At 70.8% G+C, this 55,560-nt stretch carries 50 protein-coding genes (1 of these 50 only partly in view); 31 read left to right on the forward strand and 19 right to left on the reverse strand.

Annotation, left to right across the window (positions count from 1 at the left end; translation table 11 throughout):
• Nucleotides 1-40: 40 nt before the first annotated feature.
• Both ACODT0_RS33910 and ACODT0_RS33915 read right to left on the reverse strand, forming a co-directional pair.
• Nucleotides 41-1,306 carry a branched-chain amino acid ABC transporter substrate-binding protein gene (locus ACODT0_RS33910; protein ID WP_413762896.1) on the reverse strand — a complete coding sequence of 422 codons (1,266 nt, stop codon included), beginning with the start codon at nt 1,304-1,306 and terminating at the stop codon, nt 41-43.
• Between the two features lie 48 nt (nt 1,307-1,354).
• Nucleotides 1,355-2,146 carry an SDR family oxidoreductase gene (locus tag ACODT0_RS33915; protein ID WP_479670366.1) on the reverse strand — a complete coding sequence of 264 codons (792 nt, stop codon included), beginning with the start codon at nt 2,144-2,146 and terminating at the stop codon, nt 1,355-1,357.
• Nucleotides 2,147-2,363: 217 nt separating this feature from the next.
• On the opposite strand from ACODT0_RS33915, the gene ACODT0_RS33920 reads away from it, so the two are divergent.
• From ACODT0_RS33920 to ACODT0_RS33930, 3 genes are all read left to right on the forward strand, one after another.
• The gene (locus ACODT0_RS33920) at nt 2,364-4,388 is read left to right on the forward strand and encodes a helix-turn-helix domain-containing protein (protein WP_489043272.1); all 2,025 of its coding nucleotides are present in this window, start codon (nt 2,364-2,366) and stop codon (nt 4,386-4,388) included.
• 100 nt (nt 4,389-4,488) lie between these two features.
• Entirely contained in the window at nt 4,489-5,226 is a 738-nt protein-coding gene (locus ACODT0_RS33925) for a type IV toxin-antitoxin system AbiEi family antitoxin domain-containing protein (RefSeq protein WP_489043273.1), read from the forward strand.
• Entirely contained in the window at nt 5,223-6,134 is a 912-nt protein-coding gene (locus tag ACODT0_RS33930) for a nucleotidyl transferase AbiEii/AbiGii toxin family protein (protein ID WP_489043274.1), read from the forward strand. The genes ACODT0_RS33925 and ACODT0_RS33930 overlap by 4 nt, the downstream gene beginning before the upstream one ends.
• 26 nt (nt 6,135-6,160) lie before the next feature.
• On the opposite strand, the gene ACODT0_RS33935 is transcribed toward ACODT0_RS33930, so the two are convergent.
• The 3 genes from ACODT0_RS33935 to ACODT0_RS33945 are packed head-to-tail and all read right to left on the reverse strand — an operon-like array spanning nt 6,161 to nt 9,552.
• Complete coding sequence (locus ACODT0_RS33935; protein WP_489043275.1) at nt 6,161-7,489, reverse strand: sulfatase family protein; 1,329 nt, start codon at nt 7,487-7,489, stop codon at nt 6,161-6,163.
• Nucleotides 7,490-7,520: 31 nt separating this feature from the next.
• Nucleotides 7,521-8,507, reverse strand: coding sequence for a Bug family tripartite tricarboxylate transporter substrate binding protein (locus ACODT0_RS33940; protein ID WP_057594868.1), 987 nt, complete (start codon nt 8,505-8,507; stop codon nt 7,521-7,523).
• A 37-nt stretch (nt 8,508-8,544) separates the two neighbouring features.
• Nucleotides 8,545-9,552, reverse strand: coding sequence for a Bug family tripartite tricarboxylate transporter substrate binding protein (locus ACODT0_RS33945; RefSeq protein ID WP_489043276.1), 1,008 nt, complete (start codon nt 9,550-9,552; stop codon nt 8,545-8,547).
• A 143-nt stretch (nt 9,553-9,695) separates the two neighbouring features.
• Here ACODT0_RS33945 and ACODT0_RS33950 point away from each other — a divergent pair, with 143 nt between their 5' ends.
• The gene (locus ACODT0_RS33950) at nt 9,696-10,256 is read left to right on the forward strand and encodes a MarR family winged helix-turn-helix transcriptional regulator (protein WP_412179551.1); all 561 of its coding nucleotides are present in this window, start codon (nt 9,696-9,698) and stop codon (nt 10,254-10,256) included.
• A gap of 133 nt (nt 10,257-10,389) precedes the next feature.
• Here ACODT0_RS33950 and ACODT0_RS33955 read toward each other — a convergent pair whose 3' ends face one another.
• Nucleotides 10,390-11,394: a Bug family tripartite tricarboxylate transporter substrate binding protein gene (locus tag ACODT0_RS33955; RefSeq protein ID WP_057594866.1), complete on the reverse strand. Its 1,005-nt coding sequence runs from the start codon at nt 11,392-11,394 to the stop codon at nt 10,390-10,392.
• A gap of 136 nt (nt 11,395-11,530) precedes the next feature.
• On the opposite strand from ACODT0_RS33955, the gene ACODT0_RS33960 reads away from it, so the two are divergent.
• From ACODT0_RS33960 to ACODT0_RS33970, 3 genes are read left to right on the forward strand one after another with little or no spacing between them, the layout of a single operon-like run.
• Complete coding sequence (locus tag ACODT0_RS33960) at nt 11,531-12,466, forward strand: LysR substrate-binding domain-containing protein (RefSeq protein ID WP_412179552.1); 936 nt, start codon at nt 11,531-11,533, stop codon at nt 12,464-12,466.
• Between the two features lie 39 nt (nt 12,467-12,505).
• A complete protein-coding gene (locus ACODT0_RS33965) occupies nt 12,506-13,168 on the forward strand; it encodes a suppressor of fused domain protein (protein WP_489043277.1) in 663 nt (220 codons plus the stop codon).
• Between the two features lie 7 nt (nt 13,169-13,175).
• On the forward strand, nt 13,176-14,378 hold the full coding sequence (locus ACODT0_RS33970; RefSeq protein ID WP_489043278.1) for a DUF418 domain-containing protein: 1,203 nt from the start codon (nt 13,176-13,178) through the stop codon (nt 14,376-14,378).
• On the opposite strand, the gene ACODT0_RS33975 is transcribed toward ACODT0_RS33970, so the two are convergent.
• The 5 genes from ACODT0_RS33975 to ACODT0_RS33995 form a co-directional block, all read right to left on the reverse strand.
• Nucleotides 14,375-15,247, reverse strand: a complete 873-nt coding sequence (locus ACODT0_RS33975; RefSeq protein WP_489043279.1) for a class I SAM-dependent methyltransferase — start codon at nt 15,245-15,247, stop codon at nt 14,375-14,377. The genes ACODT0_RS33970 and ACODT0_RS33975 overlap by 4 nt on opposite strands.
• A 79-nt stretch (nt 15,248-15,326) precedes the next feature.
• A complete protein-coding gene (locus ACODT0_RS33980) occupies nt 15,327-15,719 on the reverse strand; it encodes a YbaN family protein (protein WP_261212533.1) in 393 nt (130 codons plus the stop codon).
• Between the two features lie 29 nt (nt 15,720-15,748).
• On the reverse strand, nt 15,749-16,831 hold the full coding sequence (locus ACODT0_RS33985) for a mechanosensitive ion channel family protein (protein ID WP_409976550.1): 1,083 nt from the start codon (nt 16,829-16,831) through the stop codon (nt 15,749-15,751).
• A gap of 5 nt (nt 16,832-16,836) precedes the next feature.
• Nucleotides 16,837-19,113 (reverse strand): FUSC family protein, encoded by a 2,277-nt coding sequence (locus tag ACODT0_RS33990; RefSeq protein ID WP_261212534.1) that lies wholly within the window; start codon nt 19,111-19,113, stop codon nt 16,837-16,839.
• Nucleotides 19,113-20,159, reverse strand: a complete 1,047-nt coding sequence (locus ACODT0_RS33995; RefSeq protein ID WP_261212536.1) for an inositol monophosphatase family protein — start codon at nt 20,157-20,159, stop codon at nt 19,113-19,115. Before ACODT0_RS33995 ends, ACODT0_RS33990 begins: the two co-directional genes overlap by 1 nt.
• Before the next feature lie 194 nt (nt 20,160-20,353).
• Between ACODT0_RS33995 and ACODT0_RS34000 the strand changes: the two genes are divergently transcribed.
• From ACODT0_RS34000 to ACODT0_RS34010, 3 genes are all read left to right on the forward strand, one after another.
• Nucleotides 20,354-21,085, forward strand: a complete 732-nt coding sequence (locus ACODT0_RS34000; protein WP_489043280.1) for an RNA methyltransferase — start codon at nt 20,354-20,356, stop codon at nt 21,083-21,085.
• 82 nt (nt 21,086-21,167) lie between these two features.
• Nucleotides 21,168-21,938, forward strand: coding sequence for a serine O-acetyltransferase (cysE, locus tag ACODT0_RS34005; protein ID WP_057594858.1), 771 nt, complete (start codon nt 21,168-21,170; stop codon nt 21,936-21,938).
• A 1-nt stretch (nt 21,939) separates the two neighbouring features.
• Nucleotides 21,940-22,689, forward strand: a complete 750-nt coding sequence (locus tag ACODT0_RS34010; RefSeq protein ID WP_489043281.1) for a DUF4303 domain-containing protein — start codon at nt 21,940-21,942, stop codon at nt 22,687-22,689.
• Nucleotides 22,690-22,705: 16 nt separating this feature from the next.
• Here the strand turns inward: ACODT0_RS34010 and cadR are convergent, their stop codons facing one another.
• Nucleotides 22,706-23,170 (reverse strand): Cd(II)/Pb(II)-responsive transcriptional regulator, encoded by a 465-nt coding sequence (gene cadR / locus ACODT0_RS34015; RefSeq protein ID WP_057594856.1) that lies wholly within the window; start codon nt 23,168-23,170, stop codon nt 22,706-22,708.
• Nucleotides 23,171-23,288: 118 nt separating this feature from the next.
• On the opposite strand from cadR, the gene ACODT0_RS34020 reads away from it, so the two are divergent.
• Entirely contained in the window at nt 23,289-25,625 is a 2,337-nt protein-coding gene (locus ACODT0_RS34020) for a heavy metal translocating P-type ATPase (protein WP_489043282.1), read from the forward strand.
• Between the two features lies 1 nt (nt 25,626).
• On the opposite strand, the gene ACODT0_RS34025 is transcribed toward ACODT0_RS34020, so the two are convergent.
• Nucleotides 25,627-26,190 (reverse strand): carboxymuconolactone decarboxylase family protein, encoded by a 564-nt coding sequence (locus ACODT0_RS34025; protein WP_489043283.1) that lies wholly within the window; start codon nt 26,188-26,190, stop codon nt 25,627-25,629.
• Nucleotides 26,191-26,300: 110 nt separating this feature from the next.
• On the opposite strand from ACODT0_RS34025, the gene ACODT0_RS34030 reads away from it, so the two are divergent.
• The 3 genes from ACODT0_RS34030 to ACODT0_RS34040 are packed head-to-tail and all read left to right on the forward strand — an operon-like array spanning nt 26,301 to nt 29,772.
• The gene (locus ACODT0_RS34030; protein ID WP_057594853.1) at nt 26,301-26,618 is read left to right on the forward strand and encodes a winged helix-turn-helix transcriptional regulator; all 318 of its coding nucleotides are present in this window, start codon (nt 26,301-26,303) and stop codon (nt 26,616-26,618) included.
• A gap of 46 nt (nt 26,619-26,664) precedes the next feature.
• On the forward strand, nt 26,665-28,512 hold the full coding sequence (locus ACODT0_RS34035; RefSeq protein WP_413762908.1) for an ATP-binding response regulator: 1,848 nt from the start codon (nt 26,665-26,667) through the stop codon (nt 28,510-28,512).
• A gap of 9 nt (nt 28,513-28,521) precedes the next feature.
• Entirely contained in the window at nt 28,522-29,772 is a 1,251-nt protein-coding gene (locus ACODT0_RS34040; RefSeq protein ID WP_422096481.1) for a cation:proton antiporter domain-containing protein, read from the forward strand.
• Here the strand turns inward: ACODT0_RS34040 and ACODT0_RS34045 are convergent.
• The 4 genes from ACODT0_RS34045 to ACODT0_RS34060 form a co-directional block, all read right to left on the reverse strand.
• The gene (locus tag ACODT0_RS34045) at nt 29,769-30,719 is read right to left on the reverse strand and encodes a lipase secretion chaperone (RefSeq protein WP_489043284.1); all 951 of its coding nucleotides are present in this window, start codon (nt 30,717-30,719) and stop codon (nt 29,769-29,771) included. The genes ACODT0_RS34040 and ACODT0_RS34045 overlap by 4 nt on opposite strands.
• Complete coding sequence (locus ACODT0_RS34050) at nt 30,716-31,672, reverse strand: esterase/lipase family protein (protein ID WP_057594879.1); 957 nt, start codon at nt 31,670-31,672, stop codon at nt 30,716-30,718. The genes ACODT0_RS34045 and ACODT0_RS34050 overlap by 4 nt, the downstream gene beginning before the upstream one ends.
• A gap of 218 nt (nt 31,673-31,890) precedes the next feature.
• Complete coding sequence (locus tag ACODT0_RS34055; RefSeq protein ID WP_489043285.1) at nt 31,891-33,231, reverse strand: heavy metal sensor histidine kinase; 1,341 nt, start codon at nt 33,229-33,231, stop codon at nt 31,891-31,893.
• A gap of 32 nt (nt 33,232-33,263) precedes the next feature.
• A complete protein-coding gene (locus ACODT0_RS34060) occupies nt 33,264-33,941 on the reverse strand; it encodes a heavy metal response regulator transcription factor (RefSeq protein WP_057594849.1) in 678 nt (225 codons plus the stop codon).
• Between the two features lie 162 nt (nt 33,942-34,103).
• Between ACODT0_RS34060 and czcI the strand changes: the two genes are divergently transcribed.
• The 6 genes from czcI to ACODT0_RS34090 all read left to right on the forward strand — a co-directional run bounded on the left by czcI (nt 34,104) and on the right by ACODT0_RS34090 (nt 42,026).
• Complete coding sequence (czcI, locus tag ACODT0_RS34065; protein WP_057594848.1) at nt 34,104-34,481, forward strand: cation efflux protein, CzcI family; 378 nt, start codon at nt 34,104-34,106, stop codon at nt 34,479-34,481.
• Between the two features lie 104 nt (nt 34,482-34,585).
• Nucleotides 34,586-35,980, forward strand: coding sequence for a TolC family protein (locus ACODT0_RS34070; protein WP_489043286.1), 1,395 nt, complete (start codon nt 34,586-34,588; stop codon nt 35,978-35,980).
• An 8-nt stretch (nt 35,981-35,988) separates the two neighbouring features.
• Nucleotides 35,989-37,434: an efflux RND transporter periplasmic adaptor subunit gene (locus ACODT0_RS34075; RefSeq protein WP_489043287.1), complete on the forward strand. Its 1,446-nt coding sequence runs from the start codon at nt 35,989-35,991 to the stop codon at nt 37,432-37,434.
• Between the two features lie 9 nt (nt 37,435-37,443).
• The gene (locus tag ACODT0_RS34080; protein ID WP_489043288.1) at nt 37,444-40,704 is read left to right on the forward strand and encodes a CusA/CzcA family heavy metal efflux RND transporter; all 3,261 of its coding nucleotides are present in this window, start codon (nt 37,444-37,446) and stop codon (nt 40,702-40,704) included.
• Nucleotides 40,694-41,596 (forward strand): cation diffusion facilitator family transporter, encoded by a 903-nt coding sequence (locus tag ACODT0_RS34085; protein WP_489043289.1) that lies wholly within the window; start codon nt 40,694-40,696, stop codon nt 41,594-41,596. The genes ACODT0_RS34080 and ACODT0_RS34085 overlap by 11 nt, the downstream gene beginning before the upstream one ends.
• A 58-nt stretch (nt 41,597-41,654) precedes the next feature.
• The gene (locus tag ACODT0_RS34090) at nt 41,655-42,026 is read left to right on the forward strand and encodes a hypothetical protein (protein ID WP_172705412.1); all 372 of its coding nucleotides are present in this window, start codon (nt 41,655-41,657) and stop codon (nt 42,024-42,026) included.
• Nucleotides 42,027-42,030: 4 nt separating this feature from the next.
• On the opposite strand, the gene mog is transcribed toward ACODT0_RS34090, so the two are convergent.
• Complete coding sequence (gene mog, locus ACODT0_RS34095; protein WP_489043290.1) at nt 42,031-42,621, reverse strand: molybdopterin adenylyltransferase; 591 nt, start codon at nt 42,619-42,621, stop codon at nt 42,031-42,033.
• On the reverse strand, nt 42,618-43,274 hold the full coding sequence (gene yjgA / locus ACODT0_RS34100; RefSeq protein ID WP_057592127.1) for a ribosome biogenesis factor YjgA: 657 nt from the start codon (nt 43,272-43,274) through the stop codon (nt 42,618-42,620). The genes mog and yjgA overlap by 4 nt, the downstream gene beginning before the upstream one ends.
• A gap of 105 nt (nt 43,275-43,379) precedes the next feature.
• Here yjgA and pmbA point away from each other — a divergent pair, with 105 nt between their 5' ends.
• The 11 genes from pmbA to ACODT0_RS34155 all read left to right on the forward strand — a co-directional run.
• Nucleotides 43,380-44,750 carry a metalloprotease PmbA gene (gene pmbA, locus ACODT0_RS34105; protein ID WP_261212557.1) on the forward strand — a complete coding sequence of 457 codons (1,371 nt, stop codon included), beginning with the start codon at nt 43,380-43,382 and terminating at the stop codon, nt 44,748-44,750.
• Nucleotides 44,751-44,819: 69 nt separating this feature from the next.
• Complete coding sequence (locus tag ACODT0_RS34110; RefSeq protein WP_057592129.1) at nt 44,820-45,791, forward strand: helix-turn-helix domain-containing protein; 972 nt, start codon at nt 44,820-44,822, stop codon at nt 45,789-45,791.
• A 166-nt stretch (nt 45,792-45,957) separates the two neighbouring features.
• Nucleotides 45,958-47,250, forward strand: coding sequence for an ABC transporter substrate-binding protein (locus ACODT0_RS34115; RefSeq protein ID WP_489043291.1), 1,293 nt, complete (start codon nt 45,958-45,960; stop codon nt 47,248-47,250).
• 34 nt (nt 47,251-47,284) lie between these two features.
• Nucleotides 47,285-48,154, forward strand: a complete 870-nt coding sequence (locus ACODT0_RS34120) for a carbohydrate ABC transporter permease (protein WP_489043292.1) — start codon at nt 47,285-47,287, stop codon at nt 48,152-48,154.
• Nucleotides 48,151-49,050 (forward strand): carbohydrate ABC transporter permease, encoded by a 900-nt coding sequence (locus ACODT0_RS34125; protein WP_489043293.1) that lies wholly within the window; start codon nt 48,151-48,153, stop codon nt 49,048-49,050. The genes ACODT0_RS34120 and ACODT0_RS34125 overlap by 4 nt, the downstream gene beginning before the upstream one ends.
• A gap of 35 nt (nt 49,051-49,085) precedes the next feature.
• A complete protein-coding gene (locus ACODT0_RS34130) occupies nt 49,086-50,189 on the forward strand; it encodes an ABC transporter ATP-binding protein (protein ID WP_489043294.1) in 1,104 nt (367 codons plus the stop codon).
• 31 nt (nt 50,190-50,220) lie between these two features.
• Nucleotides 50,221-51,267 (forward strand): NAD(P)-dependent alcohol dehydrogenase, encoded by a 1,047-nt coding sequence (locus ACODT0_RS34135; RefSeq protein WP_489043295.1) that lies wholly within the window; start codon nt 50,221-50,223, stop codon nt 51,265-51,267.
• A 238-nt stretch (nt 51,268-51,505) separates the two neighbouring features.
• Entirely contained in the window at nt 51,506-52,354 is an 849-nt protein-coding gene (locus ACODT0_RS34140; protein ID WP_489043296.1) for an SDR family oxidoreductase, read from the forward strand.
• 8 nt (nt 52,355-52,362) lie between these two features.
• Nucleotides 52,363-53,691 (forward strand): flavin-containing monooxygenase, encoded by a 1,329-nt coding sequence (locus ACODT0_RS34145; protein ID WP_422096490.1) that lies wholly within the window; start codon nt 52,363-52,365, stop codon nt 53,689-53,691.
• 25 nt (nt 53,692-53,716) lie between these two features.
• Nucleotides 53,717-54,619, forward strand: coding sequence for a bile acid:sodium symporter family protein (locus tag ACODT0_RS34150; protein WP_489043297.1), 903 nt, complete (start codon nt 53,717-53,719; stop codon nt 54,617-54,619).
• On the forward strand, nt 54,616-55,560 hold the 5' portion of the coding sequence (locus ACODT0_RS34155) for an NAD-dependent epimerase/dehydratase family protein (protein WP_479670342.1). Its footprint extends 57 nt past the window's final position; 945 of the gene's 1,002 nt are visible here — the first part of the coding sequence; it begins with the start codon at nt 54,616-54,618; its stop codon lies beyond the right edge, outside the window. Before ACODT0_RS34150 ends, ACODT0_RS34155 begins: the two co-directional genes overlap by 4 nt.

The raw sequence follows: 55,560 nt of genomic DNA on the forward strand, positions 1-55,560 counted from the left end.
CCCCCCCCCCCCCCCCCCGGGGAGGGGAGCGCGCGGGCGCTCAGCCCGGGCGCTTCATCGCGCAGCTCGACTGCGCGGGCGTCGAGGCTTCCTCGGCCGTGAAGCGCTTCACCGGCTTGAAGCCCATGTCGGTGTCGTCGGCCTTGTAGCGCGCGTCCTTGGTCACGGTCGACACCACCATCGGCAGCAGCGCCTGGTGGTCGGCCGCGCGCATGCTCATCTCGCCCATCGGGGTCTTGATCTTCGCGGTCTCGATCGCGCGGGCCAGCGCGTTGACGTTGAGCGCGCCGTTCTCGGGCTTGGTGCGCTTGAGCGCATCGGCCACCATCGCCATGCCGAACACGGTCTGCGGCTCGATGAAGGCCGGCGCGTGGCCGGTCCTGGCCTTGTAGTCGGCCACGAAGCGCTCGCCCTCGGCACCGGCGGCCTCGGCGTTGAAGGTGTGGGCCACGAAATGGCCGACCGCGAGATCGCCCGCGTTCGCGATGTTGCCGGGCTGGTCGAGGAAGACCGTGCCGAAGCGCACCTTGAGGCCGGCCGACTTCGAGGCCTTCATCAGCAGCAGCAGGTCGTTCGACCAGTTGCCGGTGAGCACCGAGTCGGCCTTGGCGGCGCTGATCTTCGCCACGTAGGGCGCGAAGTCCTGCACCTTGTTGACGTCGTGCAGGGTCTTCTCCACCACCTGGTAGCCGCCGGCCGATGCGTTGTCGACGATGGCGCGCTCCATGTCCTGGCCCCAGGAGTAGTTCTGGTTGATCGAATAGACGCGGGTGCCGAGCGCGTTGGCCTGCTTCATCGCGCTGACCAGCGCCTTGGTGCGGATCTGCGCGTCGCCGCTGAAACGGAAGTGGTGGAAGTTGCACTTCTCGCCCGTGAGCTCCAGCGCCTCGGCGCCCACGTTGATGTAGATCATCTCCTTGCCGGGATTGCGCAGGTTGTACTTGCGGATGTCTTCGGTGATCTGGCCGCCGATGGCCGAGGAGGCTCCCTGCACGATCAGCTGCACGCCGTCGGCCGCGGCCGCCTTGAGCTTGTCGGCCGCGCCCGCGGGGCCGCCCTGGTTGTCGTACTCGAGCAGCTGCACCGGTTCGCCGTTCCAGCCGCCGGCCGCGTTGATCTGGTCGATGGCGAAGCGCACGGCCGTGCGGTAGGCCTGGCCCGAGGAGGCCTGCGGGCCCGACAGCGTCTCGAGCACGCCGATCTTCACGGGCGCGGCCGAGGCACCGGCCGACAGCAGCGCCAGCGAACAGGCCAGGGCCGACGCGGCGGCGTTGAACGAGAAGGGGAAGGGGGCGGATCTGCGCATTGATGTCTCCATGCTTCTTGAAAAAAGGGGTGGGCCGCTCGTCGGCGTTCAGAGGTATTCCATGTTCCCGTCGACGCTGATCGCCTGGCCCGTGAGGTTGCGGGCCGCGGGCGAGCAGAGGAACAGCGCCATCGCCGCCACGTCGTCGAGCGTGACCATGCGGCGCAGCGAGATCTTCTGCAGGTACTCGGCGCGCATGGCCTCGACCGACACGCCCGCGGTGGCGGCGCGCGCGCCGATCACGCTGTTCATGCGCTCGCCCTCGACCGTGCCCGGCAGGATCGCGTTGACGCGCACGCCATGCGGGCCGAGCTCGATGGCCAGCGACTTCATGAGGCCGACGATGGCCCACTTGGTCGATGCGTAGGGCGTGCGGAATGGATAGCCGAGCCGGCCCGCGACCGAGCTCATCGCGATCAGGCAGGGGTTGGCCTGCGAGCGCCTGAGCAGCGGGATCGCGCGCTGCGCGAAATAGAACTGGCTGTTGAGGTTGACCGCCACCGTGCGCTCCCAGTCGCCGCGCTGCAGGTCCTGCAGCGCGCCGGTGGGGCCCGCGATGCCGACGTTGTTGACGAGCACGTCGAGCCCGCCGAGCGCGCCTTCCACGTCGTCGAACACGCGCGCCACGTCCTCGGGCACCGAGGCGTCGGCCATGCTCGAGGTGATCTCGGGCGCCTCGCGTGCCATGCGGTCGAGCGCGAGGCGGTCGATGTCGCAGACATGCACGCGCGCGCCGGTCTCGCGAAAGGCCAGCGCGATGGCCGCGCCGATGCCGGACGCGCCCGCGCTGATCAGCACCCGCAGGCCAGGCGCGGGCCGCAGTGAATCGATGATGCTCATGGGTTCCTGTGGTGTCTCGTTGTGTCCATGCGGGCGCCATGGCGCTCTCGCTTCACGGTCAGTGTCTTGAAAGCACCGCTTCAAAACTATGTGCGTCGCGCACACTGGCGACCCCCTCCCGATGTGATGCGGTGCTCGCGATCGCCATCGCGGCGCGAGGGGAGAGGGATCGGACCCATGGGCATGGCCGCATCGTTCTGCTAGCCTTCGCGGCCCTATGTCATCCCTGTCCACCGAACGACCGCGCGCGGCGGGCTCCTCGCGCGATGCGAGCGAGCAGGCGGCCGACGAGATCGCCGCCGAACTCATCGGCCTGCTGCACCGGAATGCACCCGCGGAAGAATTCGCCGGCCGGCTCGCGGCCGTGGAAGCCCTGCCCGATGCATTGCGGCGCAAGTCCAGCCTGGTCGAGCTGGTGCGCATGGCGATGGCGTTGCGCAACCGGCTCGAGCTGCACGAGCAGCGCGAGCGCGGCATGCTCGCGGTGATCGAATCGGCGCAGGACCTCTCGGGCCGGCTCGACCTCACGGGCCTGCTCAAGACCATCGTGAAGCGCGCGCGCCACCTGATGGGCTCGCACCTGTGCTGGCTCACGGTCTACGACAGCGCGACCGGCGCGTTCCAGGTGGTGGTGGCCGACGGCGCGATCTCCGACCGCACCGGCCGCATGACCGTGGGACGCAACCTCGGCATCGCGGGCATCGTGATGACGACGCGGCTGCCCTTCTTCACGCCCGACTACCTGCACGACAACCGCTTCGCGCACGACCCCACGCTCGACGACATCTTTCGCGACGAGGGCGTGGCCGCGCTGGTGGGCGCGCCGCTGATGCGCGACGACGAGGTGATCGGCCTGCTGTTCGTGGCCGACCGCTACCACCGCACGCACACGGCGCTCAACGTGTCGATCCTCTGCACGCTGGCCGCGCATGCCGCGGTGGCGATCGAGAACGCCAAGGCCTTCGCCGAAGCGAAGGACGCGCTCGCGCATGCCGACCAGGCGCGTGGCGAACTCGAGCGGCACGTGCGCGACGTCCAGGGCGCGGCCGAGGCGCACGAGCAGCTGACCTCGCTGCTGGCCAAGGGCGCGTCGCTGGGCGCGCTGTGCGAATCGATCGCGCAGCTGCTCAACGGCGGCGTGCTGGTGCTCGACGAGGCCCACCAGGTCATCGGCCGCGCGCTGGCGCCGGGCTACGAGGGCACGGCCGCCGACACCCACGCGCCGAACGACGAACACAGCGCCGCGCTCGCGAAGGCGCTGCGCGAGAGCCGGCAGGCCGGCCGCTCGGTGGTGGCCTACGAGCGCGACGGCGAGCTGTGCCGCGCCATCGCGGTGCTCGGCGGCAACGAGGTGCTCGGTGCCGTGCTGCTGTTCCGGCACCAGGACCTGCGCGAGACCTCGCTGCGCACCTTCGAGCGCAGTTCCAGCATCATCGGCATCGTGCTGCTGTCACAGGAGCGCGTGGAGGCCGGCAAGAGCCGCGAGGTGGCGGCGCTGCTGCGCACCCTGATCTCGCCGCGCCAGGACGAGCCCGCGCTCACGCGCGACCGCGCCGAGCGCTTCGGGCTCGATCTCTCGCAGCCGATCTCGCTGATGGTGGTCGAGATGGCCGAGCCCCGGCCCGGCTTCTGGGCCCGGCGCCTGCGCGCCGGCGCGCCGATGTCCGAGCAGGTGTTCGACGAGGTCGACGGCGCGCTCGCCATCGTCTGCGCCGCGACCCGCGCGCAGGACGTGCTCGAGGCCGTCACCGCCTTCGCGCGGCGCGAGCTCGGCGATGCCTACCGTGGCGTGCTGTCGCGGCCCGTGCAGTCGCCGGCCGAGATGCCCGCGCTGTACGCCGCGCTGCGCCGCGCGCTGCCCGTGCTGGGGCGCCTGGGCATGCGCGGCGCCATCGTCGGGCAGAACGAGATGGCGCTCTATTCGGTGCTGTTCGAGACCCACGACCAGGGCAGCCTCAACACCTTCCTCGACGCCACCATCGGCGCGCTCACGAGCCACGACAGGAAGCGCGGCGCGGAGCTCACCTCGACCCTGCTGGCCTATTTCGATTGCAACCAGAACGCCAAGACCACCGCGGCGCGCATGGGCATCCATGTGAACACCGTGCGTCAGCGGCTCGCGAGCGTCGAGGAACTGCTGGGGCATTGGGGCAGCGCGAGCCGGGCGCTGGAGATCCATGTGGCGCTGAGGTTGTGGAGCCTGGGGATGTCCAGGACGACCGTGGAATCCGAGGCGACGTGACCGGATGATTTTGATTTTTTCGTGAAATCGTAGTCAGGCTACGATAAGTAGGATAAATCGAATTCTTGCCGGTGCTTCGAATTGTCTGAATAATCGTAGTGTGACTACGACAAATCGGTCCAAACTAAATGCTCTCCTGAGCCAGCTTCCGGGCGGAACCCCCGTCACGACGGAGGACCTGGCGCGCGAGGGTATCTCCGGCGACCTCGCCGTCCACTATGTGCGCGCGGGATGGCTGGTACGGCTGGCGCGCGGCGTGTACTGCCGTCCCGACACGCCCTTGCAGCGCGACCCGAGCCTGCTGCTGCTCCAGCGCCAGATTCCCGGCCTGCATGTGGGCGGCAAATCGGCGCTCGACTGGCACGGGGTGCGCCACCATGTTTCGCAGGCGCCGATGCTGCATCTCTACGGCCTCGAGTCGGCCAGCCTGCCGGACTGGTTCACCCGGGTCTTCGCTGCCGACTACCACCGCAAGCACCTCTTCAGCAGCGATGTCACCGGCATGCGGCACGCGGGCCCTTTCGAGGGCCGTGCCGAGGCGCCGAACGTATCGGCGCCCGAGCGCGCGTTCCTCGAACTGCTGAGCGAGGTGGGCGTGCGCCAGCCGCTGACGGAGGCGCGCGAGCTGGCGGAGGGCGCCTACGGCCTGCGCCCCTCGGTGCTCGCGGAACTGCTGCGCCAGTGCACCAGCGTGAAGACGGTGCGCCTGTGCCTTCAGCTCGGACGCGAGCTGTCGCTGCCGTGGGTGAAGAAGCTCGACCCGGCCAAGCTGCCGACCGGTGGCGACCGGCCCTGGGTCGGCCAGACCCGCGAGGGCCTGCTGGTCCTGAAGTCGTGAACGAGATCTACCTGCGGACCGCACGCCTGCTGACGCAGGTCGCGCCCCTGGTCTTCGAGGACGACACCTTCGCGCTCAAGGGCGGCACGGCCATGAATCTCTTCGTGCGCGACATGCCGCGGCTGTCGGTCGACCTGGACCTCGTCCTGCCCGACCACACGCTGTCGCGCGAAGCGGCGCTCGACACGATCAAGACGCGTCTCGGCAAGGCCGCCGCCACGCTCGGGCGCAGAGGTTTCCAGACCCGTCTCGCGGGCGCGCCCGATGCGGGCGAGAGCAAGCTCCTGGTGAAGCGCGACGGCATCGAGGTCAAGGTCGAGGTCAACTACGTGATGCGCGGAACCGTGCGACCAGTCGCCCTCACGGGGCTGGGTGTCAAGGCGCAGGAAGTGCTGCAGGCCGAGCTGGAAATCCCGGTGGTATCGCTCGAAGACGTCTATGGCGGCAAGCTGGTCGCCGCCATGGACCGCCAGCATCCGCGTGATCTCTTCGACGTGATGCAACTGCTGGCGCACGGCGGTATCACCGATGGCATCCGTCGTGCTTTCGTGGTCTATCTGGCGAGCCACAACAGGCCGATCGACGAGGTCCTGTTTCCGCCGTTGCGCGACGTGCGCCAGGCGTTCGAAAGCAACTTCGTGGGCATGACCACCGAGCCCGTGGAACTGGATGCGCTGCTGGCCGCGCGCGACCGGATGATCGCCACGCTCCAGCAGGGCCTCGATGCGGACGAGCGGGCCTTCCTCCTGAGCCTGGCCAATGCCGCCCCCGACTGGGAGCGGCTCGATGTGCCGCATCTTTCCGGGATGCCGGCCATCCAGTGGAAGCTGCAGAACCTCGTGAAGCTGAAGGCCTCGAACCCGGCCAAGTTCGAGGCGCAGTCGAAGGCGCTGGCCGAGAAGCTCTAGTCCCGCCAGGCTCAGCGCGCCGCAACTCAGCGCTGCGGCATGTCTTTCACCGAATACCCCAGGCTCACCGTCGCATCCTCCGGAATCGGCGGCATGGTCGCGTTCCAGGCGAGCCAGTCCTCGCGCATCGCCGCGAGCCGTTCGGGCTCCTGCTTCGCGCGGTTGGCGCGCTCGCGCTCGTCCGCGGGGATGTTGAACAGGTACTCGTTGCCGTCGACCTTCAGGTACTTCCAGTCGCCGTCGCGCAGCGCCTGCTGGCCGCGGTGGTTCATGCGCCAGTGCAGCGGGCGGCGGAAGCCGTGCTTCGCGTCTTTCAGCACGGGCATCAGCGAGACGCCGTCGAGCGGATAGGCCGGATCGGCCTGCACGCCGGCCGCGTCGAGCATGGTGGCCGACCAGTCCATGGTCAGGCAGTGCTGGGCGCTCTCGCCGCCGGGCGCGATGACGGCGGGCCAGTGGGCGATCCATGGCACGCGGATGCCGCCTTCGGTCAGGTCCATCTTGCCGCCGACCAGCGGCCAGTTGTCGGAGAAGCGCTCGCCGCCGTTGTCGCTGGTGAAGACCACCAGCGTGTTGTCGGCCATGCCGTGCTTCTCGAGCGCGGCCATGATCCAGCCGATGCCCTCGTCCATGTGATGGATCATGCGGCGGTAGACGTGGATGTTGCCGCCCGCGAGGTCGAACAGGTTGTCCTTCACCAGCGGCGCCTTGCCGGCATCGTCGCGCGTTTCCCACGGCCAGTGCGGCGCGGTGTAGTGCAGGCTCAGGAAGAAGGGCTTGGCCTCTTCGGAAGGCTGCTGCGCCATGCGCTCGACGAAGTCGACGGCGCGCTTCGAGAGGATGTCGGTGAGGTAGCCCTCTTCCTGCCTGTCCTCTTCGCCGTACCAGAGGTCGTGGCGGCCGCTGGAGTCGCAGTGGGTGAAGTAGTCGACGCCGCCCGACATCGGGCCGAAGAACTCCTCGTAGCCCGAGCGCAGCGGACCGAAGCTCGGCGGATAGCCGAGGTGCCACTTGCCGATCAGCGCGGTGCGGTAGCCGCTGGCCTTGAGCAGCGAGGGCAGGGTGGGATGGTCGACCGGCAGGCCCAGCGTGCTGCTGCCGCGGCTCTTGCTGTTGATCGGCTCCTCGGCCGCGCCGCGCAGCCGGTACTGGTAGCGCGCCGTGATCATCGCGAAGCGCGTGGGCGAGCACACGGGCGAGTTCGCGTAGCCCTGCGTGAGCTTGAGGCCGTTGGCGGCGAGGCCGTCGAGCACCGGCGAAACCGGGCCGAAGGCGGCGTCGCGGCCGCCGTAGCAGCCGAGGTCGGCATAGCCGAGGTCGTCGGCGACGATGAAGATGATGTTGGGTCTTGTCATGGTGTCGAGGGCCCGATGGGCCGGGAAAGGGTCAGGGCTGGTAGCCCGATTTCTGCACCACCGGGCCCCATTGCAGCCGGTAGGCCTTGAGCATCGCGGCGGTCTGCGCCTGGGTGCTGACCACCGGCGTCATCTTCGAGTCGGTGAACTTGCGCACCGTGTCGGGGTCCTGCATCACCTCGCGGATCGCGGTGGCGAGGCGCTCGACCTTCTCGCGCGGCATGGTGACGGGCGCGAAGAAGGTGTTCCAGCCGCTGGCCGCGAGGTCGAGGCCGGCTTCCTTGAAGGTGGGCACCGAGGGCGCGAAGGGCGAGCGCTTGGCGCCCGAGATCGCGAGGATGCGCAGCTTGCCGCCGTCGTGCTGCGGGATCACCACGTCCTCGGTGTCGACCGCGATCGGCACCTGGCCGCCGATCAGGTCGTTGAGCAGCGGCGCCGAGCCGCGGTAGCCGATGACCTGGGTCTGGACCTTGGCCTTCTCGCCGACCATGAGGCCGAAGAAGTGCGGCAGGCTGCCGGTGGCCGGCACGCCCACGTTGGCCTGCTGCGGGTTGGCGCGCATCCACGCCAGCAGGTGGTTGAGTTCGCGCACCGGCAGCGTGGGCGACACGGCGAGCGCGAAGTCGTAGTCGTTGACGTGCGACACCGGCACGAAGTCGCGTTCGGCGTCGTAGCCGTTGTCCTTGAAGACGAGCGGCGCCACCACCATCACGGCGGGGTTCGCGAGCATCAGCACGTTCTGGTTCGCGGGCGTGACCTTGACCTGCTGCGCCGCGAGACGGCCGCCCGCGCCGGGCTTGTTGTCGACGATGACCGGCACGCCGAGCTTGGACGCGAGCTTGTCGCCGACGATGCGCGCGACGCGGTCGGTGGCGCCGCCGGGCGCATAGCCGACGACGATGCGCAGCGGGCCGTCGAGCGGCTGTGCCGCGGCGCCGGTGGCGGCGAGCGCCGTCGCGAGGCCGGCGATGGCCATCAGGCCGGCGAGGCGGCGGGTGATCTTGTGTTTCGGGTGCATGGGTTCTTCCTCCTTTGCGTTTGATGGATGTAGGGGGTCAGTCGTTGGCCTGGAAATTCACGGCCTTCATGATGCCGGCCCAGCGTGCCGTGTCCTCGCGCATGGTCTTCACGAGCGCGTCGCCCGTGTCGGCCACCGGGTACATGCCGTTCTGCAGCAGCATCTGGCGCACCTCGCGCTTGTTGACGGCGCGCGCGAACTCGGCGCGCAGCTTCTCGACCACGGGCTGCGGCGTCTTGAGCGGCGCGTAGTAGGCGAACCAGGCGGTGGCGACCACGTCCTTGTAGCCGGCCTCGACGAAGCTCGGCAGGTTGGGCATCAGCGGCGAGCGCTTCTCGCCGCTGGTGGCCAGCACCTTGACTCGGCCCGAGGGCAGCATCTGCTGCGCGCCGCCCACGGTGTCGAAATAGACCGGCACGGTGCCGCCCATCACGTCCTGCCGCGCGGGCGTGGAGCCGCGGTAGGGCACGTGCACCATCTTCAGACCGGCCGCGCGGTTGAGCATCTCGCCGAGGAAGTGCGAGGGCGTGCCGGCGCCGTACGAGGCGAAGCTGACCTTGTCGCCCTGCGCCTTGGCCCAGGCGATGAACTCGGGCAGCGTGTTCGCGGGCACGTCCTTGTTGAGCACCAGCGCCAGCTCGAAGCGTGCCGCGTTGAGGATCGGCACGAAGTCCCTGATCGGGTCGTAGGAGAGGTTGCGGTAGGCGCTCGGGAACATGGTCATCATGCCGGCCGTGCCCAGCAGCAGCGTGTGGCCGTCGGGCGGCGCGGTCTTGACCGTGTCCACCGCGATGCGGCCGGCCGCGCCCGAGCGGTTGTCGACGATCAGCGGACCGAGGCTGTCGCGCACCTCGTGCGCGATGGCGCGCGTGAGCACGTCCTGCGTGCCGCCCGCGGGCACGCCGATCAGCACCTTGATCGGCTGGCCCGGCGCGAAGCCCTGGGCGCGCGACAGCGCGGGCGCGAGCGCGAGGCCGCCGAGCGCGGCAACCAGCCGGCGGCGGCCGGGAGCGGGCAGGTGGGAAGCGTGCGTGGGGGAAGGCATGGGGCGAAGTCTCCGAATGGCGCCGTTCTGGCGGGTCGTGTGCCCGCGGCTGCGGACGATTCTGGAGACGCTACAGTCGATTGATCAAATCAACCATTCCCCGGATTTACCCGCGCGAGATACCCATGCCCGCCGAAGTGCCCGTGAAAGCGACCGCCCGCAAGCCGGCCAAGGCCACCGCGAGGACGGCCGTGGACGCCGGCGCGGCGCCGCGCCGTCCGCTCGACGACCTGCTGCTCTACCGCCTCTCGCGCCTGCTCGCGGTGGCCGGCAGCATGGTGATCCGCCTGTGCGAGGGACGCTTCGGCATCACGCGCCGCGAATGGCGGCTGATCGCCACGCTCGCGAGCCGCGGCGAGCTCGGCTCCTCGCAACTGGCCGAGCATGCGCAGCTCGACCGCGCGCGCACCTCGAAGGCCGTGGGTTCGCTGGTGGCCAAGAAGCTGGTCTCGCGCGTGGCGCGCGCGGGCGACCGGCGGCAGGTGCGGCTGGGGCTCACCGACAGCGGGCAGGCGCTCTACGACGAACTCTTTCCGCTCGTGACGGCGATCAATGCCGAGCTGATGGGCGCGCTCGATGCCGGCGAGGCCGAGCGCTTCGACGCGGCGCTGCACCGGCTGCAGGAGCGGGCCGAGCGCATGGTGGCGCAGGCGGTGCTGCCGAAGGCGGACCGCGGCAGGCGCCAGTCGGCGGCCGCGCGCTGAGCGGTGCATCTCAGAAGGTGTGAAGGAACCGTAGCGAGCGCCCCGAGGTCGCGCCGGGGACCGGAGCCGTACCTTGTACGGTGAGGACCGCAGGTGCGAGATCGGGGCGCGCAGCAGGTTCATTCACACCTTCTCAGTCCACCTTCATGCCTGTGGCTTTGACGATGCGGCCGTAGCGTTCGCGGTTGCCGTCGAGGTGCGCCGCGGCCGCGGCACCGGTCTCGCCGAGCGCCACCATGTCGAGCGAGGCGAGCCGCGCCTTCACCTCGGGCCGGCCCAGCGCCGCCTGCAGCGCGGTGCGCAAGGTCTGCATCACGGGCTCGGGCGTGGCGGCCGGCACCATCGCGAGATAGAGCACCTCGAACTCGAGGTCCTTCAGCCCGAGCTCGCCCACCGTGGGCACCTGTGGCAGCAGCGGCGAGCGCTGGCGCCCGGTGACGGCGAGCGCATGCAGCTTGCCGGCCTGCAGGTGCGGCAGCAGGCCCGGCGTGGCCAGGATGCCGGCCTGCACCTCGCCCGAGAGCAGCGCCAGCACGGCGGGCGCGTTGCCCTTGTAGGGCACGTGCGTGATCTTCGCGCCGGTGGCGTTGGCGAAGATCTCCGCGGCGATGTGGCCGGGACTGCCGTTGCCGGCCGAGCCGAAGGTGACCGACTCGCCCTTGGCCTGCGCGACGAACTCGGGCAGCGTCTTCGCCTTGACCGAGGCGGCCGTGCCGAAGGCCAGGCCCGAGGAGCTGAAGATCATCAGCGGCTTCAGGTCCTTCGCGGCGAAGGGCATCGTGGCGTAGAGCTGCGGATTGATGGTGAAGGTGCTGTCGATGCTCAGCAGCACGGTGTAGCCGTCGGCCGGGCTCTTGGCCACGAGGTCGGCGCCGATGTTGCCGCCCGCGCCGGGCCGGTTGTCGACGATGAAGGGTTGCTTCAGTTCCTTCTGCAGCACCTCGCCGAGCGCGCGCCCGAGGATGTCGAGCGGCCCGCCGGCCGGGAAGTTGGTGAGGAAGCGCACCGGCTTGGCCGGGTACGCGGCTTCGGTTTGCGCCAGGGCGGCGGCCGGGGTGCCGAGGCCCAGGACGAGCGCTGCGGCCATGCAGGCGCTGGCGAGCGCCAGGCGCCGGCCCTTCGGGATGCGGGGGGTCATGCGGGTGTTTCCTTGTCTCCGTGTCGGCGCACTCTAGGAGCGCCGCGCCGCGCGCACAACTGAAAGCTGTTCCACCAGATATTCCATATAGTTATATTGAAAACCTGTTGCGTCATTGAGAGCCGCCATGTCAGCCATGAACTTTTCACGCTTGAAGCTGCGCCACCTGCAGTGCCTGGTGACCGTGGCGCAGGAGCGCAACCTGGTGCGCTCGGCCGAGGCCCTGTCGCTGACGCAGCCGGCGGTCTCCAAGACCATCGCCGAGCTCGAGGAGATCGTGGGGCGTCAGCTGCTGCTGCGGCGTCGCCGCGGCGTCGAGCTCACGCCCGCGGCCGAGGTGCTGGTGCGGCACGCGGTGTCGGCGCTGCGCGGACTGCGCGAGGGCATGGGCCTGGCCATGGACCAGCCCGATGCCGACCAGTTGCTGGTGGCCGTCGGCGCATTGCCGAACATGGTGCCCAACCTGCTGCCCGAGGCGGTCGCGCAGCTGAATGCCGCCCATCCCGCATTGCGCGTGCGGGTCATGAGCGGCACCAACTCGCAGCTGATGACGCAGCTGCGCCAGGGCGAGATCGACCTCGTGCTGGGGCGGCTGGCCCAGGCCTCGGCGATGGCCGATCTCGCCTTCGAGCAGTTCTACAGCGAGCCGCTGCTGCTGGTCGTGCGTCCCGGCCACCCGCTGGCCGCGCGGCGCCGGCCGCCGCTCGATGCGCTGGCCGGCCATCCGCTGGTGCTGCCGGTGTCGGGCACGCTGATCCGCCACACGGCCGATGCCTTCCTGATCGCGCGCGGCCTCGAACTGCCGCACCGGCTGGTGGAGGCGACCGACACCAGCTTCATCTTCGGGCTGCTGCAGCGCTCCGACGCCGTGTGGTTCGCGCCGCAGGGCGCGGTGGAGGGCTTCATCGCGCGCGGCGAATTGCGGCGCGTGGCGATCGACACCGCGAGCACCGAGGGGCCGGTGGGCATGACGGTGCGGCGCGGCGCCGAAACGGGCGAGGGTGCGCGGCTGCTGATCGAGGCGATCCGGCGGATCGTGGGCCGGCGCGTGGCCGCGGGGCCTGGTATCTAATCGGGTGCGACGCCACCCGCCGAACGAGGAGAGAACGCGATGAGCTCGATGGAAGAAGTCTGGAAATACCGCGAGGAAGTGCTCTACCCCCGGCTCTTCGGCGAGAAGCGCAAGGGCATCTTCGTGCTGGGCCCCGACGATTTCTCGGCGCTGGGCGCGCAGGACATCGATCCGCGCTGGCTGCACCTGGGCGTGTTCGAGTTCGAGCCCACGCCGCTGCGCAACTCCTGGCTCTACGCGACCTCGGGCGGATCGACGCCCTGGGAGGGCGAGCCCGCCGACTACGACCCCGAGGACTACTCGTGGATCGGCTCCGAGCTCGTGCTCGAGGTGCCGTCGCAGGCCGGCGAGACCTGGCCGGTCAAGCTGCTCCAGAAGCTGCTGGCCTACAACGTGCTGCTCGCGCACGGACGCTTCGGCGAGGACAAGCCGCCGCTGGACTACGGCGACCGCATCCCGCTGGGCGGGCCGATCGGGCAGAAGGCCGCCTCGGTGCTGCGCCATGTGGTGCTGGCGCAGCCGAAGCACTATCCGGCAACGGCGCAGCTGGACTCGGGCAAGTTCGATTTCCTGCAGGTGGTGGGCATCTCCGACACCGAGCGCGACTGGGCCAAGGCGCGCAGTTCCGAGGACCTGCTGCGTCTGCTCGAGGTGCACGGCCATTGCCCGGTGACCGATCCCCGACGCGCGCCGGTGGTCTGAGCGCCGCATGGGAGGAGCCAGCGAGGCCGAAGCGCCGCAGCGCCAGACCACGGTCGATGCGCTGCGCGGCTTCGCGCTGCTGGGCATCCTGGTGGTCAACATCGCGACCTTCGCCTCGACCTACTACGGCATGGGGCTGCCCGATCCGCTCGCGCATTCGCTGCCCGAGCGCCTCGCGGTGATCGTGCGCACCTTCGTCTTCGAGACCAAGTTCTACCTGCTGTTCTCGTTCCTGTTCGGCTACAGCTTCCTGCTGCAGAAGGAGGCCGCGCAGCGCGCCGGCCGCGCCTTCGCGCCGCGCATGGCGCGCCGGCTGCTGGCGCTGTGGCTGCTGGGCGTGGCGCATGGGGTGCTGCTCTACCAGGGCGACATCCTCACGACCTATGGCGTGATCGGCGTGGTGCTGCTGTTGCTGCACCGGCGCGGCGACCGCTTCCTGCTGGGCGCCGGCATCGCGCTGGTGGTGGGCACCGCGCTGCTGTGGGCGGCCTTGAGCGCGCTGCTGTCGTTCGCGCTGGGCGGCGGCCCGATGGACCTGCGCAGCGCCTATGCGGAAGCTGCCTCGGCGCTGGTGGCCTACCGTGGCACGCCGATGACGGTGATCGTGCAGCACCTGCGCGAGCTGTCGCAGATCTGGTGGCTCACGGCGCTGGTGCAGGCACCGACGGCGCTCGCGATGTTCTTTGCGGGCTTCGTCGCGGGGCGGCATGCGCTGCTGGCCGATACCGGCGCGCGCCTGCCGCTGTTCCGGCGCGTGCTGGCCTGGGGACTGGTGGTGGGGCTGCCGGGCGCGGCCTTCTATGCCCAGTCGGCGATGCGTGTCGATGGCTCGGTGCGCGACTTCCTCGAGCTCTCGGTCACGCTGCTCACGGCACCGTTCCTGAGCGCCGCCTATGCGTGCGCGCTGGTGCTGCTGTTCCGCACCCCGCGCGGCCGCGTGCTCGAAAGCTGGCTCGCGCCCGCGGGGCGCATGGCGCTGTCGAACTACCTGCTGCAGTCGGCGGTGTGCGCCTGGCTGTTCCTGGCCTACGGGCTGCGCTGGATCGGCGCGACGCCGCCGCTCGCGGCGATGGGGATCGCCTTCGCCATCTTCGGCTGCCAGCTGCCGCTGAGCCGCTGGTGGATGGGGCGCTTCGCCTACGGGCCGGTCGAGTGGCTGTTGCGGGCGTTCACGAACCTCGCGCTGCCGTCGACGCGCAAAGGCGCCTAGGACCCCTGGACGCTTGCGACCAGAAGGTCTTCCGCGCCATCGGGCGGGCGCAGCCCGTCGCTTCGATCCGCGAAGTAGCGCTCGCTCAGGTCTGCGGCCGAGACATGCGTCGCATCGGCGAAGCCCGACTCGCGCGCGAGCGCCACGGCTTCTCGCGGCGCGAAGAAGCTCACGAAGGGCGTGCCGCTGGCACGCGCGCCCTTGACGGCCATCTCGAGCCCGGGACGCACGGCGGGGTCGGCCATCTCGAGCGGCAGCAGGAAGCTCATCGCGAAGCGCGTGCCCGGTGCGAACGACGCGACCTCGCGCAAGGTGGCCCGGTTGGCCTCGCGGCTCAGGTACATGCTGACGCCGGTCGAGGCCACGACCGCGGGCTGCTTGGGATCGAAGCCGGCGGCGGCGAGTTCGTCGCGCCACGAGGCGCCGGCCTCGAAGTCGACCGGCACGAAGCGCAGCCCCTCGGGCAGGCCGAAGCCCAGTTCCTGCAGGCGGCGGCGCTTCCAGGCCTGCGGGCCGGGCCGGTCGATCTCGTAGATGCGCAGGCGCGACGCGAGCTCGGGGCGGCGTTGCGCGAAGCTGTCGAGGCCGGCCCCGAGGATCACGTACTGGTCGGTGCCGAGGGCCGCCTGCTGCGCGACCAGGTCCTCGATGAAGCGGGCGCGCGCCACGATCGAGGCGCGAAAGGGCCGGGTGAAGCCCGGGTCCATGTCGCCGCGCTCGCGCCAGTCGGGCGGCGGATCGAGCAGACGCAGGCCGATCCGATCGTCGAGCACATGCGGCGGCGCGTCGGCCTCCACATGCAGCGCACGCCAGAGCGCGACGCGCGCGGCGGTGCTGTCGGGGGCGGCGTCGATGTCTTCGGTCTTCATGTCGTTCTTCCTTTCTGGCCGACGCTGGCGAGTCGGATGGCGTAGGGCGGGAAAACGGGGAAACGCGGAGGGGCGCGGTTCAGGGCGGTGGCAGCGGCCGCGACCACAGCCAGGCCAGCACCACCGCCATGCAGCCGATCGCGAGCACCGCGGTCCAGGCCCGGTGCGCGGTGTACGAGACGATCACGGCGCACAGCGCCATGGTGACGGTGGCGCTCCACTTGGCGCGCCGGCTCACGGTGCGGCCGTGGGCCCAGTTGTGCAGCAGCGGCCCGAAGATGCGGTGGCCGAGCAGCCAGGCATGCAGCCGCGGCGAGCTGCGCGCCGCGGCCCAGGCGGCCAGCAGGATGAAGACGGTGGTCGGCATCCCCGGCACCACCACGCCGATGAGGCCGAGCGCCAGGCACAGCACCGCGAAGGCATGGAGCAGGGCGCGTACCAGCGGACCTTTGGGTTCGGGGTCGGGCTTCAACGCGGCACGCTCGGAATGGAAGGCGCGGCTCAGGCCACGGCCTGCGGCTGCAGCGGGCCGGGCTCGCGCTCGGCCGGGTGGTCGTTGCCCACGCGCACCTTCGGCAGGTGCTGCGGGTACTCGCGCTGCATGAAATCGATCAGCCCCTCGCGCACGTTGCAGCGCAGGTCGAAGGCCATGCCCGAGGTGGCGGCGGTGCACAGCACGCGGATCTGCATGGTGCGCTCGGTGGCATCGGTCACGCGAAGGTTGAAGAAGCGGCCGTCCCATTCGGGCGAGGCCTTCACGATGCGCTCGACCTCGGCGCGCAGCGGCGCCAGCGGCATGCCGTAGTCGGCATAGACGAACACCGAGCCGAGGATCTGCGAGGAGTGGCGGGTCCAGTTCTGGAACGGCTTCTCGATGAAGTAGGTCAGCGGCAGGATCAGCCGGCGCTCGTCCCAGATCTTGAGCACGACGAAGGTGCCGGTGATCTCCTCGACGCGGCCCCATTCGCCCTCGACCACGAGCACGTCGTCGATGCGGATCGGCTGCGCGAGCGCGAGCTGCAGGCCGGCGATGAGGTTGCTGAACACCGGCTTGGCCGCGAGGCCGGCCACGATGCCGATCACGCCGGCCGAGGCCAGCAGGCTGGCGCCGACCTGGCGCGCGCCCGGGAAGGTCATGAGCATCATGGCGCCGCCGGCGATCACCACCACGGTCATGGCGGTGCGCGCGAGCACGCGGGTCTGGGTGAGCACGCGGCGCGCCTGCAGGTTGTCGGCAATGTCCGACGGATGCTGCGCGAGCACGCCGTCGGCGAAGCCGCCGATGGCCTTGAGCGCGAGCCAGGTGGTGGCCGCGATCAGCAGCAGGCCGTTGAGGTGGCGCACGCTCGCGATGTAGCGCAGGTCCTCGGGCGTGGCCTGCCACACCATCTGCAGCGCGATCAGCGGCAGCACCACGCGCGCGGGGGCATGGCAGGCCACCACCAGGGCGTGGATGGCGGGCGCGGGGCGCGTGATGCGCTTGAGCACCATGCCGCCGATGCGGTGGACGACGAGGGCGACGGGAACGGCGATGACGGCGGCCAGCCAGGTGCCGAACCAGGGATGGGAGAGGATGGATTGCATCAAGGTCATGCCGATGCGAGTCCCGAAGCTTCCTGTTCGTTCAATGCTTGAAGAATTCGGGCCGCATCGTCGCGCACCTGGGTCGCGAGCGCGGTCGCCAGGTCGAGGCGGCGCAGCAGCCAGGGGCTGATGTCGTTGTCGAAGGGATCGGGCAGCGGGATCGGGCCGCCGACGGCGGTGGAGGCCGTGCTCTCGGGCTGCGAGGGGCCCGAGGTGGGCACCGCGCCGATCGCGGCCTCGATGCGCTGCGTGGTGCGCGCGAGCGGCCCCTCGACCTCGCCGGGCGTGAGGCGGTCGCGCCGCAGCACCAGCATCGACTTGACCGCGCTGAGCTGCGCCAGCAGCTGGTAGCTGTGGGCCTGCAGGTGCTCGAGCGGCTCGACCGGCGGCTGCACCGCGCGCGGTTCGGACAGCGAACGCTGCGTGGCCTGCACCAGCGCCGAGAGGCTGTCGAAGGCCTCGCGGCGCGCCAGCCGCCATTCGAGCTCGGGGCTGCTGTCGACGGTCTGCAATTGGCCCAGGCCCAGCGCGAGCCGCGCATGGCGCGCCTGCGCGGTCAGCACGCGCGCCACCAGCGCCGGAATCTGGCCGCGCTCCCACGAGGGCAGCACGTAGCAGAAGGCCCAGGCGAGCGCGGCGCCGATCAGCGTGTCGGCGATGCGCTCGAACAGCGCGAACAGCGGCGCCGCGCCGGTGTTGAGCATGTGGGCCTGCAGCAGGCCCAGCACGGTGGCGGCCACCGCGGTGATCAGGTAGCGCCGCACCGCGAAGCTGTGGGCGATGGCCTGCGCGATGGTGAGCACGGCCAGCAGCCCGAGCGCCGAGAGATGGGCCGACAGCAGGCCGACCGCGAGCACGCAGCCCAGCAGGGTGCCGGCCACGCGGTGGTTGCGCCGCTCGAGCGTCTGCGAGAGGCTGCCGCGCAGCACCACCACGATGGTCAGCAGGATCCAGTAGTCGTGCGAGCCCCAGGGCATCGAGACCGCGACCGCGTAGCCGGCCGCGATCGCGAGCGCGGCGCGGATCGCGTGGCGCAGCGGCGGCGCGTCCCAGCGCCACAGGGTGAAGAAGGGGCGCCACGACCAGTCGGTGGGGCTCACGAACATCTGCCAGTTGGCCCGTACCACGGCGAGGTTGGGCTCGGCATCGCCGCGCGCCATGGCCGACAGGCGCAGCACCTCGTCGTTGATGTGGCCGATGCGGCTCGCGAGGCCGCGCGCGAGCATGGCGGCGTTGGGGCCGGGCAGCACCGGATGCGGATGGCCGGCCGAATCCTCGCCATCGACGTGGATCGCCGCGAGGCGCGGCCGGCGGTCGGCCACGAGGTGCGGGTGGCGGCCCATGAGCAGCGCGTCGGCCAGCGCGATGGTGTCCTCGGCCAGTTCCTCGAGCACGCAGCGCATCTCGACCAACGCATCGGCATGGGCGGGGTGGGTCTTGAGCGCGTCGAGATCGAGTTCGCTCGCGAGCAACTGGTCGCGCATCTCGAGCACGATCACCAGCATCGCGGCCAGCCGCTGGCGGCGCGGCGTGCGCGGCGACTCGAGCACGATGTCGCGCGTGGCCTGCAGCTGGTCGGCCAGCGCGGCCTGCTCGCGCAGCAGGCGGCCCAGCATCGGCGCGGGGGTCTCGCGCACGTCGCCGGTCTCGTCCTTGGGCGTGAACTGGCTGGCCTCGGTGCGCATCAGCGCGGCCAGCGAATACAGCACGTCGGCCACCGACTGCACGCGAAAGCGCGTGTTGAGGATCAGGTTGGCGAGCACCGACCACAGCACGTACAGCCCGGCGCCGAGGCCGAAGTGCCAGGTGCGCTCGATGGCTTCGGCCATGCCGTGCGGCGTGGGCGTGGCCATCGAGAAGATCATCGAGAACATCACGGCGATCGCGATCGGGATGCCGCGCTTGCCCCAGGCCATTGCCAGGAAGGCGAAGAAGGTGGCCGGCACCAGCAGCAGGCCGAGCCGGATCGGCGCGGCGTGCAGCATCTGCACGGCGAAGAACAGCGGCAGCCCGATCAGCGGCGCAGGCAGCATCTGCCAGAACTTGCCGCGGCGCGGGCCCGGCAGGTCGGGCGGCGCGGTGACGATGACGCCGACCGCGGCCGAGGATGCCGCGACGGTGCCGAGCCAGAAATGCACGCCGCCCGAGATGAACAGCAGGCCGAGCGCGACCGTGAGGCCGCTGGCGACGTAGTGGCTCAGCGCGATGCGCAGCGCGGCGCGCAGGCGCTGCTGCAGCACCGAGGCCTGGGTCTCGCCGCCGATGGCGCGGGCCCCTGCCATCACTTGGCGGAAGCGTCGCCCTCGAACGGGCCGGTGGCGGCGGGGGCGTCGCGGCGGATGCGGGTGAGCTTGCGCTTGGCCGGGGCGGCGGTGGCGGGCGCCTCGGCGTCTTCCGCGGGGCCCATCTCGGTCACGGTGCTGCGCGCGTAGATGTCGGCCGAGCCCTCGGCCTGCGGCTTGCTCGCGGCGGCGATCGCGCGCACGCGGTCGCTGGCGCGCAGCTTGTCGTCGACGCTCGCGAACTTCGAGTACTTGGCCAGCAGCGGCACGAGCTGGCCGTAGATGCGCGGCGCGCCGGCCAGGCATTCGCGCTGGTCGATGAAGTCGGGCTCGCCCGTGAAGTTGCCGATCAGGCCGCCGGCCTCGGTCACCAGCAGCGAGCCGGCCGCCACGTCCCAGGGGTTGAGACCGGTCTCGAAGAAGGCATCGGTGTAGCCGGCGGCCACGTAGGCGAGGTCGAGCGCGGCGGCGCCGGGGCGGCGCAGGCCGGCCATGCGCGGCATCAGGTCGGCCATGATGGCCAGGTACTGCTTGAAGTTGTCGCCGGTGCGGAACGGGAAGCCGGTGGCCACCAGCGACTCGGACAGCCGGGTGCGCTTGGACACGCGGATGCGGCGGTCGTTGACGTAGGCGCCGCGGCCCTTGGTGGCGGTGAACAGGTCGTTGCGCGTGGGGTCGTAGACCACGGCCTGCTCGATCTTGCCGCGCACCGACAGCGCGATCGACACGCAGTAGAACGGGAAGCCGTGGATGAAGTTGGTGGTGCCGTCGAGCGGATCGATGATCCAGACGTAGTCGGAATCCTTGGCACCATGCTCGGAGCCCGATTCCTCGGCCAGGATGCCGTGCCCCGGATACGCCGTGAGAAGCGTTTCGATGATGGCCTGCTCGCTCGCGTGGTCGATCTCGGTGACGAAATCGTTCACATGCTTCTGGGAGATGCGCACGGCCTCGACGTCGAGCGCGGCGCGGTTGATGATGGCGCCGGCGGCGCGAGCGGCCTTCACGGCCACGTTGAGCATGGGATGCAGGTTGGGGGACGACATTCTGAATTGTGAGCGTGAGCGGAACGCCTGCGCGGCCCCGGCAAAGGCCCGGGCGGCCACGGCTGTCGTTCCTGACTGACTGGAAGAACTGGGGGGTGGGTCCCTGAAGGACCCGGAAACCGGCCCGGCGATGCGGGCGGCGAGAATCGGGGGATTTTACCGGCTCGGCCGCTCCCTGTCTCCCCACCCCCTCCATGCGCACCCGTTTCATCCTGATCCAGACCAGCCACGCCGGCAACGTGGGCGCCGCCGCCCGCGCCATGAAGACCATGGGTTTCGGCGAACTCGTGCTGGTCGCGCCGCGCTGGGCCAACGTGCTGCGGCGCGAGGAAACCATCCAGCGCGCGAGCGGCGCGCTCGACGTGCTGGCCAATGCGCGCATCGTCGAGACGCTCGACGAGGCGCTCGACGGCGTGACCCACCTGTGCGCCACCGCGATGGTGCCGCGCGACTTCGGCCCGCCCACGCGCACCCCGCGCGAGCACCTGGGCCCGCTGGCCGCGCGGGGCGACGAGCACGTGGCCTTCCTGTTCGGCTCCGAGCGCTTCGGCATGCGCAACGAGGACGTCTACCGCTGCCACGTCGCGCTGAGCATTCCCACCGACCCCCACTTCGGCTCGCTCAACCTCGGCGCCGCGATCCAGGTGATCGCCTACGAATGGCGGCTCGCGCTCGGCGGCTTCGCGGCGCGCGACGCGGTCGCGCCGCCGCCGGCGGCCGATGCCCAGGCCGTGGCCGGCATGCTCGAGCACTGGGAGCGCTCGCTGGTGGAGGTGGGCTTCCTCGATCCCGAGGCGCCCAAGAAGCTGATGCCGCGGCTGCAGCAGCTGTTCAACCGGGCCCAGCCCACGGCCGAGGAGATCCACATCCTGCGCGGCATCGCCAAGGCGATGAGCGAGGCGGCGGCCGGCAAGATCCGGCGCTAAAACCCCATCGTCCGTACGCGATGAGGCCCGGCTATAGACTGCGCGGCCCCTATCGTCATAACCAAAACATACGAAGGCAGCGATGTTCTCTCGCCTGCGCGCCGACATCCGGTGCATCCTCGAACGCGACCCCGCCGCGCGCAGCGCCTGGGAGGTGCTCACGGTCTACCCGGGCCTGCATGCCGTGGTGCTGCATCGCTGGGCCCACGCCTGCTGGAACCATGGCTTCAAGTGGCCCGCGCGCTTCATCGCGCACATGGCGCGCTGGCTCACCGGCATCGAGATCCACCCGGCCGCCAAGATCGGCCGCGAGGTGTTCTTCGACCACGCCATGGGCGTGGTGATCGGCGAGACCGCCGAGGTCGGCGACGGCTGCACCATCTACCAGGGCGTGACCCTGGGCGGCACCTCGCTCTACAAGGGCACCAAGCGCCATCCGACCCTGGGCCGCAACGTGGTGGTGAGCGCCGGCGCCAAGGTGCTGGGCGGCTTCGTGGTGGGCGACGGCGCCAAGATCGGCAGCAACGCGGTGGTCATCAAGCCGGTGCCAGCGGGCGCGACCGCGGTCGGCATCCCGGCGCGCATCATTCCCTCGAAGGCCGGCGAGAGCGCCGACGTGACCGTGCCGCAGAAATTCACCGCCTACGGCATCACGCAGGACGACGATCCGCTGAGCCAGGCGCTGCGCGGCCTGATCGACAACGCCTCGAGCCAGGAGCACCAGATCGCGCTGCTGTGGCAGGCGATCGAGAAGCTCTCGGCCCATCCCGGCACCAGGGATTGCGTGCCCGGCGACGCGGCGCGCGACGAGTGCTTCGAGGCGGAGAAGCTCACGCAGCTGGTGGGGAAGTGACGTGAGCTGGGCGCTGTTCCATCGTTTCGAGGACGAGCGGCCCACCGACTTCCACGAGCTGCGGCAGTTCGGCAATTCGCTCTGGGCCGCGAGCGGCAAGGTGCAGACCTGGGGTCGCTCCAGCGTCGCCGAGTTCGCCAGCCCCCAGGCCGCGATGGAGGCCCTGGCGCAGCGCAGCCGCGAGATCGAGGCCCAGGGCTACGTGCGGGTGCGCCAAGGCATCCACGACCCGGCCCGCGTCGACTTCGCGCTGCTCACGGCCGAGATCCGCGAGGGTGCCCGCCGCGCCTTCGAGGCCATTCGCGCGGCCGAGCCCGAGCGGACCTTCCGGCTTTTCGCGCTGGGCAGCGACGAGAGCGCGATGACCATCGTCCACGCCGCCAGCGACCTCGCCCTGGGCGAACCGGGCGAGATGGAGGACGAGAGCGAGATCTGGAGCTCCGGCGAGTGGTCCCACGACGATGGCGGCGAGTTCCTCGACATCGCCTACCGCATGATCCTGGCCTGCCACCGCGAGGACCTGCCCTGCGGCGTCGATTTCGACGTGCTGCACGACGGCCTCTTCGAGGCCTGCATCGCCGCGATGACACAGCTCGATGGCGAGGGATTCTTCGGCACCGGCGCCGCACGCGAGGAGGTGGTGCTGCTGTGCCAGGTCGAGGGCGGCGAGGACATGGAAGGCTCGGTCGCCCGCCTCAACACACCACGCGTGGCGGGCCGGCTTCGGCGCTGGATCGAGCTCTGCGGATGAAGCCCGGGCCCGGCCGCTAGCGGCGCGCGGGCGCGTGCAGCGCGCCGTGCACGTGCCCCGCGTGCTGGCCGAAGCCCTCGGGCTCGAGCGCGGCCGCGTCGAGCTCCTGGATGATCCCGCAGGGCTGGGCCGCATCGGCGCCGCCGCATTGCCGGCGCAGCGCCTTCAGCTGCTTCTCGAGCGTGCGCAGCTCGGCGATGCGCGCCGCCACATGGCCGATGTGGTCGTCGAGCAGCTGGTTGACCTCGCCGCAGTCCTCCTGCGGCGCATCGCGGAATTTCAGCAGGCTGCGGATCTCGTCGAGCGTCATGTCGAGCGAGCGGCAGCGGCGCACGAAGCCCAGGCGCTGCGCATGGTCCTCGCCGTAGATGCGGTAGTTGCCCTCGGTGCGCGCGGGCGCGGGCAGCAGGCCTTCGCGCTCGTAGTAGCGGATGGTCTCGACGGGCGTGTTCGCGGCCTTGGCCAGGTCACCGATTTTCATGATGCGGCAGATGGAAGGCTGGCGAGGAGGGCGGGCCGGGTGGGCCGGCGAAGCCCCGCCAGCGGGTGGGGGCACTGCGTTTGACTCTACACCTGCTTCAGGGTTTTCAATCGAGCCCATGACGAACCAGAACACGCTCGACAGGGATATCCGGACCGCCGGCGCGCACGGCCACGACCACGGCCATGCGCACGATCACGGCCATGCGCCCGCGGCCGCGCCGCCGGCGCACGACGCCTGCTGCAGCCACACGGGCTGCGGCTCGGCCTCGGTGTCGGCCTTCGTGTCGGCGCCGGAGGCGGCCGACCTGCCCAAGGGCGCGACGCTGTTCCGCATTCCCACCATGGACTGCGCGGTCGAGGAGTCCGAGATCCGCCGCGCGCTCGAGCCCGTGGCCGGCATCGGCGCGCTGCGCTTCCGGCTCGGCGAACGCACGATGGCGATCACCGCCGACGAAGCCGCGCTGGCCGAGGCCCTGGCGGCGATCCGCAAGGCCGGCTTCAAGCCCGAACCGGTGGCCGCGCCCGCGCCGGGCGCGGCGCGCGCCATCGAGCCCGCGGGCTGGAAGAGCGCCGGCCTCGCGCGCCTGGTCGCGGCGCTGGTGCTCGCCATCGGCGCCGAGTCCATCTCCTTCCTCGCGCTCGAGGGCAAGGGCTTCATGGCCTTCGAGATGGGACTCGCGCTCGCGGCCATCGCGCTCGCGGGGCTCGACACCTACAAGAAGGGCTTCGCGGCGCTGGTGCGCGGCCGGCTCAACATCAATGCGCTGATGGCGGTGGCCGTGACCGGCGCCTTCTTCATCGGCCAGTGGCCCGAGGCCGCGATGGTGATGGCGCTCTATGCGATCGCCGAGCTGATCGAGGCACGCGCCGTGGATCGCGCGCGCAACGCGATCCAGAGCCTGCTGGCGCTGGCGCCCGAGCAGGCCGAGGTGCGCCAGCCCGATGGCGGCTGGCAGACCGTGGCCGCGAGCGAGGTGCCGCTGGGCGTGGTGGTGCGCATCCGCCCGGGCGAGCGCGTGGCGCTCGACGGCGTGGTCACGGCCGGCAGCAGCGCGATCGACCAGGCGCCGGTCACGGGCGAGAGCATCCCGGTCGACAAGACCGTGGGCGACACCGTCTTCGCCGGCACCATCAACCAGACCGCGGGGCTCGAGTTCCGCGTCACCGCGGTGGCCGCCAACACCACGCTGGCGCGCATCATCCACGCGGTGGAGGAGGCGCAGGGCACGCGCGCGCCCACGCAGCGCTTCGTCGACCGCTTCGCCGCGATCTACACGCCGGCCGTGTTCGCGCTCGCGCTGGCCATCGCGCTGCTCACGCCCTGGCTCATGGACTGGACCTGGCTGCAGGCGATCTACAAGGCGCTGGTGCTGCTGGTCATCGCCTGCCCCTGCGCGCTGGTGATCTCCACGCCGGTGACGGTGGTGAGCGCGCTGGCCTCGGCCGCGCGGCGCGGCATCCTGATCAAGGGCGGCACCTACCTCGAGGAGGCGCGCAAGCTCAAGGCGGTGGCGCTCGACAAGACCGGCACCATCACCGAGGGCAAGCCCAGGCTGGTCGAGTCCGAGGTGCTCGGCGCCACGGCCGGCGGCGACGCGGCCGTGCTCGCCATCGCGGCCAGCATCGCGGGGCGCTCCGACCACCCGGTGTCCAGGGCCATCGCCGAGGGGCTGAAGTCGGTCGACCATGCGCTCGAGGAAGTGCAGGACTTCGCGGCGCTGCCGGGCCGCGGCGTGGAAGCCGTGCACGGCGGCCAACGCTACGCGCTGGCCAACCACCGGCTGATCGAGGAACGCGGCCTCTGCACGCCCGCGATCGAGGCCGCGCTGAAGCGCCACGAGGAAGCCGGCCGCACCGTCACCCTGCTGGCCTCGCCGCAGGCGGTGCTCGCGCTGTTCGCCGTGGCCGACACCATCAAGCCCTCGTCGCAGGCGGCCGTGGCCGAACTGCGCGCGCTCGGCGTGGTGCCCGTGATGCTGACCGGCGACAACGCCGCCACCGCCCGGACCATCGGCGCGCATGCCGGCATCGAGGACGTGCGCGGCAACCTGCTGCCCGAGGAGAAGCTCGATGCCGTGAAGGCGATGCAGCAGCGCTACGGCATGGCCGCCATGACCGGCGACGGCATCAACGACGCGCCCGCGCTCGCGCAGGCCGACATCGGCTTCGCGATGGGCGGCGCCGGCACCGACACCTCGATGGAGGCGGCCGACGTGGTCATCATGAACGACGACCTGCGCCGCATTCCCGAGACCATCCGGCTGTCGCGCCGCGCGCATGCGGTGCTGTGGCAGAACATCACGCTGGCGCTCGGCATCAAGGGCGTGTTCTTCGTGCTCGCGGTGTTCGGCAGCGCGACCATGTGGATGGCCGTGTTCGCCGACATGGGCGCGAGCCTGCTGGTGGTGGCGAACGGGCTGCGCCTGATGCGCGCCGAGAGGAACGGCGCCTGAGCTACCAGCGCGCGGCCCAGCGCTCGAGCGGCACGCGCGCCGCGTTGCAGAGGTAGCTCACCGCGTGGTACCAGCCCGCGAGCATCATCAGCTCGAGACACTGCGCGTGGTCCCAGTGCCCGCCGAGGGCATGCCACAGCGCATCGTCGATGTGGCCCGTGTCGTGCAACTGGTCGACCATGCGCAGCAGCAGGGCGTCGCGCGGCTGCAGTGGGGACAGGTCCGCGTCGCGCCCGGCGGTCGCCCGCCGCTCGGCCTCGCCGAGGCCGGCCGCGTCGGCGAAGCCACTCCAGTGCACGCCCCATTCGTACTCGGCACCGCAACGCGCGCACACGCGCAGGATCACGAGCTCGCGCTCGCGCAGCGAGATCGAGGCCTTGCGGCCCAGGAAGTGGCGGCCCAGCTCCAGCGTGCGCTCGGCGAGCCGGGGATTCACGGCCAGCACCCGGAACAGCGCCAGCACCTCGGGGGCCTGCGGTGGCGTCATGCGCGCGAGCAGTTCGGCGATGCCTTCGGGGTAGGGCGCCTCGAGCGGCGGGATGCGGGGCGCGGTCTCTGCAGTCATGGGGGCTCCTTGCATAGAATGGCTTGAAGTCGCTACGGAATCCGTAGCGATGATCCAGTCTATCGCTACGAAATGCGTAGCGAAGTAACGCACGCGACTCGCCCCCGACCATGCAAGAGAACGATCCCGCCGAAGCCCCCGCGGCGCACCGCCGTCCCGTCATGCGGCTGCTCGAGCAGCTCGGCCGCAAGGGCACCCTGCGCGTGCTGTGGGAGCTGCGCGACGGCCAGCCGCAGAGCTTTCGCGCGCTGCGCACCAGTTGCGGCGAGATGTCGCCCTCGGTGCTCAACGACCGCCTCAAGGAGCTGCGCGCCACCGGGATCGTGGCGCTGGGCGACGCGGGCTATGCGCTGACCGAGTCGGGCGCCGAGCTGGTGCGGCGGCTGAAGCCGCTCAACCAGTGGGCCGACCGCTGGTTCGTCCCATGACTTAGGGCACTTCCGAGCACCGGGGGCGGTCCCCAGAATCGTCCCGATGACCAGCGCCGCAGCCCGCGACCCGAACGGCGAGCCCCTCGACCGTGCCCTCGCGCAGCGCGTGCTGCGCGAGCACCTGGGTTCGTTCTACGGCTCGCGCAACGTCTCGGTCGCCACCCACATCGGCTTCGCCATCGCGCTCGGCGTCGCCACCTTCGAGCGCAGCTCGGTCGCCGCGCTGTCGTGGCTGGGACTGGTGGTCGCCACCGATCTCGCGGTGCTGCTGGCGCCGCGCTGGCATGCCGGCATCCCCGATGCCATGAGCGCGGCCTGGGCCCGCCGCTATGCCGCGCAGGTCACGCTGCTGAGCCTCGTCGCGGCCCCCGTGCCGGCCTTCTTCATGGCGCCCGACGACCTGGTGACGACCACGCTGCTGGTGGTGGTCATCATGAGCGGCTGGACCCGCTCGATGCAGTCGCTGTGCTCGCTCAAGCCCGCGCTGTACGGCTACGGCATCCCGATGATGGCGGGGCTGGTGCTCGCGCTGGCCTGGCAGGGCGACGGCGTGCACCTGTTCCTCGCGGTGTTCGGCGCGGTGCACCTGGTGCTCACCCTGCGCATCGCGACGCGCCAGCACCGCGTGCTCGACGAGGCGCTGCGGCTGCGCTTCCGCAACGAGGTGCTGGCCGCGCGGCTGGGCGAGCAGGTGGTGGCCACCGAGCGCGCGAGCCAGGAGAAGAGCCGCTTCCTCGGCACCGCGAGCCACGACCTGCGCCAGCCGCTGCATGCGATCGCGCTGTTCGGCGCGGCGCTCGAGAACGAGCTGCGCCACCGTCCCGAAGGCCGCAACGCCGAGCGGCTGATGCGCGCGGTGCATGCGCTGGGCCATTCGCTCGACACCATGCTCGACGTGTCGCGGCTCGATGCCGGCGTGGTCGCGCCGGTGCTCGACGCGGTGCCGCTCGATGCGATGTTCCTCACGCTCAACCACACCTTCTCGGCCCAGGCCGAGCAGCGCCAGCTGCAGCTGCGCGTGCGCGCCAGCGGCCTGTGGGTGCGCAGCGATCCGCAACTGCTGCACCGCATGCTGTCGAACCTGATGGACAACGCGCTCAAGTACACCTGGCGCGGCGGGGTGTCGGTGATCGCGCGCGAGCGCGGCGAAGTGGTGTGGATCGAGGTGCGCGACACCGGCATCGGCATCGCGCCCGAGCAGTCGGGCCGGATCTTCGAGGAGTTCTACCAGATCGACAACCCCGGCCGCGACCGCTCGCGCGGGCTGGGCATCGGGCTGGCGATCGTGCAGCGGCTCTCTCGCCTGCTCGGCCATCCGGTGCAGATGCATTCGCGCCTGGGCCGGGGCACGCACGTGCGCGTGGTGGTGCCCGCCGCGCCGGCGCGCGACGAGGCCTGCGCGCCCGCCGTCGCGGCCGCGCCGCCATGGCGCCAGTCCTTCACGCCCGCGCCTTCGTTCGGGCCGCGCGCGCCGATGCCGCGCATCGAACCGATGCCGCGCCGCGTGCTGCTGGTCGACGACGAGGCCGACATCCGCGATGCCATGACCGGCCTGCTGCGCCAGCACGCGATCGACCTGCATGCGGTGGCCGACGAGGCCGCCGCCGCGCAGGCGCTGGCGCGCGCCGGCGCCGAGGGCCGGCCCTACGACCTGCTGTTGTGCGACTACCGGCTGGCCGACGGCTCCGACGGCCTCGACGCCGGGCTGCGGTTGCGCCGGAGCCAGGGCGGCCGGTTGCCGCTGCTGCTGGTGACCGGCGAGACCGCGCCGCCGCGGCTGCAGCGCGTACGCGAGTCGGGCGTGCCGGTGCTGTTCAAGCCGGTGGTCGAGGAGTCGCTGCTGCGCGCCATGGCCGCGCTGTGGACCGAGGCCGGACGCGGCGGGACTTAACATCCGCCGATGTCCACCACGACGCTGCTGCTGCAACTCATCGTCATCCTCGGCACGGCCCGCGTCTGCGGCTGGGTACTGCGCCATCTCGGCCAACCGGGCGTGGTCGGCGAGATGGCCGCCGGCCTGATGCTGGGTCCCGCCGTCATGGGCGCGCTGTTCCCCTCGCTGCATGGCCAGATCTTCGCCAGGGAGTCGCTCGGCGGCCTGTCGGCGCTCGCCACCGTGGGCCTGGTGCTGTTCATGTTCGTGGTCGGCCTCGAGCTGCGCGCCTCCCAGGGCGTGAAGGCGCAGCTCAAGTCGGCCGGCTGGGTCGGCATCGCCAGCGTGGTCGCGCCGCTGGGCCTGGGCCTGGCGATCGCGCCCGCGCTGCATCCTTCGCTGGCACCGGCCGGCGTGGGCTTCTGGCCCTTCGCGCTGTTCATCGCGGCGGCGCTGTCGATCACCGCGTTCCCGGTGATGGCGCGCATCCTCAAGGACCGCGGCCTGACGCGCACCCCCTTCGGCCAGCTCTCGCTGGGCGCGGCCGCGGTGGTCGACGTCTTCGCCTGGGTGCTGCTGGCCTTCGTGGTGGCGCTGGCCGGCGCGGGCGAGGGCTACCTCGGGCTGCTGCGCACCGGCGGCGGCGCGGTGGCGCTGTTCGCCTTCCTGTTCCTCGGCCTGAAGCCGGCCTATGCCTGGCTGCTGCGCACCCGCGCGCCCGACGGCGAGCCCTCGACCACGGTGCTGGCCTCGCTGATGATCGGCCTGCTGGTCTCGGCCCTGCTCACCGAATGGCTGCACCTGCACGCGGTGTTCGGCGCCTTCCTGTTCGGTGCCTGCCTGCCGCGCGACGACCGCCTGCTGCGTTCGCTGCAGGAGCGCATCGAGCCGCTGTCGATCGTGCTGCTGATGCCGCTGTTCTTCGCGCTCGCGGGACTGGGCACCACGGCCAGCGCCTTCTCGGGCGCCGGCATCGGCGCGCTGCTGCTGATCGTCGCGGTCGCCAGCGTCGGCAAGCTGGCCGGCGGCGCGATCGGCGCGCGCCTGGCCGGCTACGGCTGGCGCGACAGCCTGGCGACCGGCGCGCTGATGAACGCGCGCGGACTGATGGAACTGATCGTCATCAAGATCGGCCTCGACGTCGGCCTGATCGGCCCCGAGCTCTTCACCATGCTGCTGGTGATGGCGCTGGCGACCACGGCGATGACGGGGCCGCTGATCAACCTCGTGATGGGGCGCGAGGCGCGCGCGGCCGAGGCGGCGCGCGTGGAGTCCTAGCGCGGCGTCATCGACGGCGCCGCGGCCGCCGCCTGCGCGCGCAACTGCAGCGCCGCTTCCAGCCGCATCCGTTCCTCGGGCGTGAAGAGCTGCTGCTTCATTTGCTCGAGCGACTGCGCATCGGCCTTGGTCGATTGCAGCGCCGCGTACTGCGCGAGCCGCCCCTGCCAGTCGCGCTCCTCGCGGTCGAGCTGCGCGAGCTGCTGCGCGGCCGGCGCGCCGTACTGCGCGCTGCGCTCGGCGAAGCGTTCCTGGTCGCTGGCGCCGCGCGCCTCGAGCGCCGCGGTCTGCGAGGCCACCTGGAGCTGGGCCACGGTCTGGGCGCGCTGGGCGCGCTGCGTCTCGCCGAGACTGCGCTCGTTGTCCTCGAGCGCGGCCTGGCGCTGCGCGGGCGTGAGACCGGTGTTGCGCTCGATCTCGAGCCGCGCGAGGCTGTAGCGGTCGAAGTCGTCGTCGGCACCGAACAGCGCCTGGTATTCGTCGGGCATGAAGTGCTGTTCGCGCACCCGGCGGCGCGCCTCGACCGTGTCGCGCAGCGCGCGCGGATCGCCGAGGTCGGCCGGCAGCTGCAGCGCGCCGAGCGCCACGCGGTAGTCGACGTAGCGGCCCAGCAGCGCCCGGGCGCGCGCCGCCTCGTGCGGCGCGAAGTGCGCGGGCACCAGCGCCTCGACGCGGCGCTTGAGGTCCTCGGGGCTCGCGGCCTCGCCGGCCTCGAGCAGCAGCGCCTCGATGCGGTCGCGCAGGTTCGGCGTGAGGAAGCTGTCGGCAATGGCGGAGGGCGCGGCGGGCGCGATGGCCGCGGGTGCCCGCGGCAAGGGCGCGAGACCGGCCGACGCGGCCTCGCCCGTGCGCGCCTCGCTTTCCGCCGGGCCCGACATGCCGAACCACCAGCCGCCGAGCGCCACCACCGCGGCCGCGGCCAGAACCAGGGGCCAGCGGCGCGTCACAGGCCGATCTGCTTGAGGCGGGTGGCGTGCTGGCGGTACAGCGCGACCGGGTCGGGAGCGAGCCAGTCGCGCACGCCGAGCAGCTGGTTCACCTCGTCGAGGTGGTTCTGGCGGTAGTCGCCCAGGTGCTTGCCCAGCCGCGAGGAGCACACGGCCACCAGCCCGTCGTTGGTCTCGCCGAAGCTCAGGCTCAGCAGGCCGAGCGAAGCGTCGCTGGGGTCGAGCAGGTTGGTCACGGGCTGCTTGCCGGTCCACGAGTAATAGCGCACGCCGTCGACCACCTCGGCGCCGTCGCCGCAGCCCGTGGGCACGGCCTGCGGGAAGCGGCGCGTGAAGTCGGCCGAGCCGGCCGCGGTCAGCGAGTTCAGCGCGGCCACCGGCATCTGCGGCAGCCCGGTGCCGCCCGAACCGAGGTTGATGAGCGCGACGAAGGCATTCACCGCGCCGTTGAGCACGCTCTCGCCGAGCGAGCCGGCCGGCACGGTGCCGCGCAGGATGTCGGCCACGCGCGAGCCCTTGTTCGGACCGGCCACCGAGGTCACCGAGGCCACCAGCTGCGGCGCTACGCCCGCCACGTAGCGGATGGTCGGGCCGCCATGCGAATGGCCCACCAGGTTGACCTTGGCGGCCCCGGTGATCGCCATGATGTTCTTCACCTGCGCGAGCAGTTGCTCGCCGCGCACCTCGGTGCTGTTGGCGGCCGACACCTGCGCCACGAACACGCGCGCGCCGCTGCGCTGCAGCGCCGAGGGAATGCCGTACCAGTAGTCGACGCCGAACAGCGAATCGAAACCGAACAGGCCGTGCACGAGCACGATGGGGTACCTGGTCTGGGTGGCGGTGTCCTGCGCCTGCGCGGGCGCCGCGATGCCCAGAAGGCTCAGGGGGCCCAGCAGGGCGAAGACCGTGGAAAGCGCCAGGCGGCGCAGCAGGCCACCGAAAAATCCATTCATGCTCATCTCCTTGGGTGCCGGTTAATAAAACGAACGTCCGTGCTTTTTATTGAGGGCGGATTCTTGGGGGCGCGGCGCCTGCGCCGTATCGGGATAAACCCGGCTTGGCCGACGAAAGGTACGCGCAGTTCCGCGAAAGAAGCCCAAAGTTCTCGGGCGTTGCGTGTGCGATGAAGAAGAAAGGCGTCAGCGGCCGAAGGCGGCCGAACGCCCGCGCGTCACGGTTGCGTTGGCACCGTGAAGCCGATGCGCGTCGTGCCGTCCTGGCTGGCCGCGAACACGCGCCCGCCATGCATGCGCGCGATGGCCTCGACAATCGACAGGCCCAGCCCATGGTGGCGGGCCGAGCCGTCGCGCGCCGGGGCCGCGCGGTAGAAGCGCTCGAACAGCCGCGGCAGCACCTCGGGCGCAATGGCGGTGCCGCTGTTGACGAGCACCAGCGCGATCGCGTCGCGCTGGCTGCCCGGGCCGCTGTCGGGGCCGATCTCGATCGCGACGGTCGATCCCGGCGCCGCGAAGCGGATGGCATTGCCCAGCAGGTTCGACAGCGCGCGGCGCACCAGCGCCGCATCGACGTCGACCCTGGCATCGCCTTCGACGCGCGCCTGCAGCCCGGCCTCCTCGAGCATCGCGTCGTGGAAGTCGATCACGTCCACCGCCTGCGCCGCCAGGCTCACGGTCGCGCGCGAGCGCGTCGCGCCGCCGCGCTCGGCCTGCGAGAGGAACAGCATGTCGGTCACGATGCCCGAGAGGCGGCCGATCTCCTCGAGGTTGGAGGCCAGCACCGCCTGCAGCTCCTCGTTGCCGCGCGGCCGGGTCAGCGCGAGCTCGGTCGAGCCGATCAGGTTGGCCAGCGGCGTGCGCAGCTCGTGCGCCACGTCGGCGTTGAAGGACTCGAGCTGCACGTAGGCGCGCTGCACGCGCAACAGCAGTGCGTTGAACTGCGTGATCCAGGGTTGCAGTTCCTCGGCGAAGGCCAGCGCGTCGATCGGCTCGTTGGGCCGGTCGGGCGCCATCGCCGCGGTGCGCTCGGCTAGCGCCTTCAGCGGCCGCAAGCCGCGCCGCACCAGCCAGAAGCCGGTCAGCGAGACCAGCGCCGTGCCCAGCAGCACCGCGCCCAGCAGGGTCCAGGCCAGGCGCTCGAGCAGGCGCGCGTCGTTGGCCACGCTGATGCCGATCGAGACCGTGAGCGGCGCGGCCTGCGCGCCCGGCGCGCGCCACGGCATGCGCAGGTCGCTGCGCACCCAGCGCCCGCCGGCCGGCGGCGCGGAGCGGAAGATGGTGTCGCCCGTGGCCGTGACGATCGAGAGGCTGAACTCGTCCTCCATCGAGAAGAAGTCCTCGAGCTTGTGCCGCAGGGTCGAGAGATCGCCGGCCTTTTCGCTCTCGGCCAGCAGGTGCTGCACCAGCTCGGCCTTGTGCGCGATCTCGGTGTCCTGCTTGGCGCCGAAGTTCCAGGCCGTGACGAGGTAGACCGCGAGACACACCACGCTCAGGCCGAAGAAGGTCTGGGCCGCGAACCAGAGCGACAGCCGGCGGCGTATGGAGGGGGCGCGCATGCTCGCCGGGAGAGGGACGGGAGACCGGGCCCTCAGGCCCAGGAGCGGTCTTCGAGCACGTAGCCCATGCCGCGCACCGTGTGCAGCAGCTTCACCTCGAAGGGATCGTCGATCTTGCCGCGCAACCGGCGGATCGCCACCTCGACCACGTTGGTGTCGCTGTCGAAGTTCATGTCCCACACCTGCTCGGCCAGCGTGGTGCGCGACAGGATCTGGCCGCGCCGGCGCAGCAGCACCGTCAGCAGCATGAATTCCTTCGAGGTCAGGTCGACGCGCTTGCGCGCGCGCTGGCACTTGCGGCTCGCGAGGTCGAGCTCGAGGTCGGCCAGACGCAACACGGTGGCGTCTTGGGCCTGGCCGCGGCGCAGCAGGGCCTGGATGCGCGCGAGCAGTTCCGAGAACGAGAAGGGCTTGACCAGGTAGTCGTCGGCGCCCTGCTGCAGGCCGTTCACGCGGTCCTCGACCTTGTCGCGCGCGGTCAGCACCAGCACCGGGACGTTCTTGGTGCGGCGTATCGCCTTGAGCACCGCGAATCCATCGATGCCCGGGAGCATCACGTCGAGCAGGATCAGGCCGTAGTCGCCCTCGGTGGCCAGGTAGCGGCCCTCGATGCCGTCGCGCGCGATGTCGACGACGTAACCGTTCTCCTCCAGGCCTTTCTTGAGGTAGTCGCCCAGCTTGGGCTCGTCCTCGATCACAAGAATTCGCATCGCCGGATGGTAATGAAACAGGGGCTCCGCGGGGGGTTACAAATTCGTAATCCGTCTGACGGACAAAGCCCTTTCGAGGCGTCGTACATTGCGCTGCACCCGCGTTCCGTGGGGTCTTGAGAGGCCCGGCAACGCAGGTGCCGTCGATATACTCCCGCTCCCATGCGCCGCTGGCTGTTGATCTTCCTGGTGTTCCTGCTTCCGCTCCAGTACAGCTGGGCGATGTCGGCCGCCTATTGCGCGCACGAACAGGACGCGCAGACGCAGCACTGGGGCCACCACGAGCATCCGGGCAACGCGGCCGAGGATCGCAGCCACGCCGACGCGGGTACGTCGAAGGACGCCGGCAACGTGCCGAATCCCGCGATCGGCGACTGTGCCCTGTGCCACTTCGGTCATGCGCAGCATGCCGTGGCGGCGCCCGCCGAAGTGCCCGGCATCGCCTTCGTTCCGCAGGGCCCGCGCGCCGTGCTCGCCGAGTCCTTCGACTCCCACATCCCCGAAGTGCCCGTGCGCCCCGCATGGACTCTCGCCGCCTGATCCGGCGAGAGCAAGCCTTCCTTCCCTTTCCGCACTGACACCGTTCATGCACTGAGCTCTCGCCGGATTTTCCCGTTCGTTGTTTCGCAACCCAGGAGAATCCGATGCGCACGCTCTTCGTGCCGCTGGCCGTGTTGGCCTTGGCGGTACCCCCGGTCTTCGCCCAGCCTTCGCTGCCCACGCAGCAGGCCGCGACCGGCACTTCCACTTCTGCTGCCTCATCGCAGGCCTCCGCCAGCCTCGAGCCCGCGGGCCCGCTGACCCTGCGCAGCGCGCTCGCGCTGGCGTTCCAGGCCAACCCGGGCCTGTTCGCGGCCCGGCGCGAGCGCGAGGCCACCGATGGCGCGCTGGTGCAGGCCGGCGCCTGGCCCAATCCCACGCTCGACGTGACGCTCGAGGACACGCGGCGCGACAACCGCACCACCACCGTCCAGCTGAGCCAGCCGATCGAGCTCGGCGGCAAGCGCGCGGCGCGCGTGAGCGCGGCCGAACGCGCGCGCGACCAGGCCGAGTCCGCGCTCGCGGCCAAGCGCGCCGAACTGCGCGCCACCGCGATCACGCTGTTCTTCGAGGTGCTGTCGGCGCAGGAACGGCTGCGGCTGGCGCAGGACTCGGTGGGCCTCGCGCAGGCGGCCACGCGCGCCGCGGCCAACCGCGTGGCGGCCGGCAAGGTCTCGCCGCTCGAGGAAACCCGCTCGCGCGTGGCCGAGGCCGGCATCCGCGTCGAGCTGATGCAGGCCGAGGGCACCCTGCGCACGGCGCGCCAGCAGCTCGCGGCGCTGTGGGGCAATCCGGCGCCGCGCTTCACGCAGGTCGAAGGCGCGGTCGATGGCCTGCCGCAGCCGATGAGCGAGCAGGAGGTGGCGCTGCGCCGTGCCGAGGCACCGGCGTTGCGCCAGGCGCGGCTCGAGGTCGAGCGCCGGCGCGCGCTGTCCGAGCTGGAGCGTGCCAAGCGCATTCCCGACGTGACCGTGTCGCTGGGCGCCAAGCGCGTACCGGCTTCCGAAGGCGAGGGCGGCACCGGCGGTTCGCGCCGTGACCAGGTGGTGCTGGGCCTGTCGGTGCCGCTGCCGATCTTCGACACCAACCGCGGCAACCTCGCCGAGGCCCTGAGCCGCGAGGAGAAGGCGCGCGACGAACTCGCGGCCGCCGAACTGCAGCTCGGCGCCGACCTGGCCCAGGCGGGCGAGCGGCTGCGCTCGGCGCGCGCCACCGCCGAGACCCTGCAGCGCGACGCGCTGCCCGGCGCGGCCGAGGCCTGGCGCGCGGCCACCAAGGGCTTCGAGCTCGGCAAGTTCAGCTTCCTCGAGGCGCTCGATGCGCAGCGCACGCTGTTCCAGGTGCGCGCGCAGTACCTGCTGGCACTGGCCGAGGCGCACCGCGCCGCGGGCGAGCTCGACCGGCTGCTCGGCACCGAGGGCCTGTCCGACGACCTCGCCACCCCGGCCCCCGTGGCCGCCATTCCCGCCGCCACCCCCCATTCCGCTGTCACCCGCTGAGGTTTCCCATGAGCATCGAACAAGAACGCAAGAACGCCGCGCCCGCCGTGGGCCGCAAGCAATGGATCGCGATCGCCGTCGTACTGGCCGCGGGGCTGGTCGTCGGCGCGCTGATCCTGCGCACCGGAGGACCGTCGAAGCCCGCCGGCGGCCACGCCGAGTCGGCCGCGCATGCCGACGAGGAGCACCACGAGAGCGGCAAGGAGGCCGCCGGCCATGGCCATGACCACGAGGAGGCGAAGGGCCATGCCGATGGCGAGCACCACGAGGAGGAGGGCAAGGGCGAGAAGAAGGCCGCGGCCGGCGACGACGGCCACGGGCACGGGGCCAAGGAGGAGGCCAAGGGCGAAGCAAAAGGCGAAGCGAAGGGCGAGACCAAGGCCGAACCCAAGGCCGCCGCCGGCGGGCACGAGGGCGAGGACCGCAGGATCGCCTTCACCGAGGCCCAGATCAAGGCCGCCGGCGTGGCGATCGAGACCACCGGCCCCGCGAACATCCGCACCGCGCTGCAACTGCCGGGCGAGATCCGCTTCAACGAGGACCGCACGGCGCACGTGGTGCCGCGCGTGCCGGGCGTGGTCGACAGCGTGCCCGCCAACCTCGGGCAGGAGGTCCGGCGCGGCCAGGTGCTGGCGGTGATCTCGAGCCCGGCGCTGTCGGAGCAGCGCAGCGAGCTGCAGTCGGCGCAGCGCCGGCTCGAGCTGGCGCGCAGCACCTATGAGCGCGAAAAGAAGCTGTGGGAGGAGAAGATCTCGCCGCAGCAGGACTACCTGCAGGCGCAGCAGGCGATGCAGGAGGCGCAGATCGCGGTCGCCAACGCCAACCAGAAGCTGCTGGCGCTCGGCGCCGTGCCGGGCTCGGGCGGCGGCGCGCTGGGCCGCTACGAGCTGCGCGCGCCCTTCGACGGGCTGGTGGTCGAGAAGCACATCTCGCTCGGCGAATCGGTGAAGGAAGACGCCAACGTCTTCACCGTCTCCGACCTGTCCACCGTCTGGGCCGAGATCAGCGTGCCCGCGCAGCACCTGCCGCTGGTGCGCACCGGCGAGACGGTCAACATCCGTTCCACCGCCTTCGACCAGGTGGCGCAGGGCAAGGTCTCGTACGTGGGCGCGCTGCTCGGCGCGCAGACGCGCACCGCGACCGCGCGCGTGACGCTCAACAACCCGCAGCGCGTGTGGCGCCCGGGGCTGTTCGTCAACGTCGAGCTGGTGGCCTCCGAGCTGCAGGCGCCGGTCACGGTGTCGGCCGAGGCGGTGCAGAGCGTGGAGGACAAGCCCACCGTGTTCCTGCGCGTGCCCGGCGGCTTCATGCCGCAGGCCGTGCAGACCGGTCGCAGCGACGGAAAGCGCATCGAGATCACGGGCGGCCTGAAGCCGGGCCAGGCCTATGCCGCCGCGGGCAGCTTCGTCGTCAAGTCGCAGCAGGGCAAGGCCTCTGCGACCCACACCCACTGAGGACGCACGATGTTCGAACGTGTGATCCGATTCGCCATCGAGCAGCGCTGGCTGGTGCTGCTCGCGGTGCTGGGCATGGCCGCGCTCGGCGTGTTCAGCTACCAGAAGCTGCCCATCGACGCGGTGCCCGACATCACCAACGTGCAGGTGCAGATCAACACCGCCGCGCCCGGCTACTCGCCGCTGGAGACCGAGCAGCGCGTGACCTACCCGATCGAGACCGTGATGGCCGGCCTGCCGGGCCTGCAGCAGACGCGCTCGCTGTCGCGCTACGGCCTGTCGCAGGTGACCGTGATCTTCAAGGACGGCACCGACATCTACTTCGCGCGCCAGCTCGTCAACGAGCGCATCCAGTCGGCGCGCGAGAAGATGCCCGAGGGGATCTCGCCGGTGGTGGGGCCGATCTCCACCGGCCTGGGCGAGATCTACCTCTGGACCGTGGAGACGGAAGAGGGCGCGAAGCGGCCCGACGGCCAGCCCTACACGTCGACCGACCTGCGCGAGATCCAGGACTGGATCATCAAGCCGCAGCTGCGCAACGTGCCGGGCGTGACCGAGATCAACTCCATCGGCGGCTACGCCAAGGAGTTCCAGATCGCGCCCGATCCCGCCAAGCTGCTCGCGCACGGCCTCACGATGACCGACATCGTGACCGCGCTCGACCGCAACAACGCCAACGTGGGCGCGGGCTACATCGAGAAGCGCGGCGAGCAGTACCTGATCCGCGCGCCGGGCCAGGTGAAGTCGGTCGAGGACATCGGCAACGTGATCCTCGGCAACGCGCAGGGCGTGCCGCTGCGCGTGTCCGACGTGGCGCAGGTCGGCATCGGCCAGGAGCTGCGCACGGGCGCCGCCACCGACAACGGCCGCGAGGTGGTGCTGGGCACGGTGTTCATGCTGATCGGCGAGAACAGCCGCAGCGTCTCGCAGGCGGTCGACCGCAAGATGCAGGAGATCAACCGCACCCTGCCCGAGGGCGTGAAGGCGGTGACGGTGTACGACCGCACGGTGCTGGTCGACAAGGCCATCGCCACGGTGAAGAAGAACCTGCTCGAGGGCGCGGTGCTGGTGATCGCGATCCTGTTCCTGTTCCTCGGCAACATCCGAGCGGCCGTCATCACCGCGCTGGTGATCCCGCTGTCGATGCTGTTCACCTTCACCGGCATGGTGAACCAGCGCATCAGCGCCAACCTCATGAGCCTGGGCGCGCTGGACTTCGGCATCATCATCGACGGCGCAGTGGTGATCGTGGAGAACTGCGTGCGGCGCCTGGCCCATGCGCAGGCCCACAAGGGCCGGCCGCTCACGCGCAGCGAACGCTTCCACGAGGTCTTCGCGGCCTCGCAGGAGGCGCGCCGGCCGCTGCTGTTCGGCCAGCTCATCATCATGATCGTGTACCTGCCGATCTTCGCGCTCACCGGCGTCGAGGGGAAGCTGTTCCACCCGATGGCCTTCACGGTGGTGATCGCGCTGCTGGGCGCGATGATCCTGTCGATCACCTTCATTCCGGCGGCCGTGGCGCTGTTCATCGGCAGCAAGGTCGGCGAGAAGGAGAACCGGCTGATGACCTGGGCGCGCCGCGCCTACGAGCCGCTGCTGGCGCGCGTGATGAACGCCAAGCCGCTGGTGATCACGCTGGCCTCGGTGGCGGTGGTGCTCTCGGGCCTCTTGGCCACGCGCCTGGGCACCGAGTTCGTGCCCAGCCTCAGCGAGGGCGACTTCGCGATCCAGGCGCTGCGCATCCCGGGCACCAGCCTCACGCAGTCGGTCGAGATGCAGCAGCAGCTCGAGCGCACGCTGAAGGCCAAGTTCCCCGAGATCGAGCGCGTGTTCGCGCGCACCGGCACGGCCGAGATCGCCTCCGACCCGATGCCGCCGAACATCTCCGACGGCTACATCATGCTCAAGCCCGAGAGCGAATGGCCCACGCCCAAGCGCAGCCGCGCCGAGCTGCTGGTGGCGGTGCAGGAGGAGGTCGAGAAGCTGCCGGGCAACAACTACGAGTTCTCGCAGCCGATCCAGCTGCGCTTCAACGAGCTGATCTCGGGCGTGCGCAGCGACGTGGCGGTGAAGATCTTCGGCGACGACATGGCGGTGCTCGAGAAGACCGCCGCGCAGGTGGCCGGCGTGCTCAACGGCATCGCAGGCGCGGCCGAGGTCAAGGTCGAGCAGACCACGGGCCTGCCGATGCTCACGGTGGAGATCGACCGCGGCAAGACCGCGCGCTACGGCCTCAACGTGGGCGACGTGCAGGACGCGATCTCGACCGCGGTCGGCGGCCGCGAGGCCGGCACCCTGTTCGACGGCGACCGGCGCTTCGGCATCGTGGTGCGCCTGCCCGAGAACCTGCGCACCGACCTGGAGGCGATCCAGCGGCTGCCGATCGCGCTGCCGCGCGGCACGGCCGCGCCCACGGGCGTTGCCGGCAGCACGGTGCAGGGCGCCACCGGCGCCGCGCCCGAGGGCCAGCGGCTGAGCTTCATCCCGCTCGGCGAGGTCGCCACCTTGTCGGTCGCGCCCGGCCCCAACCAGGTCAGCCGCGAGGACGGCAAGCGCCGCATCGTGGTCAGCGCCAACGTGCGCGGGCGCGACCTCGGCTCCTTCGTGGCCGAGGCCGAGCAGGCGATGCAGTCGGTGCGCATCCCCGTGGGCTACTGGACCGACTGGGGCGGCCAGTACGAGAACCTCGAGTCGGCGACGAAGCGGCTGCAGATCGTGGTGCCGGTGTCGCTGATGCTGGTGTTCGTGCTGCTGTTCGCGATGTTCGGCAACCTCAAGGACGGCCTGCTGGTCTTCACCGGCATCCCGTTCGCGCTCACCGGCGGCATCGTGGCGCTGTGGCTGCGCGACATCCCGCTGTCGATCTCGGCCGCGGTGGGCTTCATCGCGCTGTCGGGCGTGGCGGTGCTCAACGGGCTGGTGATGCTGTCCTTCATCCGCAACCTGCGCGAGGGCGGCCTGCCGCTCGATGCCGCGATCCGCGAGGGCGCGCTGACCCGGCTGCGGCCGGTGCTGATGACCGCGCTGGTGGCCTCGCTGGGCTTCGTGCCGATGGCCATCGCCACCGGCACCGGCGCCGAGGTGCAGCGGCCGTTGGCCACGGTGGTGATCGGCGGTATCCTGTCCTCGACCGCGCTCACGCTGCTGGTGCTGCCGCTGCTCTACCGGATCGCGCACCGGCGCGACGACGAGGAGGACGAAGCGGCGCTGCTGGAACGTCGGCAGGGCGCGCCCATCGACCCCGAACCGCAGGCATCCCATGGCCCATGAGCATTCGCACGGCGCCGGCGCCAACGAGAAGGCACTGCGCTGGGCGCTGCTGCTGACCTCGACCTACCTCGTGGCGGAGGTGGTCGGCGGGCTGGTCTCGGGCAGCCTCGCGCTGCTGTCCGATGCCGCCCACATGTTCACCGACACGGTGGCGCTGGCGATCTCGCTGGCCGCCATCCGCATCGGCCGGCGGCCGGCCGACCGGCGCCGCACCTTCGGCTACCACCGCTTCGAGATCCTCGCGGCGGTGCTCAACGCGGTGCTGCTGTTCCTGGTGGCGATCTACGTGCTCTACGAGGCCTGGCGGCGCATCGCGGCGCCGGCCGAGATCCAGTCGACCATGATGCTGCTCGTGGCCGCGGGCGGGCTGGTCGTCAACCTGATCGGCATGCGCCTGCTGGCCAGCGGCAAGGACAGGAGCCTCAACGTCAAGGGCGCCTACCTCGAGGTCTGGGCCGACATGCTGGGCTCGGTGGGCGTGATCGTCGGCGCCCTGGTGATCCGCTTCACCGGCTGGGCCTGGGTCGATTCGCTGATCGCGGTGGCCATCGGCCTGTGGGTGCTGCCGCGCACCTGGCGCCTGCTGCGCGAGAGCCTCAACGTGCTGCTCGAGGGCGTGCCCGACGAGGTCGACTTGCCCGAGTTGGAGCGCGCGCTGCTCGCGAGCGAGGGCGTGGCCAGCCTGCACGACCTGCACGTGTGGGCGCTGTCCAGCGGCAAGGTGAGCCTCAGCGTGCACGTGGTGAGCGCGCCCGGTATCGACGACCTCGCGCCGCTGGTGCAGCGGTTGCGCGCGCTGCTGGCCGAGCGCTTCGATATCCACCATTCGACCGTGCAGGCCGAGCGCGTGCCTTGCGAGCAGGCGGGGGAGACGCACGGCTTCGGCGCCTGAGCAGTCCGTGACTCGCGGATGGCGCACAATCCGCCGCGAATCACAGCACACAGGACCGATGAGCCGCAGCCACCGCCAGTCTTATTCGCCTTCCATCGAGGCCGCCGCCCGCGAGCCGCGGCGCCGCAGAAGCGACGCACCCTCGCATTCGCCGATGGCCTTCGACGCGGCATCGGTGCCCGCGGATTCCGCGTCCCCCACGAGGACCTGGCGCTCGACGGTGGTCGGCGCCGCCATCGGCTTCGGCATCGCGCTGGCGCTGGCCATGCAATGGCTCATGACCTGGCAGCTCGACAACGCGCAGCAGCGCCGCGAGCAGCAGAAGCAGCTGCGTGCGGCCGCCTCGCGCTGCTACGAGCAGGCGTCGAATGCCGCGGTGCAGGCCTGCCTCAAGGAGGTCGAGGCCCGGGGCGCGGCGGTCCAGCCCTGAAGCTTCAGCGCGCGGGCCGGATCGCCGACTTCGGGCGGAAGGCCTTGCAGACCGTGTCGTCGGTCTCGAGGTAGGGCCCGCCGATCAGGTCGATGCAGTAGGGCACGGCCGCGAAGATGCCGGGCACGAGCTGCGTGCCCTCGGCGTCCTTCAGGCCCTCGAGCGTTTCCGCGATCGACTTGGGCTGTCCCGGCAGGTTGATGATCAGGCTCCTGTCGCGGATCACCGCGACCTGGCGCGAGAGGATCGCGGTCGGCACGAAGCGCAGGCTGATCTGGCGCATCTGCTCGCCGAAGCCCGGCATCTCCTTGTGGGCCACGGCCAGCGTGGCCTCGGGCGTCACGTCGCGCAGCGCGGGGCCGGTGCCGCCGGTGGTCAGCACCAGCGAGCAGCCGGCGTCGACCAGCTCGATCAGCGCGGCGCTGATGCCGGGTGCCTCGTCGGGGATCAGCCGGGGCTCGAAGTCGATCGGATTCTTGAGCGCGCGGCGCAGCCAGTCCTGCAGCGCGGGCAGGCCCTTGTCTTCATAGGCGCCGCTCGAGGCGCGGTCGCTGATCGAGACGATGCCGATGCGTACGGGATCGAAATCGCTCATGCGTCCTCCTCGCGGTCCTGCGCCGCCGCGGCCGCCGCATGGTCGTCGCCGCCATGCACCGCGAGCTGCTCGCGCACGAGCTGGAACACCTCGCGGTAGGCCTTGCCCTGGCGCGGCGCCTCGCCGGCCGGGCCGGCCTTGATGTCCTTGCGCGCCTGGCGCACGAGGGCGCGCAGCTGCTGGGCATCGGTGGCCGGGTGGGTCTCGATCCAGCCGCCGAGCGCATCGTCGTCGGCGATCAGGCGATCGCGCCAGCGCTCCGCCTCGTGCAGCAGCGCGGTCTCGGCGGCCGGGCCGCTGGACTGCTCGGCCAGCGCGGCGCGCACGGCCTCGAGCGTGGGCTCGTCGAGCTTGCGCATCAGCTTGCCGATGAACTGCATCTGGCGGCGCTTGCCCTCGAAGTTGGTGATGCGCTTGGCCTCGCGGATCGCCTCGACCAGCTTCTCGTCGAGCGGCAGCGCGTCGAACAGCGCGGCGCGCAGGGTCATGAGCTCTTCGCCGAGCTTCTGCAGTTCGGCGCTCTCGCGCTTGAGGTCGGTGCGGCTGGCGTCGTCGGTGCCCTTGAGCTCGCGCTTGAGCTCCAGGTCGAGTTCGCTGCCTTCGGCGACGAACTGGCCGCGGACGAAGTAGCCTTTTTTGGGTTTGCGGGACATGGGGATGGATTCTGTGCCGCGCCGCGCGGCGGTGCAACGCGGCGGGACCGAGGGGAAAACGGTGCCAAACGGGGAACGGGGGGCGCAAGTATCATAGCCACCCACATGACGACCTCTTCCTCGCGCGCCGACTCCGGCTTCGCCTACAGCCGCTCCTTCTTCGAAAACCTGGTCGATTCGGCCCTGGCCCATGCCAAGAAGCTGGGGGCCACCAACGCGGGGGCCGAAGCTTCCGAGGGCTGCGGCCTCAGCGTCTCGGTGCGCAAGGGCGAACTCGAGAACGTCGAGCGCAACCGCGACAAGTCGCTGGGCGTCACCGTCTACGTCGGCCACCGGCGCGGCAATGCCAGCACCTCCGACTTCTCCGAGGCGGCCATCGCCCAGACCGTGCAGGCGGCCTACGACATCGCGCGCTTCACGGCCGAGGACCCGGTCAGCGGCCTGCCCGACGAGGCCGACATCGCCAAGGAGCATCCCGACCTCGACCTGTTCCACCCCTGGGCGGTGACGAGCGAGCAGGCCGCGAAGCTGGCGCTCGAGTGCGAGGCGGCCGCGCTGTCGACCGACAAGCGCATCACCAACAGCGAAGGCGCGGGCGTCTCGGCCCAGCAGAGCCACTTCTTCAGCGCCCACACCCACGGTTTCCGCGGCGGCTACGCGAGTTCGCGCCATTCGATCTCGGTGGCGCCGATCGCCGGCAAGGGCGACAACATGCAGCGCGACGCCTGGTACAGCTCGATGCGCTCGGCCGACGAGCTCGCGAGCCCGCAGGCCGTGGGCCGCTACGCCGCCGAGCGCGCGCTGAGCCGCCTGAAGTCGCGCAAGATCAAGACCGTGGAATGCCCGGTGCTGTTCGAGTCGCCGCTGGCCGCGGGCCTGCTCGGCGGGCTCGTGCAGGCCACCAGCGGCGGCGCGCTCTACCGCAAGAGCACCTTCCTGCTCGACTCGCTCGGCAAGCCCGTGCTGCCCTCGCACGTCGACGTGAGCGAAGACCCGCACGTGCTGCGCGGCAAGGGCAGCTCGCCCTTCGACGACGAGGGCGTGGTCACCCGCGCGCGCAAGGTGGTCGACGCGGGCCGGCTCGAGGGCTATTTCCTCTCGACCTACTCGGCGCGCAAGCTCGGCATGAAGACCACCGGCAATGCCGGCGGCTCGCACAACCTGGTGCTGAGCTCGCGCCTCACGCAGGCCGGCGACGACCTCGACGCCATGCTGCAGAAGCTGGGCACCGGCCTGTTCGTCATCGAGCTGATGGGGCAGGGCGTGAACTACGTGACCGGCGACTACTCGCGCGGCGCCAGCGGCTTCTGGGTCGAGAAGGGCCGCATCGCGTTCCCGGTGGAGGAGATCACCATCGCCGGCAACCTCAAGGACATGCTGATGGGGATTGAAGCCATCGGGGCCGATGCTTACACTTTCGGCGCCAAGACGACGGGCTCGCTGCTGGTCAACCGCATGAAGGTCGCTGGCGCCTGATCCCCCGGGGAATGGGCGCCGCGGTCGCGGCATCCGGTTGGCGGCCTGATGGCAGGGAGACAACGAACGATGAACCGACCCCAGCGCGCCGCCCGCAAACCCGAACTCGAACACGAACTGCTGCGCGACCCGCGCCTGGGCTTCGAGCCCGCAGGCGGCGGCACCGTGCGCTGCCTGCAGCACGGCGTGCCCTGGCCCTTCGACTGCTGGCACTACCACGACGAGTACGAGCTGCAGATCATCAACCGCACCACCGGCCAGGCCTTCGTGGGCAACCACATCGGCCGCTTCGAGCCCGGCTACGTGGCGCTGGTGGGCTCGCGGCTGCCGCACACCTGGATCTCCGACGACGTGCCGGCCGAGGGCATCGCCGACCGCAGCATGGTGATCCACTTCCGCGAGGAGCCGCTGCGCAAGGGCTCGGCGCTGTTCCCCGAGATCGACGCGGTGCTGCCGATGCTCGACCGCGCGCGCCGCGGCATCGAGTTCTTCGGCATCGGCGAGGTGGCGCGCGAGCGCTTCCAGCGCGTGCAGGCGCACGAGGGCATGGCGCGGCTGGCGGAGTTCATCGGCCTGCTGCACGAGCTCGCGCGCTGGGAGGACTGGCGCCTGATCTCGAGCGAGGACGAGCCCTCCGACGGCGACCCCGCCACCAGCACGCGCATGCGCCGCGTGCTCGACCACCTCGACGAGCACCTGGCCGAGGAGATCTCGCTGGCCTCGGTCAGCGCCATCGCGAACATGGCCGAGAGCAGCTTCTCGCGCTACTTCCACCGCCAGATGGGCAGCACCTTCACCGAGTTCGTGACCCGGCTGCGCATCGCCAAGGCCTGCCAGATGCTGCAGACCTCGGACCGACTGGTCAGCGACATCTGCTACGAGGTCGGCTTCTTCAACATCGCGAACTTCAACCGCCGCTTCCTGCAGCACAAGGGCATGACACCCAGCGCCTACCGCCAGCAGGCGCAGGAGCGCTTCGGGCTGCGCACCGTCCACTACCCGCCCACGACCCCGGTAAAACCCCAGTCGGCCTGGTCATGAAAGTACCAGTACCCCGTTTGGGGGGTACGCGGCGCCGCTGAGCCGCTGCATACGCTTCACCCCGTCCCGCCACCGTCGCGCTGTCCCCGAAACAGGGCGCCCGGCACGGCGGGCTTGTTCCCCGGCTTCGGCCGGCGATCCGCAACAAGTTCAACGGAGACAAGCGATGTTCAAGGAATCCGCAGGGAGGCGCGCCCGCGTCCGCACGCTGCTCGTGGCGCTGCTGGCGACCGGTGCCGCTGGTGCCGCGCTGGCGCAGGGCGCGATGTGCAAGGAGGACGTGCGGGTGCTGGCGCAGCCGCGTGACGGCCTGACCTTGCTCGAAAAGTACAAGGACGAGTTCAAGGTCCTGGCCGGCGCCTCGTTCAGCATTGACAACCTCAACGAGAACGACCGCCGCACCAAGACGCGCGCCGATGCCTCGACCGTGGGCAAGTACCACGTCTACTACGTGGACGAGGCCAACGTGCCGCTGTTCGCGCAGTCGAAGTGGATCGTGCCGCTCGCGAAGTACTACCCGGCCGACTACGACTACGCCGACTTCGACCCGGGCCGCCAGAAGGTCGCCACCTATGCGGGCGAGGCCTGGTTCGCGCCGCTGACCGGCGGCGGCGACCTGATGGTCTACCGCAAGGACCTGCTCGAGAAGGCCGGCATCAAGCCACCGGCCACGCTCGAGGAATTCGTGGCCGCCGCGAAGAAGCTCAACGACCCGGCCAACGGCGTCTACGGCGTGGCACTGCGCGGCCAGCGCGGCTCGGGCGCGAACGTGTGGCGCTGGATGCCGTACTTCCGCGGCTATGGCGGCCAGTGGTTCGACGGCGACAAGCCGGTGTTCGACTCGCCCGCCGCGCTCAAGGCCACGCAGACCTACCTCGAGCTCTTCAAGTACTCGGCGCCCGGCACCAAGACCGGCGGCTGGGACGAGGCCACCGGCGCCTTCCTCGCGGGCAAGGTGGCGCTGCTGGTCGAGTCGACGCCGCTCGCGGGCAACGCGCTCGATCCCAAGATGTCGACCGTGATCGGCAAGATCGCCTATGCCACGCCGCCAGCGCCGCTGACCGGCGGCGGCTACGGCCACGGCCTGGCGATCGGCGCCAAGGCCAACAAGAGCGAGGAGGCGAAGAAGTGCGCCGGCCTCTTCATCGCCTGGGCCACCTCGAAGAAGAACGAGCAGCGCCGCCTCGCCGAGGGCCAGTTCGGCGAGCTGAACCGCACCAGCGTGCTGGGCAGTCCCGAGTTCGCGAAGCGCTACGGCGCCGACCTCGGCAAGGCGCTGGCCGACACCGGCAAGCTCACCGCGGTCAACTTCTGGCAGGACCCGGCCTGGCCCGACCTCGGCGATCGCTGGGGGATCATCCTCGAGGAGCTGATCACCGGCTCGCGCACCGACATCCAGGCCGGCCTCGACGAGCTCGACGGCTATGCCAAGCAGCTGATCGCGCGGCGCCGCAAGTGAGCCGCCCGGCCCCGCGTTCCTTGCGAGTCCCGCGATGACCCTTCACAAGACCCGACTGCCGCTCGTCTTCATCGGCCCCGGCCTGCTCGTGCTCGCGGTGCTGGCGCTGGTGCCCACCGTGTTCGCCATCGCCGTGTCGCTGCAGGACCGCGAGCTCGGCCAGTCCGACATCGGCTGGGTGTGGTTCTCCAACTACCTGCAGCTGTTCTCGGACCGGCGCTTCCTCAACTCGGTCGGCGTCTCGCTGACCTGGGAGCTGCTGACCGTGAGCGCCACCATGGGGCTCGCGGTGCTGCTCGGCGTGCTGCTGTTCCAGAGCGCCACGCCGCGCTGGCGCAACCTGCTGTGCATGCTGTTCATCGTGCCGGTGCTGCTGCCGCGCGTGTCGGCCGCCTTCGTCTGGAAGTTCGCCTTCCATCCGCTGTTCGGCCTCTTGACCTGGCCCTACAAGGCGATCACCGGCGAGCCGCTGGACCTGCTGGCGCAGCCGCTCACGGCGCTGCTCACGGTGGCCTTCGTCGACGTCTGGCAGTGGGGCCTGTTCTTCGCGGTGATCGTGCTCAAGCTGCTCGAGACCCTGCCGCCGCAGCCCTTCGAGGCGGCGCGCATGGACCATGCGAAGCCCTGGGAGGTCTACGCCTTCGTCGCGCTGCCGATGCTGCGCGCGCCGCTGATCAGCCTCGCTTTCGTGAAGATGATCGAGTCGCTGCGCGCCTTCGACCTGATCTACGTGATGACGCGCGGCGGCCCCGGCATCTCGACCGAGACCCTCGACATGTACGCCTTCTCGCAGGGCTTCATCGAGTCGGGCCGCATCTCCTACGCCTCGAGCATGGCCGTGCTGATGATGGTGGCCTCGACCGTGGCCTTCACCTACCTCTGGAAATGGACCCGGCCCGCATGACCCCCGCCACGACTTCCGCCGCGCCCGTGCTGCGCGCCGGCGATGCGCCCGCCGTCCGCCCGGCCGCGCGCCGGCGCCTGGGCCTCGGCACCCTGGTGGCGCGGCTGGTGCTCGCCGCCGCCGCGCTCTCGGCGCTGGTGCCGGTGCTCTGGACCTTCCTCAACTCGTTCAAGAACCGGGTCGACATCGTCTCGGCGACGCCGAAGTTCCTCTTCACGCCCACGCTCGAGAACTATGCCTACGTGCTGGGCCGCGAGGCGGTGGCGCAGGGGCTCGTCAACTCGCTCGTGGTGGTGGGCTCGGCCGTGCTGATCGGCGCGCTGCTGGGCCTGCCCGCGGCCTATGCGCTGGCGCGCTACCCGGTGCGGCGCGCCGACGACATCCAGTTCTTCGTGCTGTCGATGCGTTTCCTGCCGCCGGTGGCGGTGGCGATCCCGCTGATGGTGATCTGGCTGCAGCTCGAGCTCTACGACACGCGCATCGCGCTGATCGTGACCTACACGCTGCTCACGCTGTCGACCGTGATCTGGCTCGCGATCCCGGCCTTCAAGGCGGTGCCCCGGGAGGTGGAGGAGGCCGGCCGCGTCGACGGCTACGGCCCCTACGCGATCTTCTTCAAGGTGGCGCTGCCGATCGCCGCGCGCTCGCTGGTCGGCGCCATCGCCTTCGGCTTCGTGCTGGTGTGGAACGAGTTCCTGATCGCGCTGATGCTGACCACCTCGGACGCCAAGACGCTGCCCATCGTGGCCTCGGAGCTGAGCCAGCTCGGGCGCGACGTGCCCTGGGGCATCCTGAATGCCTCCGTGATCCTGCTGTCGCTGCCGCCGCTCCTGATGATCGGCGTGCTCAGCGGCTTCCTCAACGCGGCCTTCAAGCGCAAGCGCGACGCGGCATGAAGACCGCGCATCCCCTTTCCGAGAGACGCAACAACATGTCCGCCATCAGCTGTCACAAGATCATCAAGCGCTACGGCGACACGCAAGTGGTGCACCAGTTCGACCTCGACGTCTGCGACAACGAGTTCGTCGTCTTCCTCGGCCCCTCGGGCTGCGGCAAGTCGACCATCCTGCGCATGCTCGCGGGCCTGGAGGACATCAGCGGCGGCGAGCTGCTGATCGGCGGCACGCGCGTCAACGACCTGCCGCCGCAGGAGCGCGGCATCGCGATGGTGTTCCAGAACTACGCGCTCTATCCGCACATGAGCGTGCGCGACAACATCGCCTTCGGGCTCAAGCGCCTGAAGGTGCCGAAGAGCGAGATCGCGCGCCGCGTCAAGGAGGTGTCGGACACGCTGGGCCTGGAGCGCTACCTCGAGCGCCGGCCGACCGAGCTCTCGGGCGGCCAGCAGCAGCGCGTGGCGATCGCGCGCGCGATGATCAAGACGCCCAAGGTGTTCCTGTTCGACGAGCCGCTGTCGAACCTCGACGCCAAGCTGCGCAACCACATGCGCGTGGAGATAGCGCGGCTGCACCAGACGCTGCGCACCACCACGGTCTATGTCACGCACGACCAGCACGAGGCCATGACCCTGGCCGACCGCATCGTGCTGCTGCGCGACGGCCGCATCGAGCAGGTGGGCTCGCCGCGCGAGATCTACGAGAACCCGCGCTCGGCCTTCGTGGCCGGCTTCATCGGCACGCCGCCGATGAACCTGTTCGAGATGACGGTGACGCACGGCGACGAGGGCGCGGTGCTGCGCGGGCACGGCGGCACGGTGCGCGTGGATGCGCGCCGCTTCGCGCTCGAGGGGCGCGAGCGCGTCACGCTCGGCATCCGGCCCGCTCACCTGCTCGCGCGGCCCGACGACGCGGGCGCCTTCGTGGGCCAGGTGCAGCTGGTGGAGTACCTGGGCAACGAGGTGCTCGTGAGCATCGGCGACAGCCCGGGCAGCGAGATCGCCGCGCTGGTGCATTCGGCGCAGGCGCCGCGGCTCGGCGAGCGCGTGCGCTTCGGCATCGACGCGACCCAGCTCCACCTGTTCGATGCGCAGACCGGTGCTTCGCTGCGGCGCGCCGCGGCCGAAGCGCTGCACTGAATACCCGATCGACCCTTTGCAAGAACCTTCCATGAAAGCCCTTGTCCTCGAGAAAGCCCATGAACTCGCGCTGCGCGAGATCGCGCTGCCGCCGCAGCCGGTCGGCCCGCGCGACGTGAAGATCCGCATGCACACCGTCGGTGTCTGCGGCAGCGACGTCCACTACTACCAGCACGGCGGCATCGGGCCCTACGTGGTCGACCAGCCGATGATCCTCGGCCACGAGGCCTCGGGCACGGTGGCCGAGGTCGGCAGCGAGGTCACGCACCTGCGGCCCGGCGACCGGGTCTGCATGGAGCCGGGCATTCCGCAGCTCGACTCGCGCGCCGTGCGCGAAGGCATCTACAACCTCGACCCGGCCGTGCGCTTCTGGGCCACGCCGCCGATCCACGGCTGCCTCACGCCCTACGTGGTGCATCCGGCGGCCTTCACCTTCCGCCTGCCCGACAACGTGAGCTTCGCCGAGGGCGCGATCGTCGAGCCGCTGGCGATCGGCCTGCAGGCCGCGAAGAAGGCCGCGCTCAAGCCCGGCGACGTGGCGGTGGTGGTGGGCGCCGGCACCATCGGCGCGATGACCGTGCTGGCCGCGCTCGCCGGCGGCGCGGCGCGCGTGATCCTGGCCGACCTGGTGCCCGAGAAGCTCGCGCTGTTCGCGAACAACCCGGCCGTGAGCACGGTGAACATCCGCGAGCGCCAGCTGGCCGACGCGGTGCGCGAGCTGACCGACGGCTGGGGCGCCAACGCCGTGTTCGAGGCCAGCGGCAGCGTGCGCGCCTTCGAGGGCATCTTCGAGCTGGCCTGCCCCGGCGGCTGCGTGGTGCTGGTGGGCATTCCACCGGCGCCGGTGGCCTTCGACATCGTCGCGATCCAGGCGAAGGAGCTGCGCATCGAGTCGGTGTTCCGCTACGCCAACATCTTCCCGCGCGCACTCGCGCTGATCGCCTCGGGCCAGGTCGACGTCAAGCCCTTCATCTCGCGCACCTTCGCGTTCGAGGACGGCATCCGCGCCTTCGAGGAGGCGGCGGCGGGGCGGGCGACGGACGTGAAGATCCAGATCGAATTTCCTCTGGAGGCTTGAGCGCGGGGGGCGGGAGCGGGCAGCCGAACGCGGAGGGCGCGAAGGTTGCGCAGAAGTCGCAGAAGGACAGCCAAGAAAATTTCATTGGTTTTTTCTGCGACCTCTGCGCTCTTTTGGCTTTCTTCTGCGTTCGGCTGTCCGATCCCGCTGTCCGGCGTGCAAGGGAAAACGCCGGGGCGGCGCGGCAAAACGCGCCGCTACATTGGGGCGCATCTTTTTTCGAGGCCCCGCTTCCCCGATGCCCCCTCGCTTTCGCAATGCCGTGCTGACGGGCGCCTGTGGCGGCCTGGGGCAGGCCTTGGCGCGCGGGCTGATCGCCGACGGCACGCAGGTGGCGCTGGTGGGGCTCGACCGCGAACGGCTGCGCGCGCTCGAGGCGCTGGCGCCCGGGCGCTGCGCGGTCTACACGCCCGACGTGGCCGACACGGTGGCGATGCAGGCCATGGCCGTCGACTGGATGGCCCGGGCCGGTACGCCCGACCTGGTGATCGCCAACGCGGGCGTGGCCGGCGGCTTCGACACCGCGCAGGCCGAGGACCTCGCGGTGCTGCGCCGCATGCTCGAGATCAACCTGCTGGGCGCCGCGACCACCTTCCAGCCCTTCGTGGCCGCGATGCGCGGCGAGGCGCGCGGCGCTCTGGTCGGCATGGCCAGCATCGCGGGCTGGCGCGGCATGCCGGGCAACGGCGCCTATTGCGCGAGCAAGGCCGGGCTGATCCGCTACCTCGAGAGCCTGCGCGCCGAGCTGCGCGGCAGCGGCGTCGGGGTGCACACGGTGAGCCCGGGCTACATCCGCACCGCGCTGACCGCGGGCAACCGCTTCGCGATGCCGGGGCTGCTCGAGCCCGAGGAGGCCGCGCGCCGCACGCTCGCGGCGGTGGCCGCGGGCCGCGAGCGCATCGTGCTGCCGCGGCGCATCGGCTGGCTCTCGAAGGCGCTCGACTGCCTGCCCGAGGCGCTGCATGACCGGCTCTTGAGCGGCCAGCCGCGCAAGCCGCGCGCGGGCGAGGCCGGCGCCACGCCGATCCCCGGGCTGCCACCCTTTTCATCACCGCCAACGCCGAAGGAAGGCTCGCCGCCAACGTGACAGCGACAGTGCCCACCCACGAACAGATCGCGCTGATCGGCGCCGGCCCCTCGGGCCTCGCCGGTGCCCGCAACCTGCAGAAGCACGGCATTCCCTTCCAGGGTTTCGAGGCGCACGGCGACGTGGGCGGGCTGTGGGACATCGAGAACCCGCGCTCCACGGTCTATCACTCGGCGCACCTGATCTCGAGCAAGAGGACCACCGAGTTCAGCGAATTCCCGATGCCCGACACGGTGGCCGACTACCCGAGCCACCGCGAGCTGCGCCGCTACTTCAGCGACTTCGCCACCCGCTTCGGGCTGCGCGAGCACTACCGCTTCGGTACGCGCGTGCTGCGCGTGGAGCCCACCTCCAACGCGCCCGGCACCACCTGGCAGGTGAGCGTGGGCCCGGCCGACGGCGATGGCGAGGAGGGCGTGGAGACCTTCGAATTCAAGGGCGTGGTGATCGCCAACGGCACGCTGTCCGAGCCCAAGCATCCGCGCTTCGACGGCTATTTCGAGGGCGAGCTGCTGCATACCAGCGACTACAAGCATGCCGAGATCTTCAAGGGCAAGCGGGTGCTGATCGTGGGCGCGGGCAACTCGGGCTGCGACATCGCGGTCGACGCGGTGCACTACGCGAAGTGCGTGGACATCTCGGTGCGGCGCGGCTATTACTTCGTGCCCAAGTACGTGTTCGGCAAGCCGGCCGACACGCTCGGCGGCAGCAAGCCGCTGCCGCCATGGCTCAAGCAGCGGCTGGACGCCATGGTGCTGCAGTGGTTCACCGGCGACCCCACGCGCTTCGGCTTTCCGAAGCCCGACTACCGCATGTACGAGTCGCATCCGATCGTCAATTCGCTGATCCTGCACCACATCGGCCATGGCGACATCGCGGTGCGCGCCGACGTCGAGCGGCTGGCCGGCCACACCGTCTACTTCAAGGACGGCGGCACGCGCGACTACGACCTGATCCTCACCGCCACCGGCTATGCGCTGCACTACCCGTTCATCGACCGCGCGCTGCTCGACTGGCAGGGCATGGCGCCGCGGCTGTACCTCAACATCTTCTCGCCGCGCTTCGAGAACCTCGCGGTGCTCGGCATGATCGAGGCCAGCGGCATCGGCTGGCAGGGGCGCTACGAGCAGGCCGAGCTGGTGGCGCGCTACCTGCGCGCGCAGGCGGCGGGATCGCCCAAGGCCGCGGCGCTGCGCGCGGCCGCCAAGGGGCCTGCGCCCGACCTCTCCGGCGGCTACAAGTACCTGCAGCTCGAGCGCATGGCCTACTACGTGCACAAGGACACCTACCGCGCCGCGGTGCGCGCCGCCTCGGCGGCGCTGGCCGATCCTTCCTGAGCCGACGAAAAAGGACACGCGCCCCATGCTGCCCGTCGACGAGATCCGCCTGCATTTCAACCCGGCCTCGCTGGTGCTGCTCAACGTGGTGCTGGGCTTCCTGATGTTCGGCATCGCGCTCGATACGCGCATCGAGGACTTCAAGCGCGTGGCGCGCATGCCCGGCGCGATGGCGGTGGGCATCGGCGCGCAGTTCATCGTGCTGCCGGCCGTGACCTTCGCGCTCACGTTGCTGCTGAAGCCGGCCCCGAGCATCGCGCTCGGCATGATCCTGGTGGCCTGCTGCCCGCCCGGCAACATCTCGCAGATCCTCACGCACCGCGCGGGCGGCAACGTGGCGCTGTCGGTGTCGATGACCGCGATCTCGAACGCGCTGTCGATCGTGCTGATGCCGCTGAACTTCGCCTTCTGGGGCGGGCTGCATCCGACCGCCGCGCCGCTGCTCCAGACCATCGCGCTCGATCCGCTCGACATGCTGGGCCACATCGTGATGATCATCGGCATTCCCTTCGTGCTCGGCGTGGCATGCGCGCACCGGCTGCCGGGGCTCACGGCGCGCATCAAGAAGCCGGCGCGGATCCTGAGCTTCCTCGCGCTGATCGCCTTCATCGTCGGCGCGATCGCGGGCAACTGGCGCTACTTCCTGGACTACGTGGGGCTGGTGCTGCTGGCCGTGGTGCTGCACGACGCGCTGGCCTTCGGCACCGGCTACATCTGCGCGCGGTTGTCGGGGCTGGCCGACTACGACCGGCGCGCGGTCGCGATCGAGGTCGGCATCCGCAACGCGGGGCTCGGGCTGGTGCTGATCTTCAGCTTCTTCGGCGGGCTCGGCGGCATGGCCGTGGTGGCCGGTGTCTGGGGCTTCTGGGACATCATCGCGGGCCTCGCGCTCGCGAGCTGGTGGGGCCGCCGGCCCGCACGGCCATGACGGCCGCCGCGCGCCGCGTGCTGGTAACGGGCGCCGACGGCTTCCTGGGCCGCGGCGTGCTGGCCGCGCTCGCGCCCAGGCTCGGCCATGGGCAGCTCGAGGGCCTGGTGGCGCTCGACGTGCGCGAGGTGCCGCGCGAGCGCCGGCTGCCGGGCGTGGCCTACCTGGCGCAGGACGTGCGCGAGGCCGGCATCGGCAAGGCCTTCGCCGACCATGCCATCGACACCGTGGTGCACCTGGCCTCGATCGTCACGCCGGGCAGGGACTCGAACCGCGACTTCGAGCATTCGGTCGACGTGGGCGGCACGCGCAACGTGCTCAAGGCCTGCACCATGTACCGGGTCGCGCACATCGTGGTGTCGTCGAGCGGCGCGGCCTACGGCTACCACGCCGACAACCCGGCCTGGATCGACGAGCGCCAGCCGCTGCGCGGCAACGCGGTGTTCGCCTATGCCGACCACAAGCGCCAGGTCGAGGAGCTGCTGGCCGACTGGCGCGCGCGCCACCCCTCGCTGGCGCAGACGGTGCTGCGCATCGGCACCATCCTCGGCGAGCGCGTCGACAACCAGATCACGGCGCTGTTCGAGAAGCGGCGGCTGATCGCGATCCGCGGCAGCGCGAGTCCCTTCGTCTTCGTCTGGGACGAGGACGTGACCGGCGCCATCGCCCATGCGCTCGAGGGCGGCGCGCCGGCCGGCTGCTACAACCTCGCGGGCGATGGCGCGCTGCCGATCCACGAGATCGCGGCGCGGCTGGGCAAGCGCACCGTCGACTTTCCCGCGGGCGTGCTGAAGACGGCGCTGGCGGTGGGCTCGGCGCTCGGCGTGAGCCGCTACGGGCCCGAGCAGCTCGACTTCCTGCGCTACCGGCCGGTGCTGTCGAACACCGCGCTGAAGGAGCGTTTCGGCTACCGCCCGCGCAAGACCAGCGCCGAGGCCTTC

The sequence above is a fragment of the Variovorax sp. FG153 genome, from assembly GCF_057809595.1.

Excerpts from the sequence above, each read along its gene's own strand:
- ACODT0_RS33910 (WP_413762896.1), bottom strand. The coding sequence starts at position 1,306 with ATGCGCAGATCCGCCCCCTTCCCCTTCTCGTTCAACGCCGCCGCGTCG.
- ACODT0_RS33915 (WP_479670366.1), bottom strand. The coding sequence starts at position 2,146 with ATGAGCATCATCGATTCACTGCGGCCCGCGCCTGGCCTGCGGGTGCTG.
- ACODT0_RS33920 (WP_489043272.1), top strand. The coding sequence starts at position 2,364 with ATGTCATCCCTGTCCACCGAACGACCGCGCGCGGCGGGCTCCTCGCGC.
- ACODT0_RS33935 (WP_489043275.1), bottom strand. The coding sequence starts at position 7,489 with ATGACAAGACCCAACATCATCTTCATCGTCGCCGACGACCTCGGCTAT.
- ACODT0_RS33940 (WP_057594868.1), bottom strand. The coding sequence starts at position 8,507 with ATGCACCCGAAACACAAGATCACCCGCCGCCTCGCCGGCCTGATGGCC.
- ACODT0_RS33945 (WP_489043276.1), bottom strand. The coding sequence starts at position 9,552 with ATGCCTTCCCCCACGCACGCTTCCCACCTGCCCGCTCCCGGCCGCCGC.
- ACODT0_RS33955 (WP_057594866.1), bottom strand. The coding sequence starts at position 11,394 with ATGACCCCCCGCATCCCGAAGGGCCGGCGCCTGGCGCTCGCCAGCGCC.
- ACODT0_RS33960 (WP_412179552.1), top strand. The coding sequence starts at position 11,531 with ATGAACTTTTCACGCTTGAAGCTGCGCCACCTGCAGTGCCTGGTGACC.
- ACODT0_RS33965 (WP_489043277.1), top strand. The coding sequence starts at position 12,506 with ATGAGCTCGATGGAAGAAGTCTGGAAATACCGCGAGGAAGTGCTCTAC.
- ACODT0_RS33970 (WP_489043278.1), top strand. The coding sequence starts at position 13,176 with ATGGGAGGAGCCAGCGAGGCCGAAGCGCCGCAGCGCCAGACCACGGTC.
- ACODT0_RS33975 (WP_489043279.1), bottom strand. The coding sequence starts at position 15,247 with ATGAAGACCGAAGACATCGACGCCGCCCCCGACAGCACCGCCGCGCGC.
- ACODT0_RS33985 (WP_409976550.1), bottom strand. The coding sequence starts at position 16,831 with ATGCAATCCATCCTCTCCCATCCCTGGTTCGGCACCTGGCTGGCCGCC.
- ACODT0_RS33990 (WP_261212534.1), bottom strand. The coding sequence starts at position 19,113 with ATGGCAGGGGCCCGCGCCATCGGCGGCGAGACCCAGGCCTCGGTGCTG.
- ACODT0_RS33995 (WP_261212536.1), bottom strand. The coding sequence starts at position 20,159 with ATGTCGTCCCCCAACCTGCATCCCATGCTCAACGTGGCCGTGAAGGCC.
- ACODT0_RS34000 (WP_489043280.1), top strand. The coding sequence starts at position 20,354 with ATGCGCACCCGTTTCATCCTGATCCAGACCAGCCACGCCGGCAACGTG.
- cysE (WP_057594858.1), top strand. The coding sequence starts at position 21,168 with ATGTTCTCTCGCCTGCGCGCCGACATCCGGTGCATCCTCGAACGCGAC.
- cadR (WP_057594856.1), bottom strand. The coding sequence starts at position 23,170 with ATGAAAATCGGTGACCTGGCCAAGGCCGCGAACACGCCCGTCGAGACC.
- ACODT0_RS34020 (WP_489043282.1), top strand. The coding sequence starts at position 23,289 with ATGACGAACCAGAACACGCTCGACAGGGATATCCGGACCGCCGGCGCG.
- ACODT0_RS34025 (WP_489043283.1), bottom strand. The coding sequence starts at position 26,190 with ATGACTGCAGAGACCGCGCCCCGCATCCCGCCGCTCGAGGCGCCCTAC.
- ACODT0_RS34030 (WP_057594853.1), top strand. The coding sequence starts at position 26,301 with ATGCAAGAGAACGATCCCGCCGAAGCCCCCGCGGCGCACCGCCGTCCC.
- ACODT0_RS34035 (WP_413762908.1), top strand. The coding sequence starts at position 26,665 with ATGACCAGCGCCGCAGCCCGCGACCCGAACGGCGAGCCCCTCGACCGT.
- ACODT0_RS34040 (WP_422096481.1), top strand. The coding sequence starts at position 28,522 with ATGTCCACCACGACGCTGCTGCTGCAACTCATCGTCATCCTCGGCACG.
- ACODT0_RS34050 (WP_057594879.1), bottom strand. The coding sequence starts at position 31,672 with ATGAATGGATTTTTCGGTGGCCTGCTGCGCCGCCTGGCGCTTTCCACG.
- ACODT0_RS34055 (WP_489043285.1), bottom strand. The coding sequence starts at position 33,231 with ATGCGCGCCCCCTCCATACGCCGCCGGCTGTCGCTCTGGTTCGCGGCC.
- ACODT0_RS34060 (WP_057594849.1), bottom strand. The coding sequence starts at position 33,941 with ATGCGAATTCTTGTGATCGAGGACGAGCCCAAGCTGGGCGACTACCTC.
- czcI (WP_057594848.1), top strand. The coding sequence starts at position 34,104 with ATGCGCCGCTGGCTGTTGATCTTCCTGGTGTTCCTGCTTCCGCTCCAG.
- ACODT0_RS34070 (WP_489043286.1), top strand. The coding sequence starts at position 34,586 with ATGCGCACGCTCTTCGTGCCGCTGGCCGTGTTGGCCTTGGCGGTACCC.
- ACODT0_RS34075 (WP_489043287.1), top strand. The coding sequence starts at position 35,989 with ATGAGCATCGAACAAGAACGCAAGAACGCCGCGCCCGCCGTGGGCCGC.
- ACODT0_RS34080 (WP_489043288.1), top strand. The coding sequence starts at position 37,444 with ATGTTCGAACGTGTGATCCGATTCGCCATCGAGCAGCGCTGGCTGGTG.
- ACODT0_RS34085 (WP_489043289.1), top strand. The coding sequence starts at position 40,694 with ATGGCCCATGAGCATTCGCACGGCGCCGGCGCCAACGAGAAGGCACTG.
- ACODT0_RS34090 (WP_172705412.1), top strand. The coding sequence starts at position 41,655 with ATGAGCCGCAGCCACCGCCAGTCTTATTCGCCTTCCATCGAGGCCGCC.
- mog (WP_489043290.1), bottom strand. The coding sequence starts at position 42,621 with ATGAGCGATTTCGATCCCGTACGCATCGGCATCGTCTCGATCAGCGAC.
- yjgA (WP_057592127.1), bottom strand. The coding sequence starts at position 43,274 with ATGTCCCGCAAACCCAAAAAAGGCTACTTCGTCCGCGGCCAGTTCGTC.
- pmbA (WP_261212557.1), top strand. The coding sequence starts at position 43,380 with ATGACGACCTCTTCCTCGCGCGCCGACTCCGGCTTCGCCTACAGCCGC.
- ACODT0_RS34110 (WP_057592129.1), top strand. The coding sequence starts at position 44,820 with ATGAACCGACCCCAGCGCGCCGCCCGCAAACCCGAACTCGAACACGAA.
- ACODT0_RS34115 (WP_489043291.1), top strand. The coding sequence starts at position 45,958 with ATGTTCAAGGAATCCGCAGGGAGGCGCGCCCGCGTCCGCACGCTGCTC.
- ACODT0_RS34120 (WP_489043292.1), top strand. The coding sequence starts at position 47,285 with ATGACCCTTCACAAGACCCGACTGCCGCTCGTCTTCATCGGCCCCGGC.
- ACODT0_RS34125 (WP_489043293.1), top strand. The coding sequence starts at position 48,151 with ATGACCCCCGCCACGACTTCCGCCGCGCCCGTGCTGCGCGCCGGCGAT.
- ACODT0_RS34130 (WP_489043294.1), top strand. The coding sequence starts at position 49,086 with ATGTCCGCCATCAGCTGTCACAAGATCATCAAGCGCTACGGCGACACG.
- ACODT0_RS34135 (WP_489043295.1), top strand. The coding sequence starts at position 50,221 with ATGAAAGCCCTTGTCCTCGAGAAAGCCCATGAACTCGCGCTGCGCGAG.
- ACODT0_RS34140 (WP_489043296.1), top strand. The coding sequence starts at position 51,506 with ATGCCCCCTCGCTTTCGCAATGCCGTGCTGACGGGCGCCTGTGGCGGC.
- ACODT0_RS34150 (WP_489043297.1), top strand. The coding sequence starts at position 53,717 with ATGCTGCCCGTCGACGAGATCCGCCTGCATTTCAACCCGGCCTCGCTG.